This window comes from Subtercola boreus (assembly GCF_006716115.1).
In the GTDB taxonomy this organism is placed as follows: domain Bacteria; phylum Actinomycetota; class Actinomycetes; order Actinomycetales; family Microbacteriaceae; genus Subtercola; species Subtercola boreus.
Map to the genome: position 1 here is coordinate 3,590,167 of NZ_VFOO01000001.1, position 56,328 is coordinate 3,646,494.

Genomic DNA, 56,328 nt, shown 5'->3' on the forward strand with positions numbered 1-56,328 from the left:
CCTATGGCAGCATCGAGCTCACCGAGGCCGGGCGCTCCGTCGCCATCGGCATGGTGCGCCGGCACCGCCTCGTCGAGACCTTCCTGGTCGAGATGCTCGGCTACTCCTGGGACGAGGTGCACGACGAGGCGGAGGTGCTCGAGCACGCCGTCTCCGACACCCTCATCGACAGGATCGACCGTACGCTCGGCTTTCCCGACCGCGACCCGCACGGCGACCCGATCCCCACAGCGGACGGCCACCCCCGCCGTCCCGACGCGGTTCGGTTGAGCGACGCCGAGCCCGGGCATTCACTCATCGTCTCGCGCATCTCCGACGCCGACCCGGCGCTGCTCCGCTATGTCGCGGAGAAAGGCGTGCTTCTGGATGTCGCACTCACCGTCGACGAACATCGCACGTTCGCGGGTGATGTCGCGGTGCGGCTCGGCGTGGAGGGCGCCACGGTGGAACTCGGGCAGCGGGCATCCGACGCGGTCTGGGTCACGCGGGTGGGCGACTGATGCGCGCGAGTGCAGTGCCCTCGCGCGACGTTTGCAGAGCGATTTGGTCCAAGATCGCCGCTGGAAGTGGTTCACTGGAACGATGAGGGAACTCCACTACGGCTCCGGCGTCGTGACGGTGAGCTTCGATGTCTGCTCGGCGGTCTTCGACTACACGGTCGCGCTCGCGAACGCCGGCCGCACCGACCGGATCACGGTGCCGGTTCTCGCCGACGGCCAGCGGGGTTTTTCGAACCTCCTGCTCGGGCCGACGACGCAGTTGTACTGCACGGCGATCCCGGGAGTCGACGACGAAACCGTGGACGAGGTCAACATCGAGGACTTCGCGCTCGTCGAGTCGCTCAAGCAGAAGATCGCCGGGTTGCACGCCGAGCCGCCGATCCGGTCTTCGAACCGTTACCTGGAACCGCTCGAGCACGACACCGAACTCGACTGACAGGGCGCCGGACAGCGCTGACACGGCGTCAGAGCTGACCCGGCTTCAGGGTCGACCCGTCGCGGGCCGGCGCTCGGCCAGTGTCAGCGCACGGCCGCGATCTCGGGCAGCAGTTCCAGCCCGCCCGCGCTGTTCGCCCTGTTCATCAGCCGTTCGATCCACTCCCGGTTCAGGGGGATGCGCTTCGAGCCGTAATAGGTGAATTCGATGTGCATCTGGGGGTGCAACCAGAGGGTGGTGTGCCCGCTGCCGGACTCGTTCGACTTCTCCCAGCTGAACGAGAAGCTCTCACCGCGCCGGAGTTTCGCCAGGATGACGGCCTGGAGGTGCGCCAGGTCGCGGTCCTCGATGGTGATCGGCCTGGCGGCCGGCCCATAGATCAGTGTGCCCAATGCGATTCCCTAACCCGTGAAGTGTGGCGCCCACGTTTTCGGGTGTGCTCCGTGGAGTCGGGGCGAAGATACGTGACCGAGGCCCAGAATACCTCAGCCTGCGCCGGTGATGGTCAGAACGATGAGCGCAACGTTGAGTATCACGATCAGCGACGCGACGACCCAGCAGAGGATGCGGAGCGGGATCCGGTCGGCGAACGGCCCCATGAGCATCCGGTCGCCGGTGAGACGGAAGAGCGGCACCAGGGCGAACGGGATGCCGAGGCTGAGGAAGACCTGCGACAACACGAGCGCCCAGGTCGGGTTGACCCCGATGCCGAGGATGATCAGGGCCGGGATCATCGTGATGACCCGCCGCAGCAGCAGCGGGATGCGGATGTGCAGCAGGCCCGACATGATCGTCGCGCCGGCGTAGGAGCCGACCGAGGTCGAGGCGAGGCCCGAGGCGAGCAGTCCGATCGCGAAGATCACCCCGATCACGGGTCCGAGGGCTGCCGTGATGGCGGCGTGTGCGCCCTCGATGGTGTCGGTGCCCTCGACCCCGCCGAGATTGGCGGCCGCGATCAGCAGCATCGAGATGTTGACGGCTCCCGCCAGCAGGAGGGCGACGACCACGTCCCACCGGGTGGCGAGCAGCAGGCGCCGGATGCCCGCGGTGTGCCCGGGCGTCGGCACGAACTCCGTGCGGAGGAGCCCGTCGCGGCCGAGGCGCCCCGAGGCCGCGCGGGGCGCGCCACGGACAGGCTCGACGATCGCCGGCCGTGCCGTGTCGTGCGCGGCGAGCGACGCCCCGTGCCGGTCGCGCGCGAGGGAGGAGTGCAGGTAGATCGCGTGCGGCATGACCGTGGCTCCGAGCATCCCGGCCGCCAGCAGCACGGTCTCTCCTCCGTCGAACTGCGGCACGAGACCGCCCGCAAGGCCGCCGAGCGAGACGGGGCTCACGACGAGACCGGCGAGGAAACCGACCGCGATGACGGCGAGCAGCGTCACGATGACCGTCTCGAACGACCTTTGGCCGCGCCGGGACTGCACGCTCAGGATGATCATGGAGATCACTCCCACGATCACTCCGCCGAGCAGCAGGGGCAGGCCGAAGAGCAGGTGCAGGGCGATCGCCCCGCCGATCACCTCGGCCAGGTCGGTCGCGGCCGCGACGAGCTCCGCCTGCACCCAGAAGGCGCGCCGGCTGCGGGTGCGCATCCGTTCGCCGAGCAGTTCGGGCAGGCTCCGGCCGGTGACGATGCCGAGCTTCGCGGACTGGTACTGGATGAGCATGGCCATGCCGTTCGCCACGACGAGCACCCACACCAGCAGGTAGCCGTAGCGCGCGCCGGCCGTGAGGTTGGCGGCGACGTTGCCGGGGTCGACGTAGGCGATCGCTGCGACGAACGCCGGGCCGAGCAGGAACACGAGCCGGGGCGCTCGGCTTCGGGAGGCGGATGCCGGGGCGGACAGACCGCTGCGCGCCTTCGTCGAAGTCATTCCGCCATGTTAGCGCAGTTCTTCCTAATTGTTAGGTGCGTCTAACATTTCTTCCGTGCAGCGGCGCGGTAGCGTTGTCGGGTGTCAGACGCAGCCAGCAACCCCTCGGTCGAACTCACGACGAACGGTGTGGGTCCGTGGCGGGGCGAATGGCCCACCGAGAGCCACTACGACCCCGAGCTGCTCGAACGCGGAGACTCCCGCAACGTGATCGATCGCTACCGCTACTGGTCGATGGCCGCAATCGTCGTCGATCTCGACGAGCACCGGCACCCCTTCCACGTCGCCATCGAGAACTGGCAGCACGACATGAACATCGGCTCGATCGTGCGGAGCGCCAACGCCTTCGGGGCCGACACGGTGCATGTGATCGGCCGCAAGCGCTGGAATCGGCGCGGTGCAATGGTCACCGACCGCTACCAGCACATCCTGCACCACGAGACGGTGGCCGACTTCACCGCGTGGGCGGCGACGGATGCCCTGCCGATCGTCGCGATCGACAATGTTCCCGGCAGCGTCATCATCGAGACGTTCGCCTTCCCCGAGCGCTGTGTGCTGCTCTTCGGGCAGGAGGGGCCGGGGCTCTCCGCCGAGGCCGTCGCATCCGCGGCATCCATCGTCGAGATCAGCCAGTTCGGCTCGACCCGCTCGATGAACGCCTCGGCGGCGGCCGCCGTCGCCATGCACGCGTGGGTTCTGCAGCACGTCAGCTTCGGTTGAGCATCCACGCCGTTCCGCAGGCGTAGCCGCTGTCGCCGGCGTCGCTCAGGGATTCGCGCCGGTACGCGCGCTGATGTCATCGAGGAAGGCCCTCAGGTAGGGCAGCAGCTCGACCGCACCCTGCTCCGTTCCCCGCGCACCGACGGTGATGATCGCAGAGTCGGTGATGAGGGTCAGTGTCGCCGTCACCGGATCGCGTCCGAGCTTCTCGTCGAAGAGCGTGCCGTTGCCGAGCGGAATCTCCGCGGTGCCCAGCAGTCTCTCCTGCTCCTCTGCTCGTGCACGGCCGCCGGGTGCCGAGTCGACGGTTCCGACGATGATCGTCAGGAGACGGCCGGTGTCGTTCGAACCGTAGCTGCAGCGCACGCCGTGTTCGTCGGTGCCGGGCACGGAGTATCCGGCGTCTGAATCAGGCCCGCCGCCGCCGAGGAGGGTGGCGTCGCCGAAGCGGGGTGACCACTCCGGCAGGATGTTCGAGCCGACCGTCTCGGCGCAGGTGCGGGGCAGCGTGAACTCCGCCGGGCCGGTCGTCGCCGGAGGACTGCTTGCCGCAGAGGCAGAGGCAGAGGCAGAGGTCAGGGAGGGTGTCGGGTTCGGGCTGCCGTCTGCAGGAACCTCCAACCGAGCCGTGAGGCGGGGCAGCCAGTCGGTCAGAAGTGGTACGAGTCCGGGCCCGTCGGAGGCCGAGACGCCGCCGACGAAGAGGGAGATGTCGGCGTCGTCGCTCAGGAGATGCACCCGCGCAGCCGCACCACTGGCGTCGGCTGTGTCGCTCGTGTAGAGGACGGTTCCGTCTGGTCGGTCCGAGGCCACCAGTCCCTGGCCCCGGAGATCCGCCTCCCGGGCGGAGCGCAGGTTGTCGGGGGTGAACACGTCGACGGCGATCGTGAGCGACGGGAACCCCGTGTCGGTCGAACCGTAGGAGCAGGAGCGGCCGGGCGGCCGTGTCGGGCTGTCGAGCGGAGCGCCCATCTCTCCGATGAGGGGAGCATCGCCGTACCGTGCGGACCACTCGGCGATGATGCTCGGGTCGACCAGTGACGCGCAGGAATCGGGCAGGGTGAAGACGAGCGGTGGGGACGCGGTCGCGGTGGGGGAGGAGGCGATGCTGTCCCGGTTCCAGGTGCCGATGCCGAGCGCGTCGGTGAGCAGGAGTGTCACCACGACGGCCGCAGCCGCGATCCCGCCGAGCGCGACGAATGCGCGGCGCGGGGTGGTCTGACGACGGGAGCGACGGAGACGGCTTCGGCGCTGGGGTGCACGGTGCTGAGGGGCGGAGGCAGTGTCGAAGTCGGTGGCGGAGGCGGCGCCCGGGGTGGCGCCCAGGGCTTCGTCATCCGCCCCGGTGCGCGGGCCTCCGGTGAGCCGGCTGCCTGCCACCTCGCGGGCGGCGTCGGTGCGGGCATCCGGAACCGCGTCGGCGATGTGTGCCGCGAGCAGCGCCCGGCCGCGGGCGAGGGCGGCATCGGTCGGCTCCGGCACGGCCCGGCCGAGGGCACGGAGGGCGGTCAGCTGGTCCATGAGGTCGATCCTGTTCGCGGGGTGGGGCGGGGGTGTTCGAGGGTGGCCGCGTTCTGCAGCTGGCGACGCGCACGGTTCAGTCGGGAGCGCACGGTGCCGACGGGGATTCCGAGGGCGACGGCGATGCCTGCGTAGTCGAGATCGGCCCAGGCGTGCAGCAGCAGGGTGTCCCGATCGTCGTCGCTCAGCTTCGCGAGGGCGGGGGCGAGGGAGCGCACGGCGAGCTGGGCATCCATCAGGCTGTTCGAACGGTCGGCCGGATGCTCGGCAGAGCTTTCGGCCGCCACCTCGCTCATTCCGGCGGAGAGGAGCGCCTGCCACGAGCGGGCCTCGACGCGGCGATGGGCTTTGAGGAGGTTCGTGGCTATTCCGAACAGCCACGGCAGGGCATCCGGCCAGGCGGGATCGAAGCGTTCGCGCCGGTTGAAGGCCACCAGGAAGGTCTCGGACATGATGTCGTCGGCCACCTGCGCGCCCGCGCGCCGGGCCGCATACCGGTGGATGGCGCGGGCGTGCCGCTCGTAGAGCTGGCCGAAGAGCGCCGGGCTCGCCCGGGAGGCCAGGATGATGTCGCTGTCGGTGCTCACAACAGGTCTTGCACGGTGGAGGCCGTGCGGTTCACGATCGGTCTGCGGTGGGCCCGGCCGGCGGTGTGGCGTGCGCACCCCGGCCGGGGTCGGCGCTGCGTAGGCCGGGGTCGGCGCTGCGTAGGCCGGGGTCGGCGCCGCGCAGGCCGGGGTCGGCGCCGCGCAGGCCGGCGGCGGCGAGTGCGGCGGCGACGAGCGCGAGCACCCCGATCAGGCTCGCCGTCGCCGACCAGCCGGCCGCATCGAAGAACAGGCCGCCCAGCCAGCCGAAGAGGCTGGAGCCGGCGTAGTAGAAGAGGTTGTAGAGCGACGAGGCCTGGGCCCGGCCGACCGTGGCCTCGGCGGCGGTCCAGCCCGAGGCGGTGGAGTGCGCCCCGAAGAAGCCGGCGGTCGCCACCACGAGCCCGGTGAGCACCAGCACGAGCAGCGACGACAGGGTGAGGGCCACGCCCGCGATCATGAGAGCGATGGAGCAGAGGAGCACCGGGCGGCGCCCGATCCTGCTCGCGAGAGCACCGGCCTGGGCCGACGACCAGGTTCCCGCGAGGTAGGCGATGAAGACCAGGCTGACGAGCGCGGGCGGGAGCCAGAACGGCGAGGCCGCGAGCCGGAATCCGAGGTAGTTGTAGAGGGCCACGAAGCCGCCCATCAGCAGGAACGCCTGGGCGTACAGCACGAGCTGGCGCGGCGAACGGAGGTTCACCGCCAGTCGCTTTGCGAGCGGGAGGTCGGTGCCGGGCATCCGGTCGCGCCGCGGCACGAACCCCTGGGGCTGGGGTGCCAGCCGGATGAAGACCACCGCGGCGACGGTGCAGAGCACGGCGACGGTGAACACGCCGATGCGCCAGGTCGTCAGTTCGGCGACGGGGCCGGCCACGAGCCGGCCGAGGAGCCCGCCGATCGTCGTGCCGGCGACGTAGGTCCCGGCGGCCCTCGCGGCGTGGCCCGCGATCACCTCCTCGCTGAGGTAGGCGATCGCGATCGACGGCACGCCGCCGACCATCACCCCCTCCAGGAACCGGCCGGCCAGCAGCACCTCGAAGGTCGGCGCGAAGGGAACGAGCAACCCGAGGGCGGAGGCCGCGATCACGGCGATCGACATCGAACGGAGGCGCCCGATCCGGTCGGCCACCACCGACCACGGGATCACCCCGACCGCGAGCCCGATCGTCGACGCCGACACCACGAGGGCGGCAGAGGCGGCTCCCACGCGCAGGTCGGTGGCGATCTCGGGCAGGGCGGCCTGCGGGGAGTAGAGCTGGGCGAAGGTGGCGATGCCGGCGAAGAACAGGGCGACCAGCAGGCGGCGGTAGGCGGGGCTGCCCTTCTCGTGGCCACGCCAGGCGGGGGTGGGGCGCGGGTGCGCGGCCCTCCCGTTCGCTGCCCGCTCGTCACTCACCACCCCTTCAGCCTAGGCTGGCGCGTGTGGGGTACCTCTTTCTCGCGTTGGCCATCGCCAGCGAAGTCGTCGCGACGACCTTCCTGAAGTTCACGTCGGGCGAAGGCGTCACGTTCGCGAACCGCTGGTGGGCGTATCTGGTCGTGGTGGTCGGCTACATCCTGTCGTTCGTGATGCTCAGCTTCACTCTGACGCGCGGTGTGCCGCTCGGCATCGCCTACGCGGTCTGGGGCGGTGTCGGCATCGTGGTCGTGACCGTGATCAGTTGGGTGGTCTTCAAGGAGTTCCTGACCCTCGTGCAGCTCATCGGTATCGTGCTCGTGATCGGCGGGGTGCTGCTGCTCGAACTCGGCGGGCGTCGCTGACGCCGGACCCGCAGCTGCCGCGGTAATCGCGTCGTAACACGGGGGATCTAGAGTCAGCGGATGATCGAAGCCGCCAGCGCCGCCGCGCCCGACCCCGCTGCGTCCGAGCCCGCCGCGCCCGACCCGGCTGCGTCCGACCCCGCTGCGTCCTACCCCGCCGCGGCCGACCCGTCGGCCGCCCTGCTCGCGGCGCTCGCGCGCCATCTCGGCACCCCGCTCGAGCCGCGGCTCGTCACCCTGCCCGACGGGGTCAGAGTCGAGATCGACGGCATCGATTCATCCGGTCGCCTGCTCGTGCAGTGCATCTCGGCGGGCGGGGCGGTGAAGTCCGGGCAGCGCAACAAGGCGATGTCGGATGCCCTGAAACTCGTCTGGCTGCGATCGACCCTGTTCGTGGGTGCCCGCATCGCGCTCTGCGTGAGTGAACCGGTGAGTCGCTTCTTCGCCGACCCCGCGTGGCTGGCCCAGGCGGTGGCGGATCTCCGTGTCGAGGTCTATGTCGTCACAATCGACGGCGGCGCAATACGCCTGAAATAAAGGGGCGTGATAATAAGGATGCAACGTAAGCCGTTGCGGGCCCACCGGGCCACAAGATCTCGGTGGTGTGTGAGACACGTCGGTGTGCATGCGCTTGGCTCGCGGTTGAATCCACGGCTGTCGCGACATCCTGACCGTCTCGAATCCTGTCAGCACCAGACAAGTGAGAGATCATGACGCTCAGAGTTTCCATCGTCGTCGGCAATCCCAAGCCGAAGTCGCGCACCCTGAAGGTCGCAGAGACCCTCGTCGAGAAACTGTTCGACGAAGGCTCCTACGACGTCGAGGTGATCGACCTGGCGGACCACGCGCAGGAGATCTTCGCGTGGCCGAGTGAGAAGATGGCTGCCCTGAACGCGAGTGTCGCCGCCAGCGACGTCGTGGTGTTCGCTTCGCCGACGTACAAGGCGACGTACACCGGACTTCTCAAGGCGTTCCTCGACCGCTACCCGGCGAACGGACTCGCGGGGGTGACAGCGATCCCGGTTCTGACCGGGGCCGACCTGTCGCACTCGATGGGCCCGACCGTGAACCTCGCACCGCTGCTCGTCGAGCTCGGTGCAAGCGTTCCGGGCCGGGGGTTCTACTTCGTGGCCGGCCAGATGGACCATCTCGACGAGATCGTCAGCGCGGCCGCCGCGGAGTACGCAGCCAACCTGCGTCGCCTCTCGAACGTCGCCGCGCACCTCGGCACCGGCATCCCCACACTCGTCTGAGCTGTTGACTCACACCCCACCTAAGGAGACAAGACCATGGAATCAGCACTCAACACCACGCCCGCCGCACTGGCCTCCGTTTCAGGGGATGCGGTCGACGCGATCGATCCGCGCGCCTTCCGGAACACGCTCGGCCACTACGCCTCGGGTATCACGATCATCGGCGGCCTCGAAGGCGACGAGCCCGTCGGGTTCACCTGCCAGTCGTTCTACTCGGTGTCGACCGAACCGCCGCTGGTGTCGTTCAGCGTGATGGTGAACTCGACCACCTATCCGCGCATCCGGGAGACCGGGAAGTTCAGCGTCAACGTGCTCTCGCACGAGCAGCACGAGATCTCGAACCAGTTCGCCCGGAAGGGCACCGACAAGTGGGCCGGCATCGACTGGGCCGCGACCGCGAACCGCAACCCGGTCATCGCGGACACCCTGATGTGGCTCGACTGCGACATCTGGGCCGAGTATGAGGCCGGCGACCACTACATCGTGATCGGTCGCGTGAACGAGATGAGCTCCGCGGACTGGCACACCCGCCAGCCGCTGCTCTACTTCAAGGGCCAGTACCGTCACCTGCGCGACGTCGAGGCCGCCGCGTCCTGACCTGGCGGGCGTCACGCCGCAGGGGCGCCCTGCGGTCGTGACGCCGCGTGCAGCGGGGCGAGCGCGCTGTCGAGCGCAGCCTCGAGCGGCCAGGCGGCCCGTTCGGGCTGGCTGAGCACGAGACCGCCCTGGATGGCGGCGAGGATGACCGTGGCCACCGTCACCGGATCCGCCGAATCATCCACGAGCCCAGCGGTGCGCATCCGGCGCACACCCTCGGCGAGGAGTTCGCGCCACGCGCGCATGCTGTCGGCGATGACCCGTTCGAGGTCAGGGTCTGTCATCGCCGCCTGGGTCGCGAGCGAGCCGATCGGGCAGGCCCAGCGACCCCGGCTGATGTAGTAGTGCACGAGCCCGGAGCGCCACTGCTCCCACGACTCCCACGATCCGAGGTCGTGGATGAAGGGCTCCTGCGCCTCGAAGAGCTGCTTGCCCTCCCATCCGGCCACCTCCCGCACGAGTTCGGCCTTGCCTCCCGGGAAGTAGTGGAACAGCTGGCTCTTGCTCGTCAGGGTCGCAGCCCGCACGTCGTCGAGCGTCGTGCCGCCGATGCCGGACGCGAGGATCTGCTCGCCGGTCGCCTCGATGATCCGCTGGCGGGTGCGCCGACCCCGCTCGGTGATCTTCGACTCGTCCATGGGATCGATTCTAGCCCGCTGGACTGAATGGTCCAGTTAATGTTACAACTGGACCATGAAGTCCAATGAAGAAGTCCTCCAGTCCCTCGTCCCCGACTCCCGTCTCGCCGGGCGCACCGCTCTCGTCACCGGCTCCACCAGCGGCATCGGTGAAGCAATCGCCCGGGTGCTCGCGTCCTCCGGTGCCACCGTGGTCGTGAGCGGCCGCACCCTCCCACGCGCCCAGGCCGTGGTCGACGTGATCACTGCGGCTGGCGGAACGGCGTTCGCGGTGCCTGCCGACCTGTCCGGTGACACCGACGAGATCCGCGAGTTCGCCCGCGTTGCGACGAGAGCGCTCGGCGGTTCCCTCGACATTCTGGTCAACAATGCCGGCATCTACCCCGTGGGCCCAACGGCCGCACTCGCCGACGCCGACCTCGACGCTGTGCTCGCGACGAACATCCGGGCCCCGCATGTGCTCGTCGCCGAACTGGCACCGGCCATGGCCGAACGCGGGTCGGGCGCGATCGTGAACATCGGGTCGTGGATGTCGCGGGTCGGCATTCCCTTCGGTGCGGCCTACACGGCATCCAAGGCGGCCATCGAGCAGATGACGCGCACGTGGGCCGCTGAGTTCGGGCCGAGCGGGGTGAACGTCAACACTGTCGCCCCGGGCGCGACCGCGACACCGGGGAACGCGGCCGATGCGGAACAGGTGGAGGCGATGACCGCTGCGACGGTCGCCGGCGTTCCGGTGCGGCCCGTCGACATCGCGTTCGCGGTGCGATTCCTGGTGTCGGACGAGGCGCGTTTCGCACACGGGACCGTACTGGATGTCGACGGCGGCATCGCCAATACGCGGCTCGGCTGAGGGTGCTCGGCGGGGGGTGCTCGGCTGGGGGCGGCCCGGCGGGGGGTGCTCTGCTGGGGTCCGCCCGGCTGGGATCGGCCCGGCTGGGATCGGCCCGGCTGGGGTCGGCCCGGCGGGGTCGGCCCGGCGACTGTTTCGTCTTCTCCTCCACAGGTGGGCCGAATCGCGAGTATTCAACAGATTGAGCGAATCGGCCCCAGAGCGCCTCACCGCCTGCTTGACTTGAGGCATGAATCGAGAAGTTCTCAGTAACGCTGAAAGCCAGCTGCGGCAGCCGCTCAGGGAACGGCTGCGGGCCGACTTCGCCGCAGCTGCCCATGCCGTTGTGGCGGCGGAGCGCGAAGCCGCGCGCGCCGCGGCGGCCCAACTCGTCCTGGTTGAACGGCTCCGTGTCGCGGGGCTCGCGCTCCACTTCACCGACCAGTCCTCGGGTGGCCCGAGGTGGTCGGAGCAGATGGTCGTGCAGCGCACGGTGGTCACCGAGTTGGCCGTGGGCGCGCATCTCAGCGAAATGGATGCGCGTCGGCGGGTCGACACGGCTGAGGGCCTGGCCGGGGCGTACTCCGCGACGCGCGACGCTCTCCAGCGTGGCTCCATCTCGTACCGTCACGCGGAGAAGATCGTGCAGCACGGAGCCCTCGTTCCGACTGAAGCTGTTCCGGACTATGAGGCCCGCATCCTGCCGATCGCCGAGCGGGTGAGCGTCCAGCGGCTCGAACGCGACGCGCGAGCCGTTGCCGAAGACACACGGTCGAGCACGTCCGTCGAGCGTCACGCGCAGGCCGCGGAAGGGCGTCGCGTCGTTCTTGATGCCGCAGACAACGGGATGGCCTGGCTGAGTCTCCTCCTACCGGCCGTCGAGGCCGTCGCCATCCACAACCGGGTGACAGGTCTCGGTCGCGCGCTGAAGGCGGTCGGCGATCCGCGAACCCTTGCCCAGCTGCGGGTAGACACTCTCGCCGACCTCGTGTTGAACGGTGAGCCGTCGATACCGGGGGCTCCGCGGGGGCTCCGTGCCCACGTGCGCGTCACCGTTCCAGCGCTGACTCTCCTCGGTCATGACGACGCAGGTTCTGCCGATCTCGAAGGCTACGGACCGATCGACAGGCTCACCGCTCTCGAACTCACCCGAAGCGCGCCGGCGTTCCAGCGGGTACTGACAGATCCCGCGACGGGTGTCGCGCTCAGCTGCGGCCGCGACAGCTACCGGGTGCCGGCTGCGCTCGACGAACTCATCCGAACCGTGCACTCGGAATGCACCTTCCCCCTGAGCTGCACCTCGTCGGCCACGGCAGACCTCGACCACACGATCGCCTTCGCGGAGGGTGGCGAGACGAGCTTCGGTAACCTCAGCCCCCTGTGTGCCAGCCACCACAAGGTCAAACACCACACCGAGTGGAAGGTCGAGCAGCATCCCGGTTCCGGGGGATCGGCGGGGCCCATCGTCTGGACCTCACCGGCCGGATTCGCCTACACCGTCGACCCGACCCCGATCGCGCGCCCCGTCGATCCCGCGCGGCTGATACCCCGGTTCGTCGGTGCTGCACCGTTCTGAGCCCGGAGTCGTCTCTCGGCCCGGAGTCGTCGGCCGCGTCTGCCCGTTGTCATCAGGGGGCGGTGGGTTCGGCTTCAGTAGCGGTAGCGGTAGCGGTAGCGGTAGCGGTAGCGGTAGCGGCAGGGGCGGCGGCGGTTGCGGTGTGTGCCGGGGTTCCGGCCGGCGCTGCGGCTGTCGCGGCCGTTGCGGCGGCGCGGGTCGCGAGCAGGGCGAATGCGGCAGTGAGTTCGGGTGGGCCGACGACGTCGATGTCCGTGTCGAAACGGGTGAAGGAGGCGGCGAGGGCGATCCACGACCAGGAGCCGGACTCCAGGCTGCAGCGGTCGGGGCCGAGGTCTTCGACGGCGCCGTCCCCCGCGTAGGGCAGCATCGCCCACGCGGGTGCGCTGAGGATGACCTTTCCGGTGCAGGGCCAGACATTGGCGTTCCCGGCGCCCTTGAAACGGGCCGCGACGAACTCGGCGACGTCGCCGCCGGGAATCGCCCGGGGCGCGAATCGGGGGCCGTTCGGGGCACGGAGCCTGATGCGGTCAGCGCGGAAGAGGCGCCAGTCGCCCTGTTCGAGGTCCCAGGCGACGAGATACCACCGGCCGTGAGAGGTGACGAGGTGATGCGGCTCGACCCGCCGTGGTGGTCTCGGGACTTCGAGAGAATCGGTCTGGGGGCGGACGCTCGCGTAGTCGAAGCGCAGCACTTCCCGGGCATGCGTCGCCATCGACAGTGCGACGAGCGCGTCGCTGTGGCAAGAAGTGCTGTCGGAAAATGTGCTCTGGACAGAAGCGCTGTCGGAAGAAGTGCTCTGGGCAGAAGTGCTGCCCGGCGTCGCGCCGGCGGTGCGGGGTGGGATCGCCGTGAACCGGATCGCATCCAGGCGGTGCTGCAGGCGCGAGGGCATGACCTGCCGCACGGTCGTGAGGGCGCGCACGGCTGCCTCCTCGATTCCCGCGCCGGTGACGGTCGCCGCCTGCAGGGCGATGGCGAGGGCGATCACTTGGTCGTCGTCGAAGAGCAGCGGGGGCAGCTCACTGCCTGCGTGGAGGCGATAGCCGCCATCCGGACCCATAGTGGCCCGGATGCTGTAGCCCATCTCCCGGAGTCGGTCTACGTCGCGGCGCACGGTGCGGTGGCTGATCTGCAACCGCTCGGCCAGCAGGGCACCCGGCCAGTCGCGCCTCGCCTGGAGCAGGGAGAGCAGGTTCAGCAGCCTCGCGGTGGTCGTTGCCATGTCTTCAGATTAGAACGAATGGAGGACCGAATCTGTCCTAGACGGCTGGGAGAGTCGAGGTTGTCGGGGAGACACTCCGCACACTTCGAACAAGGAGAAACCATGAGCATCCAGACGACCTCTCACCTCAACTTCCACGGCGAGGCACGGGCCGCACTCGAGTTCTACCAGTCCGTCTTCGGCGGCCAGCTCGTCATCGCCACGTACGGGGACTTCGGGATGCCCGCGGATGCCCCGGGCGCCACGAACGTCGTCTTCGGGCAGGTCGAGAGCGACGGCGGCTTCCGGGTGATGGCGTACGACATTCCCGGCCAGCCCGACATCCCCGGTGGGCCCGACCGATCCGAGGGCGCGGACACGGCCGGCTCGACGCGCCGGGAGAACGGCGTGACCCTCACCGACCAGTCCTTCTTTCTGTCGGTGCGCGGTGAGACCCTGAAAGAAGTCATGGGCTACTGGGCGACCCTCTCGGTTGGCGGTGCGATCGTCGAACCGCTGGCGGCGTCGGCGTGGAGCCCCGGTTTCGGGATGCTCACCGACCGTTTCGGTGTGACCTGGATTCTCGACGTGGCGGCTCCGCGCACGGCCTGACCTGGTTCAGCCGACGAGCAGGGCCGTCTTCGACAGCACATGGTCGTATGCGTCGATGGCCAGCGCTTTGGTGTCGCAGGCGATGTTGATCGAGACACCCTGTTCGAGGGCTGCGAAGGCGCGCGCGACGGCCACGTGGGGGCGCCCGCCGCTGTCGTTCCCGGCGAGGCGGCGGGTCTCCACGATGGCGTTGTCCTCGGGCTGGTCGAGGGTGATGTAGTCGTCATCGGCGAAGTCCGCGACATCCGAAGCCGAACTCGACGTGAGCGCAGCGAGGTAGCTGTCGGTCGTGGCGAGGTCGTCGCCTTTTGTGACGTCAAGTCCCGCGTCGAGGGCGCCCTCATGGAAGGTCGTCGTGCAGCGCCCGTCCGTGGAGGTGTAGACCCAGGTGCCGTCAGCCTTCGGCGTGGTGAGCTTCCACAGGCTGTCGCCGAGCAGGCCGTCGCTGATGTGCGGCACGGTTCCGGAGCTGAGCGACGTTCCGGCATCGAAGGTGATGTCCGATGGTGCTGCCGGCGCGTACGGGTCCGCGCTCGGCGACGGCACCTCCGTGCTGCCCGGGCCACGGGCATCCGGAACCGGGCCGACGATCACGTTGCGGTGCCAGAAGCCTCCGGATGCCGCGGCGATCACGATCGCCAGGATCACCACCAGGGTCGTGAGCAGGCCGGCTGCCAGGCCGATGTACCCGATGACGATTCCCGCCACGGCGAACTCCCGGCCGCGCTCGCCGGTGCGCCGGATCTGCGAGAGCGCGATATGGCCGGTGATGACGGCCATGAGCGAGAGGAAGAAGGCGCTCACGAGCGAGAGGATCGCGAGCGCGTTCAGGCGGGGAGGCTGCTGCAGGGTGCTCATGGCCAAAAGATACACGCCTGAAACACGGCGGGTGGCCTCCGCGAAACACGATCCGCCTAGTCTTCTGAATGTCAACGATCCCGCGGGCCGTCGACCAGCGCTTCCGCCCGCTCTCCCGTCGTCTCGAGTCCGTACTGAGCCTCTTCTCCACAGGAGGGCCGGTTGCGGAGTTATCCACGAGAAAACCTCCGGAGGGCCAGATGGGCCGAATACACGTTTTAATGGACTCAAGGCAGATCTACGATGCCGGAGGCCCCGTATGAGTACGACGCGAGTGAGCTCTTCACCCGACCAGATCGTCGTCAGCGACGCGCTCAAAATCTACGGCGGATCCGGCGGCTCGGCCGAGGTCACGGCTCTGTCGCATGTCGACCTCACGGTGGACCGCGGGCAGTTCGTGAGCATCATCGGCCCGTCGGGCTGCGGCAAGTCGACGCTGCTGCGCCTCATCGCGGGGCTCGAGAGAGCTGATTCGGGCGACGTCTCGGTGTTCGGCGCCGACCCCGACCAGGCCTGCGCGGCCAAGATGATCGGTTTCGTGCCGCAGGTCCCAGCCCTGCTGCCGTGGCTCTCGGTCGTCGGCAATGTCACGCTGCCGTCGAAGGTCAACAGGCGGGCGGATGCCCTGCGGCGCACTCTCCCGGGACACGTGCACCGTGAACCTGCCGACCCCCGCAGCCTGCTCGCGAAGATCGGGCTCGGCGACTCGCTCGACCGCCTGCCCCACCAGCTCTCGGGCGGGATGCAGCAGCGCGTGGCGATCGCCCGGGCGTTCGCGATCCAGGCCGATGTGCTGCTGATGGACGAACCGTTCTCTGCCCTCGACGAGTTCACGCGGGAGGCGATCCAGGTGCAGCTCCTCGAACTCTGGGAGCAGATGCGCACCACCGTCGTCTTCGTGACGCACTCCGTCTCCGAGGCGGTCGTGCTGAGCGACAAGGTCGTGGTGATGTCGGCGCGTCCCGGCCGGATCGAGGCCGTGGTCGACATCGACCTGCCGCGTCCGAGGCGCCAGGGCCTGCTCGAGTCGTCGGCCATGCACGAATACGAGGACCTCATCCGCGGCAAGCTCCAGACCGCCTGGGCCGCAGGACCGGTGACGCGATGACGAGCCACGCTGTCAGGAACGACGCAGCGAAGAGCGATGCCGCGAAGAACGCTGCCCTGCCGCTCGACACCACCGACACCGCACTCGCCACCGCATCGATCGCGGCCGGAACGGTGGTCGCGACATCCGCTCGGCGCCGCACTCCCAGCCGGTCGGTGCTCCGCCCGACGATCTGGCTGCCCGTGGTCGTTGCGCTGCTCGTGGCCGGCGTGCTGTGGGAACTCATCGCGATCAACAACACGTACCTGCTGCCGCGGCTCGGGATGATCGGCCAGGCCATCGTCACCCAGCCCGCGTTCTACCTCGAGAACGCCTGGGTCACGTTGTCGGAGGCCCTGATCGGGCTGGTGATCGGCTTCGTCGCCGCGTTCGTCGTGGCGGTGATCGTGACGGAGTCGGGCATCCTCCGCCGGGCGATCATGCCGCTCGCCGTCGTGCTGAACGTGACGCCGGTCGTCGCGATCGCGCCCGCGCTGGTCGTCGCGTTCGGCTTCGGGCCGGCGCCGAAACTGATCGTGACCGCCCTCATCACGTTCTTCCCGATCCTGATGAATGTGATCACCGGGTTGAACTCGGTGTCGCCGCCGATCCTGCAGGTGTTCGCCACCTTGAGGGCTTCACGGCTCGAAGTGCTGACGCGCCTCCGGCTGCCGTCGAGCCTGCCGTTCGTGTTCGCTGCGCTGAAGGTCGTCTTCCCGCTGTCGATCGTCGGCGCGGTGGTCGCCGAGTTCTCGGCCCCGGGCGCCGCCAAGGGGCTCGGCACCGTGATCAGCGTGGCGTCATCCAACTCCCGCCTGGCGGTGGTCTACGCGGCCATCCTGTGCCTCGCGATCATGGGCGCCGTGCTGCTGTTCCTTGTGACCCTGCTCGAGAAGCGTGTTCTGCGCTGGCACGAATCGCAGCTGCTCAAGCGCGGCTGAGCATCCGTTCTCCGTACTCCTTCGCCCCGGGCATCCGCCCGCCCCTGTCTCCACCCGCACCATCGCACGAGTTCCACAGCACCCGTTCGTCTCCCCCATCCCCGAATCAGGAGTCAGATATGCCCACCCGACGTACCTCCCGCCTCACAATTGCTGCGACACTCGTCGCTGCTGCTGCCGTAGCGCTCTCCGGATGCTCGAGCTCAGGCACCGCGACATCCACCCCGGCGGCGTCCGCGGCCAGCGCGATCTCGGCCGACCGTTGCGCCACCAACAAGGCCGCGGGCACGATCACGTACATCACGGGCTTCCAGTACCAGGCGTCGGCCTCGATCCTCGACATCCTCGCGGCGAAACAGCTCGGCTACTTCGATGCGCTCTGCCTCGACGTCGAAATCCAGCCCGGGACCGGTGACACAGCCGGAAATGCGCAGCTGGTCGCCGCGGGCACCGCGACCATCACCGACCTCGGCGGCGACGCCGACCTCCTGCTCGCCCAGTCGAACGGGGTGAACGTGACGGGGATCGCCACCTATGGGCAGGTGCCGATCACCACGCTGATGACCGGCACGAGCATCACCGACCTCAAGCAGCTCGAAGGCACGACTCTCGGCCAGAAGGGCCAGCTGCCACCCGAAATCAACGCGATGCTGGTCGCCAACGGTGTGGATGTCGCGAAGATCAACCAGGTCGTCGTGGGCTACGACCCGACCATCCTGCCGCGGGGCCAGGTGCAGTCGCTCACCGGCTACAAGTCGAACGAGCCGCTCACGCTGAAGGCCGACGGTGACGACGTGAAGCTCTGGAACCCCGAGGACTACGACATTCCGGGCACCTTCGGCACCGTCGCGGCGAACCCGGCGTTCGTCAGTGCGAACAAGACGGCCACGGAGGACTTCCTCCGCGCTGCCTTCCACGCGTACACCTACTGCGAGACCAACGCGTCGGAGTGCGTCGGCTACGCTGCGGCCCTCGCCGGTGGCGGGGCCAGTTACGACGTCGACCACAACGTCGAGGTCTGGCAGACCGAGACCGGTCTCGTGAAGAGCTCGCAGCCGGCCGGCACGCCGCTCGGCTCGCTGAACACCGACCTGATGGCCAAGGAGATCTCGTTCCTCGTCGACAGCAAGCAGCTCAGTACGGCACCCGACGTGACGGCATTCACCGATCCCTCGATCGTGTCGGCGATCTACAACGGCACCGAGCTCATCTGGCCGGCGCCGTAACCGCCGGCGCCCACCGCAGCCAGCACACGCAGCATCCAGCACACGCAGCATCCAGAACCAAGGAGCTCCACCCGTGAAAGACCGCGAATACGGCATCTTCCTGCCGATCGGCAACGGCGGGTGGGTGATGTCGACCACGGCACCCCACCCCCAGGCGACCTACGACTACAACCGCAGGGCGGCCGTGCTGGCTGAGGAGAACGACTTCGACTTCATCATGTCGATGGCGAAGTGGCGCGGCTACGGCGGTACCACCGACCACTGGGGCCAGACGCTCGAGTCGATCACGTTGATGGCCGCTCTCGCCGAGGCGACCACCCGGGTGAAGATCTGGGCGACCGTGCACACGAACCTCATCCATCCGGCCGTCGCGGCGAAGATGTTCACGACGCTCGACCAGATCAGCAACGGTCGTTCGGGCATGAACATCGTCGTCGGTGCGTACGCCAAGGAATTCGAGCAGATGGGCCAGTGGCGGAGCGACTTCGACCACGACACGCGCTACCGCTACACCGAGGAGTGGGTCGAGGTGATCGAACGGCTCTGGGCCGAGGACTCTGTGACGCACCACGGCGAGTTCTTCACGCTCGACGACTGCGAGTCGCGGCCGCACCCGGCCGTGCATCCGACGCTCATCAGCGCAGGGCGCTCTCCGCGGGGGCTCGACTTCCAGTCGAAACGGGTCGACGGGTCGTTCCTCACGGCGGCTGACATGCCCGGGCTCCTCCAGAACAGCCTCGAGGTGAAGGAACTGGCCGCTGCGCAGGGCCGCGAGATCAAGACGTATTCGATGCTCACGGTTGTGATGGACGAGACGGATGCCCGGGCCGAGGCTCGCTTCCGGGAGTACGGCCGCGGTGTCGACACGGAGGCGATCGTGAACATGAAGCTCTCCTGGGGCCTGCCGCTCGACAAGGCGATGTCGATGAGTGCCGACAAGCCGGAGTTCGAGGCGTTCCAGACCGCCGTGGTCACGGGTTCGCCCGAGACGGTGCACGAGCGTATCGACGAACTGATGGAGGCGTCGGACATCGACGGGCTGATGATCATCTTCCCCGAATACCACGACGATCTGCCGCCGTTCGGCGAGCAGGTCATGCCGAAGCTGCGCGGCGAGCGGACGGCCGGTGGCCCGTCGGCCGCTTCGACGCCTGCGGCATCCGACGCATCCGGCATATCCGACACGGCAGGCACCGCCGGCACGGCCGGTCTGCTCGCGTCGTTCGACGAACGGATGTCGCTGTGAGCGACGGTCTGCGGGAGCGGCAGTTCGCGGCCCTCGTCACGCCCGGCCGGACCGGCGCTCTGCTGGTCGTCGACGTTCAGCGGTCGTTCGCCGACCCCGACTACCTGCCCTGGGTCGAACCCGACTACCTCCCGGTGATCGCGCAGACGGTCGTCTCCGTGGCCGCGCTCGTCGACGAAGCCCGCGCGCTCGGAACGCCGGTGATCTGGATTCAGCTCGGCCAGAGTGCCGACCGCCCGTGGACCTCGTCGCTCTGGCTCCGCGACATCTCCGCCGGCGAGCCCTGGCCGACCGCCGACGAGCCCTGCGTCCTCGGCACCCCCGGGGCGGAATGGTTCGGCATGGCACCGGCAGAGGGTGAACTCGTGATCACGAAGCGCGGCTACAGCGGATTCTTCGGAACCACCCTCGAGAACGAACTGCACGAGCGGGGCATCGACTGGGTGACCGTCGTCGGGCTCACCATCGACTGCTGCGTCGACGCGACCGCCCGTGATGCATTCCAGGGCGGCTGGCCCGTCCTGGTTCCGTCGGATGCCACCGCCGCCTACGATGCCGAGCTGCAGGCGAACTCCCTGGCGAACGTTGCGCTCAACTGCGGGGTCGTCGTGACCTCGGCCGACGTCGTCGGGCTGTGGAGGCTCGCCTCGTGAGCATGCACCTGGCCTTCGACCTCTCCTTCACCCACACCGAAGGCAAGTGGGCAAGCGCCGGTTCGTGGGAGGGCCGGACATATCCCGATGTGCGCATGTTCCAGGAGCTCGCCGTTCTCGCGGAGCGCGGCGGCATCGACATGCTCTTCTTCGGCGACGGCACCAGCATTCCTGACACCTGGGAGGGTTCGATGGACGCGGCCGTGAAGTGGGGCATCCAGTGGCCTCGCCAGGACATGAGCCCGTATATCGCCGCTATGGCGCAGGTGACTTCGCACGTCGGCTTCGGGCTGACATATTCCTCGACATTCATGCATCCCTACTACGTGGCCCGGCTGCTCAACTCGCTCGACCACGTCACCGGCGGGCGCATCGCCTTCAATGTGGTCGGGTCGACGCGGGTCTCGGATGCTGCGAACTACGGTTTCGACGGACTGCCCCCGCACAGCGAGCGGTACGACCGCATGGAGGAGTTCATGGCCGTCTGCGCCGCCCTCTGGGACTCTGTGGACTCCTCGGCGATCGTCGCCGACCGCTCCACCGGGGTCTTCGGCAACCCGGCGGGCGTGCACCGCATCGACCACCGCGGCCCGCACTTCGCGGTGCAGGGACCCCTCAATTCGGTGCCGAGCCCCCAGGGGCATCCCGTCGTCGTGCAGGCCGGTTCGTCACCGCGCGGGATCGCGGCATCCGCCCAGTTCGCCGACATCATCTTCGGCATCGGCGGGCACCTCACCTCGCAGCAGCGGCACCGCTCTGCTCTGGATGCCGCACTCCTCGCTGCCGGGCGGGATCCCGAGCGCGTGGGGATCCTCTGGGCGGTCCAGGTCATCCTCGGCCGCACCGCCGACGAGGCCGCCGCCCGCAAGCAGGCCATGCTCGACGTCTGGAGCCACGACGCGGTCGGCGCCTACCTCTCGTACAACAGCGGATTCGACTTCTCGACCCTCGCGTCGTCGTTCCAGCTGACGGATGTGGCCGACCAGATCCGGCTCGCCGAAGGCACCCAGGCCGGATTCGTGCAGCTCGTGATCGATGAGGTCGGAGAAGACGCACGGATGTCGCGGGACGAGTTCTTCGAACGCGGCTGGCGCTACGCGACCGGGTACGACCAGACGTATGCGGGCACGGCCGCTTCCGTTGCGGACGAGCTGGAGGCGAACTTCGAGGCGACCGGCTCGCGCGGCGGGTTCATGATCGCGAACCCGCTCTCGACGCCGTCGTCGCTCGCCGACGTGGTGGAGTTGCTCGCACCCGAACTCCGCCGGCGCGGTGCGGTCGGGCCCGCCTACCCCGGCGGGACCCTCCGCGAGAACCTGCTCGCGTGACCGGCGCCGTCGACGGCGAGAAGGCGGTCGCGCCCGAACCGGCGAGCGTGCGGGTGCCCTGGGAGCAGATCGTGCTCGTCTGCGCACTCGTCGGAACCTCGCAGATGACGTGGGGAGCGCTCGTGCCCGCGCTGCCGCAGTACGCGCAGCAGTTCGGAGCGTCGGCGGTCATCCTCGGGCTGATCGTCTCCTCGTTCGGTCTCGGCCGGCTGCTCGTCAACGTGCCGGCCGGGCTGCTGCTGAAACGGGTTCCGGCCCGGGCGCTGCTGCTCAGTGTGACGGGCGCTCTCGCCGCGCTCACCCTGGTCACCGGACTCATCGACAACGTGGTGCTGCTCGTCGCGGCACGGTTCGTGGCGGGCATCCTGGGTGGGGCTGCCGTCACCGTCGGGCTCGCCGTGCTCACCCAGCGCACCACGCCCGCGAACCGCGGATCCATCCTGTCGACCGTGCAGGCCGTGCAATTGGCGGGGGCTGCGGTCGGCCCGGTGCTCGGCGGTGTCGTGCTGACGTTCGGCACGCTTCCGCTCGTGTTCGTGGTGGCGGCGATCCCGCTGATCGGTGTGATCGGCTGGGCGCTCGTGCGGCCGAGCCCTCCCTTCTGGTCGTCCGAGTTCGTGCGCGACACCGCCGAGGCCGTGCCCGCTGTCCCCGCTGAGGGTGTTGCCCGGCCGGACGCCGGTGCGGCATCCACACCCGTCGTGAGCACGGATGCCCGGGCCCGCCGACGCGTCCTGGTCGGTATCTGCGTGCTCGCCTTCGGCATCTTCTTCGTGCGGTTCGGCGGCGACCAGTCTCTCATTCCCCTTCTGGCATATGACCAGGGCGGACTCACGCCGCTCACCCTCGGCATCGCCTACGGACTGACGACCGTCGTCTCGCTCGCCCTGCTGCCGTGGGTCGGCCGGCGGCTGAACGCCGGGGCCCGCCTCGGGCTCCTGATCGTTCCGACACTGCTGGCGGCGGCGGCGATCTGCCTCTACCCGCTGGCGCAGTCGCCGTGGTTCTTCGGCGCGCTGATCGTCGCGACCGGCGTGCTGTCCGGCGTCGGAAGCCTCGTGCCCGGGGTGATCCTCGCCGACGTCACGCCGCGGTCACAGGTCGGCGGCGCGGTCGGCATCTTCCGCACCGTCGGTGACGCGGGGGCTGTCGTGGGGCCCCTCGCGCTCGGGTCGGTGTTCGACGCGCTCGGCGTGACGTGGGCGGTCGCCCTCCTCGCGGCGGTGAGCGTCGTCGCGCTGGCGCTGTACCTCGGCCTGGCGCGGTCGGCGCGGCCTCCCGCTCGCGGCCAATCCGCCCGGGCCGCGGTCGCGAAGAGAGCGTGACGGCAGAGTTCTCCCGTTCCGGGTTCGTCCGGCGGTCAGGTGACACCAAGCAGAGGCGGCGTAGGGTTTGAGCATGCGACGCGGAATCTGGGCGGCCCTCACCGGCATCGTCGCCGCGGCGACCGTTCTGGCCTCGGCCGAACTCGTCGCCCTCTTCGTCGGCGCCGAGTCGAGCCCCCTCTTCGCCGTCGGATCCCTCGTCATCGACCTGGCACCGCCCGGCGTGAAAGAGTTGACGATCTCGCTCTTCGGCACGGGCGACAAGGCTGCGCTGCTCACGATCCTCGGCGTCGTCGTCGCGGTCGGGGCCGCGCTGGCCGGCTGGCTGGAGTACCGTCGCCGACCGGTCGGTACGGTCATCCTCGTCGTATTCTCGGCGATCGCCGTGCTTGCCGTCACCACCCGGCAGGGTGCTTCGGGCATCTCCGCGGTGCCCACGGTGGTCGGGATGCTCGTGGGCGTCGTCATGCTGAACGCCCTCCAGACGCGCCTCCGACGCTGGGTGCAGCGCGAGGACGGGGCCCGCGCCCGCGCGGCGTCACCGGTCGCGTCCGCTCCTCTCGCGGGCTCCGGCCTCGAGTCCGACCTCGCGCCCGAGGCTGGCACACCCGCCCTCACCCCGGCGCCTCGCCCCGACGGAACCCGGGTCATCCGTACCGGCCCCGCTGCACTTGAACGCCGCCAGTTCCTCACCTGGATGATCGTCGCAGCAGCCGCCTCGGCCATCGTCGGCGCGGGCGCCCGCGTGATGAATGCCGGTGCCGCGGTCGTCACGGCCGCCCGGAACGCTCTCGTGCTGCCCGCGGCATCCACCCCGGCCGCCGCTCTGCCCGCCGGAACCGACCTCGGCATCACGAACCTCAGCCCCGTCGTCACTCCTGCCGCCGACTTCTACCGAATCGACACGGCACTGCAGGTGCCTCAGCTGAACCCCGACACGTGGAGCCTCACGATCACGGGCATGGTCGAGAACGAGATCGAGATCTCCTTCGCCGACCTGTTGGCCCTGCCTCTGGTCGAGAACTACACGACCCTCACCTGCGTCTCGAACGAGGTCGGCGGCGACCTGATCGGCAATGCGCTCTGGCTCGGCTACCCGATCCGCGACCTGCTTGCGCGTGCCAAGCCCACGGCCGGGGCCGACATGGTGCTCTCCCGCAGCTCCGACGGTTTCACCGCCGGCACGCCGCTCGAGGTGCTGCAGGATACGACGCGCGACTCGCTGCTGGCCGTCGGGATGAACGGCGAACCCCTTCCCGTCGAACACGGATTCCCCGTACGGATGGTCGTGCCCGGGCTCTACGGCTACGTCTCGGCGACGAAATGGGTCGTCGAGATGAAGGTCACCACCTTCGCCGCCGACATGGGTTACTGGACTCCGCGCGGCTGGACCGCCCTCGGCCCGATCAAGACCTCCTCCCGCATCGACACCCCGCGGCAGGGTGGCAGCCTCGCGGCCGGCACGATCCCGATCGCCGGCGTCGCGTGGGCCCAGCACACGGGCGTCCAGGGCGTCGAAGTCCAGATCGACGGCGGCGACTGGCAGCAGGCCACCCTCGCCGAGGCGATCTCGGCCGACACCTGGCGCCAGTGGGTGCTGCAGTGGGATGCGCCCTCCGGCGACCACACCATCGCCGTGCGCGCCACAGACGACGGCGGCTACACCCAGACCTCAGACCAAGCCCCGCCCGCCCCCGACGGTTCGACGGGCTGGCACACCATCAAGGTGAGCGTGAACTGACCCGCCCGCGCCCAGGCAGAGGCCGGCGGGCGAGCAATCCGGCGCCCGCGGCGTCAGCCGATCAGCGACGGCCGCAGGTCGCGGAGCGTTCGCCCCGCGGTCTTCTGACGCGCCAGGAACATCGAGAAGGCCAACGCCCCCAGCAGCCAGATGGCCAGCACGCCCACGTCGTTCAGCGCGAGTGACAGGTCACCGCCGTACATCAGCTGCCGGATGCCGTCCACCGCGTAGCTCATCGGCAGCGCGTGGTGCAGCGCCGCCAACGGCGCGGGCAGCGTCTGCCAGGGGAACGTGCCGCCCGCCGTGACCAGCTGCAGCACCATCAGCACCAGCCCGAGGAACTGTCCGACGCTCCCCAGCCAGATGTTCAGCGCCCCGATGATCGCCACGAACGTGATCGACGTGAAGACCATGAAGAGCAGCATCAGCGCGGGGTTCGCCACAGTGAACCCGAGCAGCACGGTCACCACGAAGTACACCGCCGCCATCTGCACTGCCCCGAGAAGCGCCGGCGCGAGCCAGCCCGCCGCCGTCACCCGGAGCGGCGCCCTGATGGCCGTCAGCGCGCGACGGGACAGCGGTTTGATGATGAGGAACAGGGCGTAGATCCCGATCCAGGCCGCCAGGCTGATGAAGAAGGGCGCCATTCCGGCCCCGTACGTCGTCGCTTTGGTCACCGTGTCGGTATCGACGCGGGCGGGCGTCGCAATGGTGGCAGCGGCCGTCTGTCGCTGATCGGGGCTGTAGCTGGGAATCTGGTCGGCTCCCGACACCAGTCCGTCGCGCAGCTGCGTCGCTCCCGCATTCAGCTGCCCGACACCCGTCGAAAGGGTGGTGGCGCCGTCGGCGAGTTGCTGCGTTCCGCCGGCGAGGGTGGATGCGCCGTCGGCGACCTGTTGGGTGCCCGAGGCGAGCGAGGCGGCTCCCGCAGAGACCTGCGTCGCGCCACTGGCGAGCGCGGATGCGCCGTCTGAGAGCTGGGCCGACTTCGCTGCGAGGGTGGATGCGCCGTCGGCGACCTGTTGGGTGCCCGAGGCGAGCGAAGCCGCTCCCGCAGAGACCTGCGCAGTTCCTCCCGCCAGGGTTGCCGCACCGGCCGAGGCGCTCGCTGCCCCGTCGGCGAGACCGGGTGCCGCGTCGGCGAGCTGTGCGGTTCCGGCCGCGACCTGGGCGGCGCCGTCCGACAGCTGGGAGACCTGGTCGTCGAGTTGCTGCACCTGTCCGTTGCCGTCGGTGATCGCCGTTCCCACCTTGTCGAGCTGGGCGATCACGTCGTCGATCTGCGCGTCGGTGAGCCCCGCGCTCTTCAGTTGGGCGATGATCTCGCTCCGCACGACGGGAACCTGGTCGGCGGCATCCTGAGTCGCCGCGGCCACCGTGTTCGCTGCAGCGGCGAGCTTCGCGTTGCCGTCGGCGACCTGCTGTGCGCCGGCGTTGAGGCGGGCCGTGTCGTCCGGCAGGCCGGCGACACCGTCACTCAGTGCGGCGAGCCCGGAACTGAGCTTCTGGGCGCCGTCGTTCGTTTGGGCTGCGCCCGCCGCCAACGTGGAGGCACCGCCGGCGCTGGCGGCAGCGCCATCGGAGAGGGTGGAGGCTCCGGTCGCCAGTTGCGATGCCCCGTCGGCGAGCGTGGCGGCGCCCGTCGCCGTCTGGGAGGCTCCGTCCGACAGCGTGGCGGCTCCCGTCGCGGCCGTTGCCGCGCCGGTCGCGAGGCTCGCGGCACCGGTGTTCGCCGTGGCGGCTCCGGAGGCCAGCGACGCGGCCCCGCTCTGGGCCGTAGCCGTGCCGTCGACGAGCTGGTTCGCCCCGTCGATCCCCGTCTCCAGATTGTCGTGGATGGTCGCGAACCCGTTCAGGAACTGCAGCGCCGCAGCCTCACCCACCTGCTCGCTGATGCTCAGCCGCACCTTCTCGGCCACCGTCGCGGCGATCGAGGAGGCCAGGAAGCTGTTCGTGTCGTTCGTCGTCAGCTGCACGACGGCCTGTTGGGGAGTGGATGTCCCGGCCGACGTCAGCAGGTTCGAGAAGTCGGGCCCGAGGGTCAGAACGAAGTCGTACTCGCCGTTCCTGACACCGGGTGCCGCCTCGGCGGCGGTCGCGTCGATCCATTTGACGCCGTTGTCCTTCACCAACTGATCGTGCACCTGCGTGCCGTAATTCACGGCCGTGCCGTCGAGGGTGGATCCGGTGTCCTCGACGACCAGCGCCACCGGGATGTTCTTGATGTTCCCGTAGGGGTCGCTGTTCGCCCAGAGGTAGAGGCCGGCGTAGAGCACCGGAACGAGCATCAGCGCGACGAGCGCCAGCCGTGCCAGCCCGGTCGCGGTGAGCCGCCGGAACTCGGTGGTGACAAGCGTGACGATCTTCATGCCTGGTCCTTCGTGGTCGCGGTGGGTGCCGACGGTGGCTGCGTATCAGCGCTTACCGATTCGGGGGCGGGGGTGGAGGTTGAGGCGGGGTCGGGGTCGGGGTCGGCCAGGAGGTCGGCGAGGCGGGCAGCCTCAGCGGCGCGGGCTTCAGCCGCGCGGCGCTCCCGGTCGGCGAGGCGGTCGGCCTCGAAGCGGGCGGACACTTCTGCGAGCACATCCACGGAGGCGGGGCTCGCGATCACGAGCACGGCGAAGCCGCGGAGTGCGGCGTCGGCGGCGACATCCCACCACTCGAACGGGTCGCTGCCGCGCCGGTCCGGAGCAGTGAGCACGAGCGCCTCAACCCCCGGGCGCAGTGAGGCCAGCTCGGTGAGCAGCCTCAGCCGCACCGCTGTCGGGACGTTCTGGATCTCCCAGCCCGCGAACCCGGCGACACCGAGGTCGTCGAGCGCTGCGAGCGTCGCTGACCGGTTCGAAGGCCGACCGGCGAACATCAGCTCCTCCTGCACGACCGCTTTGAGCTTCAGCTCGCCCACGGGTTCGCTCACGTCGGGGGCATCCACGATCGCGGTCGCCGCGCGAAGCCGTGCCATCCCGTGGGGCCCGCCATCCTCGTCGCGCACGTCGCCACCGGCGCCCATGTCATTCCCGTCGCGCACGTCACCCCCGGCCGCGTCGCCAGCGGCATCTTCGCCGACGCGGAACGTCACGGTTCCGGCATCGGGCGTCATGCGTCCGGTCGCGAGCAGCGCGAGCACTGTCGGTCTTTGTGCCGTCTCGACCGCGACCATCGTCACTGCCCCCGACTCGTAGCTCAGCGAGGTCTCCGGCAGGTTCTCGCCGTGATCGCCTTTCGCAACACTGTTCAGGATGATCTTCACGCTGTCTTCTCCTCCACGGGGCGATGGGCGGCATCTGTTTGCGCGGCGTCGCGGAACCGCAGTTCGGCGTGCTCACCGATGAGCTCCGTGGCTTCGCTCCAGGAGAGTCCTGCCGCGCCGAGGCCGGACAGCATCACGAGCCGGTGCCCCTCGCGATTGGACAGGTTCCCGCGGATCGCCTCGTCGAGCACCGCGAGTGCGGCCGCTTCGACGAGCCGGGCCAGTGTCGCCGGGGCGACGTCCGGACGGAGCTCCCCGGCGGCGATTCCGCGTTCCACGATCCGCACCAGCCGGCGGCGCACAGGGCCGAGTGTGCTGGCGATCAGTTCGCGGTGCGGTCCGCGAACGGCGAGCTGGGCCATCACGCGCACGTCTTCGACCTCCGACCACAGGCGCGCGCCGATGAGGGCGATCGCGACGCGCGAGTCCGGGTTGTCGACCGTCGCGAGTGCTCGCGTGACGCGTTCCCCGCCGCGGGTCTGCACCTCGGCGAGGAGTTCGTCGCGGGTCGCGAAGTGGCCGTAGATCGCGCGGCGGGACAGGCCGGCACCGGCCGCGATCGCCTCCAGTGACGCATCGGGGTCGATGTTCAGCAGCAGACGTGCCGAGTCGAGGATCGCCGCGCGGTTGGTTGCGGCATCCCGCCGCGGCGCACGTGAGCCCTGGGGCGCGTCAGCGCGGGCATCCGGATTCGAAGTCTTCACTCACCCATCCTACGAACTTGCACACCGCTGTGCAAGTTCGCGCCCCCCTCCTCACGATCCTCACGTTCCGCTACCGAATGTCGCTTCCGCGCCTGCGCGCGCACCCGCGAAAGAGACAAAGGTGCGCGGATCGCGTTGCGGGCGGGCGGCGGGTGGCGAGGCAGCGGGCCGAGGGCGGGCGGCGGGCGGGGGAGCGGCGGGCGGCGGGCGGGGGAGCGGCGGGCCGTGGGCGGCGGGGCGGGCGGCGGGCCGTGCGACACCGGCGGGGCCGCGAGCGGCTCGCGGTAGGATCGAGTGTGACCGGTGAAAATCTCTTGGGAGTGCCCCCGACCCTGCTGAACCCCGACGGAGTGGGGGAGGCGCTCGCCGCGAACCCCGAGGTCTCACCGGGGGGCGCGGAGCTCGAGTCGCTCGCGCGGCAGCACCCCACCTCGTCGCTGGTCTGGGCGCTGCTCTCCGACCGCGCGTTCGAGGCCGGCGAGATCCTGCCGTCGTACGCCTACGCCCGGGTCGGCTACCACCGCGGCCTCGACGCCCTCCGGAAGGGCGGCTGGCGCGGGCAGGGCCCCGTGCCGTGGTCGCACGAACCGAACCGCGGTGTGCTCCGCTCGCTCTACGCGCTCCGCCGCGCGGCCGAGGCGATCGGCGAGGCCGACGAGGTCGTGCGCCTCACCGAGTTCCTGAACGGTGCGGACCGCACCGCCGCAGCCGCGATCGAAGCCGCGCACACGCCCGCAACGTCCACCCCTGCAACCTCCACCCCCGCAGCATCCGAAAGGCTCTGAGTCGTGCCCGCAATCGTTCTGATCGGCGCCCAGTGGGGCGACGAAGGCAAAGGTAAGGCCACCGACCTCCTCGGCACGCGTGTCGACTACGTCGTCAAGTTCAACGGCGGCAACAACGCCGGCCACACCGTTGTCATCGGCAACCAGAAGTACGCCCTGCACCTGTTGCCGTCGGGCATCCTGACCCCGAACGTGACGCCGGTGATCACCAACGGTGTCGTCGTCGACATCGAGGTGCTCTTCCACGAGCTCGAGGCCCTGGTCTCCCGGGGAGTGGATGTCTCGCGCCTCCTGATCAGCGCGAACGCCCACGTCATCACCGCCTATCACCGCACGCTCGACAAGGTCACCGAGCGTTTCCTCGGCAAACGCCAGATCGGCACCACCGGTCGCGGCATCGGCCCGGCCTATGCCGACAAGATCAACCGCCTCGGCATCCGCATGCAGGACATCTTCGACGAGAACATCCTCCGCCAGAAGGTCGAAGGCGCGCTCGACCAGAAGAACCACCTGCTCGTGAAGGTCTACAACCGCCGCGCGATCGAGGTCGACGACATCGTCGAGAACCTCCTCTCCTACGCCGAGCGCCTCCGCCCGATGGTCGTCGACACCTCCCTCGTGCTGAACCAGGCCCTCGACGCCGGCAAGACGGTGCTCTTCGAGGGCGGCCAGGCCACGATGCTCGACGTCGACCACGGCACCTACCCGTTCGTCACGTCGTCGAATGCGACATCCGGAGGCGCGGCGACCGGATCGGGTGTCGCCCCCAACCGCATCGAACGCGTGATCGGCATCGTGAAGGCGTACACGACCCGCGTCGGCGCCGGCCCCTTCCCGACCGAGCTCTTCGACGAGTCGGGCGAGTTCCTGCGAGCGAACGGTTTCGAGTTCGGCACCACCACGGGCCGCCCGCGCCGCTGCGGCTGGTACGACGCGCCCATCGCGCGCTACTCGGCCCGCATCAACGGCGTCACCGACTTCGTGCTCACGAAACTGGATGTCCTGACCGGCCTCGAGAAGATCCCGGTCTGCGTCGCGTACGACGTCGACGGCGTTCGCGTCGACGAGGTTCCCGTCTCGCAGAGCGACTTCCACCACGCCGTCCCCATCTACGAGGAGTTCGAGGGCTGGAGCGAGGACATCACCGGTGCCCGCACCTTCGAAGACCTCCCGGATGCGGCCCAGCGCTACGTGCTCGCGATCGAAGCGATGAGCGGCTCCCGCATCTCCGCGATCGGCGTCGGCCCCGGCCGCGAGGAGATCGTCGTCCGTCACGACCTGCTCGGGCTGTAGGAACGCGCGGACCCGGGAGCGTACGACCCTCGGCGAGCCGACACAAGCCCGCGAGCATCCGGCGCCCGGGGCGTAGCGTCGAACGATGAGCGAACTGAAGAAGGGTGACGAGGTCACCTGGCAGTCCCACGGGTCGACGGCCGAAGGCAAAGTCGAGAAGAAGATCACGTCGGACACGCACGCGGCCAAGCGCACGGTGAAGGCGTCGAAGGATGACCCCCAGTACTTGGTCAAGAGCGACAAGTCGGGCGGCGAGGCCGTGCACAAGCCCGACGCGCTGAAGAAGAAGCCGACGAAATAGCGGGGCGGTTTCCCCGCCCTGCTATGTTGCCGGCGGCTCACCGCCTACCATCGGTGAAGACGGCACTCTGTATCCGGGGGAACAATGACTGCATCGTTCGACGCGCGACCACGCCATTCGCGATGGCGGTTGGCCAGCACCGCGATCTTCGTCGTCATCGCCGTGGTCGGCGGAGTATTCATGGGTGCAGCGCCCGCAGAGGCCAGCAACCTGGGTACGCTGACGGGCACGGTGCGGGACGGCAGTTCGACGGGTGCGCCCCTTGCCGGCGTGACGGTGGGTGTCGGTCGCGACAGCAGTCGCGTGGCCACGGCCACAACGGGAAGCGACGGCAGCTACCGGATCACCGGCCTGGCGGCGGATGACGACTACTATGTGGTCTTCACCGCGGCGACACCGTTCATCGGGGGCCAGATCTACCCTCCTGCCATCGTTGCCGGTGGAGTGACGGTCGCTGACTACGTCATGCTGCGTTACGCATCTCTCGTCGGCACCGTCGTCAGCGCAGGGCCCAATCCGGTGCCGATCTCGGGTGCCCATGTGATCGCGTTCGGAACCGCCAGCCCGGTCAGCGATTCCGCAGGCACCCTGCGGCTGAACAACTTCTCTCCCGGGCGACTCACTGAGTTCACGGTCTCGGCGTCCGGTTACAACCCCACCGTCGTGCGGAAGACCTTCTCGTCGGGAGAGACCTGGACGACCACGATCTCGCTGACCAGACTCTCGATCGTCACGGGAACCGTCACCGCTGAAGACACGGGTCTCCCGCTGGCCGATGTGGCCATCACCGTGCCCACCGCGTACTACCCGTATCCGGTCGCGCGTACTGATGCGGCAGGCCGATACACGCTGGCCGGTGTTCCGGCAGGCACCCAGACCGTCCAGGCGGAAGACACCACGGGGAACTACGTCACGAAGTCGAGGGCCGCGCAGTTCGTCGGTGGAGACAGCCGGGTGATGGATTTCACCCTGACAGCCGAGCCGAAGGGCCGGATAGCCGGCCTCGTCACTGAGGCGGGTGCGACGCCCGCCCCGCTCCGCAATGTCGCCGCACTGCTCTACAGGGCGGGTATCACACCCCCATCGTCGACTGTGGTCGCACAGGCCGTCTCCGACTCGACAGGGGCGTACTCGATCGGTCGGGTTCCGGCCGGCGACTACGTCGTGCACTACGTCTACTACGACGACGACTGCGACTCTGAGTCCTGCCCGGACAACCGGCATCTCGACGAGTGGTACGACAACGCGTTCATCCGAAAGGAGAGCACGATCATCCATGTGGCTGAGGGCCAGTCCGTGACAGGCATCGACGCGGCGCTCGACGCGACCCGCAGCCTGCCGACGGTCGCTGGCACGGTCGCGCTCGGCGGTTCGCCTGCGACCGCGGCGGGCACGCTCGTCGAATTCGTCACCCCCGGTGGCACGGTGACGAATTCGACCACGACGCTGTCCGACGGCACCTACTCCGCGGCCAAGGTTCGCACCGGCACCTACGCCGTGCGATTCACCAACCCCGACTACGCATCAGGATCGACGACCGTGACGGTGACGAGCTCGGTGACGGGGCTGAACGCGAGCCTGGCCCGACTGCCCACCTTCACCGAGTCGCCAACGCCGACCATCTCGGGGTCCGCCCGGGTGGGGCAGACCCTGACCGCCAAGACCGGCAGCTGGAGTCCGGTGCCCGCAGCGTTCATGTACCAGTGGATGCGCGGCGGTGTGAAAATCTCCGGGGCGACAGGCAAGACGTATGCACCGGTGGTTGCTGATGTCGGCCAGACACTCAGCGTCGCTGTCACCGCGACGAAACCCGAGCTGTCGTCGCTGACCAAGCGGTCGGCATCCACGCCGGCCGTCACCCGGGAGCTGACTGCGACACCCACGCCCACGATCACGGGGGCGGCGGTCGTCGGATCCACACTCACTGTCGCGCCGGGCTCCTGGGAGCCGGCACCTGTGACGTTCACCTACAAGTGGAAGAGCAATGGGGCCGTCGTCTACGGTGCTACGTCCTCCACGTTCACGGTGCGCCCGGCGGATGCCGGCCACACGATCACCGTGGATGTGACCGGCTCTAAGCCGGGTTTCGTCTCGGTGATGCGCGCGTCGGCGCCGACCGCGGCAGTGCTCTCCACTTTCGCGACAAGCGCGAACCCGACGATCAGCGGGACCGTAGCCGTCGATCTCGTCCTGACAGCGAAGACCGGAACCTGGTCCCCGTCGCCCACTTCGTTCAGTTTCGTCTGGTTGCGCAACGGCAGCCCGATCTCCGGGGCCACGACATCCAGCTACCGGCTCACAGCGGCAGACTCGGGTGCCCGGATCTCCGTCACGGTGAAAGCAGCCAAGCCCGGTTATCTGAGCGTCTCGCGAACGTCGGCCCCATCATCCGTTGTGCTGCTGCGGCTCACCTCGACACCGACGCCCACCGTCGTCGGCAGCGCCCGGCTCGGGTCGACGCTCTACGCAGGCACCAAGGCATGGGCGCCGGCACCCGTCGCGCTGCTGTTCCAGTGGATGCGGTCGGGAGTGGCGATCTCCGGCGCGACAGGAACGCAGTACACGCTGACGGCAGCAGATGTCGGAAAGTCCATCACCGTCTCGGTGACCGGAACCCGGGCGAGCTACCTCCAGGCGACGCGCACGTCTGCGGCGACCCCGGGGGTCACGAGCAGGCCGGCATCGGACTGACGGTTCAGGGGGGCGCGGCGCAGGGCGCCGCCATCCGGAACCCGCAGCGCGCTAATCTGACCCCATGTGCACCCGCATCTTCTGGAACGACAATCCGATCGCCAAGACGGTCGCCCGTTGCATGGACTGGGAGGTCAGCGATGAGCCCGACCTGTGGTTCGTGCCGCGCGGCCTCACCCGCGGCGGGCACGACGACGACGCCCTCAGCTGGACCTCGAAGTACTCGAGCGTGGTGCTCAGCATGTGGAGGCTCGGCACGTCGGACGGGTTGAACGAGAAGGGTCTCGCCGTGCACGGTCTCTACCTCGACCCCGTCGATGTGGGGGAGTGGCCCGTCGATGGGCGGGCATCCGTACCGAACTCGCTCTGGGTGCAGTACGTGCTCGACACCTTCGCGACCGTGGCAGAAGCGGTCGCCGCGGTCGGCGACATCCGGATCACGGCACCCGAACTCCGCGGGCAGCGGCTCGGCGTGCACCTCGCTCTCGAAGACGCGTCGGGCGACTCCGCCATCTTCGAGCCGCAGGGCGACCGCATCGTCGTGCACCACGGTCGCGAGTACACGGTGATGGCGAACTCGCCGGTGATGGATGCCCAACTCGCCAATCTCGCCCGCTACGCGCCCTTCGGCGGCACCCTCGCGCCTCCCGGGAACATCACCTCGCTCGACAGGTTCGCGAGGGCGAGCTACTTCCGCCACTACCTGCCCGAGCCCGAGAACGTGCTGCAGGCTGTCGCCGGCGTGTTCCAGCTGATCCAGAACGTTGCTGTGCCCTACGGCGCGCCGTACAACGACGGCGGCGTCTACCCGACGTGGTGGGAGGCCGGCGCCGACCTGACGAACGGCGTCTACTACTTCGTGTCCACCCGCAGCCCGAGCATGTTCTGGGTGAGCCTCGCCGATCTCGCCGACGGCACGGAGGTGTTGCGCCTCGACCCGCGCGACGAATCTCTCGTCGGCGCCTCGGAGTCGCGCTTCGAACGGGCAGAACTGCCCTACTGACAAGGCACCCCAGACGGTAGGGTGTGAGAACGCACATCTGGGGGGAAGATGCACACACAGGCGCGCATTGCAGGGTTGTCTGAGGGTCGGTCACGACGTTGGCGACGGATGATCGGGGCGGCGCTCGCGACGGTCGCCATGCTCGGCTCGCTTCTCGTCACGGCAGAGTCGGCGTCGGCTTCAGACTTCGGTACCGTCACCGGCATCGTGCATGACGGCTCGGCGTCGGGAGCGCCCGTCGCGGGTATCCGCGTGTATGCCTACAACAGCGGCGAAGAGTCCGGCGCTTCCGGCACCAGCGGGAGCGACGGTCGATTCACCATCACCGGTGTCGCAGCGGGCAGCGCATATCTCGAGGTCGAGCAGCAGCCCCCGTATCTGGCTGTGTACGGCATACCCGTCACGGTCGTCCCCGGCGCTCCGGCCACGAAAGACGTGGTGATCCAGCGCTCGGCCAGCATCTTCGGCACGGTCACAGGCGATCCGCCGGATGCAGGTCCGTTGGCCGGCGCCACCGTGAACCTCGACAATGATGTGAGCCTCAAGACTGGCAGCGACGGCACGTTCTCGATCCCGAACCGCAGTCTCGGCGACCACACCGTGGTCGTTTCGGCAACGGGATACAACTCGCGAAGGCTGACCACGACCCTGGCCGCGGGCGCCCAGTGGGATGCCAGCGTGACGCTCACGCGACTCTCCACGGTGACGGGCACAGTGACGGCCCAAGACACGGGGCAGCCCCTGGAAAACGTGGCCGTAACTTTGGGGAGTCTGCGAGCGACAACGGGCGCTGCAGGGCAGTACTCTCTGCGCAACGTGCCGGCCGGCAGCCAGACTCTGCGGGCGAGCGACCTCACCGGATCCTACGTTCTGAAGGCGGGCACGGTCACCGTGGTCGGCAGCACGCCCGCGACTCTCGACTTCACGCTCACCCCCGAGCCGACCGGGCGGGTGAGCGGGCGTGTGGTCATGGCCGGCCCCGCGGCGACGCCCGCGGTCGCCGTCGGAGTCTACTTCTACCGGGCGGGCCTGACGCCAGCGTCGACGACCTCGGTGAGCCGTGGAACGCTGGATGCCGACGGGAACTACACAGCCGTGCACCTCCCCGACGGTGACTATGTCGCCCTCTTCGCTGACGACTGCGGTGAGTGCGAGTACGAACGGATGCTGACGGAGTGGTGGGACAACTCGTTCGTGCGGAAGACGAGCACGATCATCCACATCGTCGGGGGCCAGGCGGTGACGGGCGTCGATGCTGTGCTCGACGACCCCCGTGCGTTGCAGACCGTCTCGGGTACCGTGACCCTCCCCGGTTCGACCCGATCGACGGCACGCACGCTGGTCGAGCTGCTGCTACCCGACGGGTCGGTGGCCGCGTCGGCGACGACGTCGTCGACGGGTTCGTACAGTGTGAAGTCTGTGCGCTCGGCGTCCTACCGCGTCCGGTTCAGCAATTCCGAGTATCGCGTCGCCTACTACAACTCGGCGGCCACGTTCGAGTCCGCAGCAGTCGTGCCGGTCAACGGGCCCGTGACGGGGATCGACGCCACTCTGACGCGGCTCCCTCCTTTCACGAGCACGGGAACGCCCACCATCTCGGGCCGCGCCGTGCTGCAGGCGACACTGACGGCGTCGCCCGGGAGCTGGAGCCCCACAGCGACGACATTCACGTACCAGTGGAAGAGCGACTACCAGGTGATCCCCGGAGCGACGAAGTCGACGTTCACGCCGACTTTGGCTGAACAGGGCCACAGGCTCAACGTAGCTGTGACAGCCTCGGCACCCGGCATTCTGCCGACGACGAGAACGTCCGCCCAGACCGGCCCCGTGCTTCAGGACTTCTACACGCCCCCGGTACCGACGATCTCGGGAACGGTGGTCGTCGGGTCGACCCTGACCGCGCGTCACGGACCGTGGCGGCCGGCGGCCTCGCCGACCTTCACGTACAAGTGGAAGCGAGACGGGGCCGTCATCTCTGGGGCGACCAGCACGATGTACAAGCTCGTGGTTGCCGACATGGGCAAGCGGATCACGGTCGACATCACCGGCTCCGCCCCCAATTTCGTGACCATCACCCGCTCGTCTGCAGCGACGACGAAGGTCGTCCGAAACTTCACGGCGACCGCCATCCCGACCATCGTCGGTTCACCCATCGTGGGCCGGACGCTCACGGCCAAAGCAGGCACCTGGACGCCCAGCCCGGTCTCGTTCCGGTTCACCTGGCTGAGGAACGGCGTGGCCATCCCCGGAGCCACGGCGTCGAGCTACGCCCTGACGAAAGCGGACTCCGGGGCCCGCATCTCGGTGACCGTCAAAGGAATCAAGACCGACTACGTCACGACCTCCCGCACCTCGTTGCAGACGAAGCCGGTCACCTGAGACACAGCTGCCGAGGCGGCTACGGCTTCAGCACCACTTTGATGCAGCCGTCCTCCTTCTTCTTGAAGAGTTCGTACATCTCGGGGGCCTGCTCGAGCGGAACCGCGTGCGTCGTCAGGTCTTCGGTGCCGAGCGGGTCGGACGGGTCCTCGACGAGGGGCAGCAGTTCGTCGCGCCAGTTCTGCACGTTGCACTGGCCCATGCGGAGGGTCATGCCCTTGTCGAATATGTCCTTCAGCGGCATCGGGTCGGCGACGCCCGCGTAGACGCCGCTGAGCGAGACGGTTCCGCCGCGCCGCACGGCGTCGAGTGCGAGGTGCAGGGCCGCCAGGCGGTCGATGCCCACTGTGGTCATGACCTTCTTGGCGATCGCGTCCGGGAGCAGCCCGGCGGCCTTCTGGGCGAACTCGGCGCCCGGGTTGCCGTGCGCCTCCATGCCGACCGCGTCGACGATGGAGTCGGGTCCGCGACCGTCTGTCAGGTCGCGCAGACGGTCGAGCGCATCATGCGTGAGGTCGAGGGTCTCGACGCCGTGCCGTTCGGCCATCGCACGCCGCTCGGGTACGGGGTCGATTGCGAGCACCCGGTAGCCGAAGTGCCGGCCGATGCGGCTCGCGAACTGTCCGACCGGGCCGAGGCCGAGCACTCCCAGCGTGCCGCCGTCGGGTACATTCGCGTACTTCACGCCCTGCCAGGCGGTCGGCAGGATGTCGCTGAGGAACAGGTAGCGTTCGTCGGGCAGGTCGTTGCCGACCTTGGTCGCGTTGAAGTCCGCGAGCTGCACGCGCAGGTACTCGGCCTGGCCGCCGGGCACGTCGCCGTACAGCTCGGTGTAGCCGTAGAGCGAGGCGCCGCTGCCCGACTGGCGGTTCTGGGTAGTCTCGCACTGGCTGGTCAGGCCGCGGGTGCACATGTAGCAGTGCCCGCAGGCGATCACGAACGGGATGACCACCCGGTCGCCCTCGGCGAGCTTCGTGACGGCGCTGCCGACCTCGACCACCACGCCCATCGGTTCGTGGCCGAGAACGTCGCCCTTGTTGATGAACGCGCCCATCACGTCGTAGAGGTGCAGGTCACTGCCGCAGATGGCGGTGGACGTGATCTTCACCACCACATCGGTCGGTTCTTCGATGCGGGGGTCGGGGACGGTTTCGACGCTGACGTTCTGGGTGCCTTGGAAGGTGAGTGCTCTCATACTTCCGGTCTACGCGCCGGGCGGGTATCCGCACAGGGGTTGACGGCTCCGGATGCTCGGACTCCTGTGTGCGCGCGGCCCGCCGCCGGGCATCCGGAACCTGCCCCGATCAGACGACCGTGAAGCCGTCCGGCAGCGGCTGGCGCCCGGTGAGTGCGAGCAGGATCTCCTCGCCCTGGCCCGCGCGGGCGCCGATGCGTGCGGCGAGGGAGGTGGCATCCGTGACGCACCCGATGGGCTGGCCGTGCGGCCGGCCGATGGCGCGGCCGATGTCCATCGAGTGCACGACGAGCTCGAAGCTCCGTGTTCGGAGGTACTGGGTGAGCTCGATGCCGTGTCCGCCCACCGAGACGACGCGGCCGGAGGGGGCCGCGTCGATCGCCCGGCTGGCCCGGGCCAGGGCATCCTCGATCTGCTGCACGGGATGCTCGCCCAACCAGCGCCCCGCCTCGACGCCGCGCTCCGCCACAGATTCGGGGTCGGAGAAGTCGCGATAGATCAGCGCGTAGTAGTCCTCGGCGGTCGGCAAACCGACGCGTTCGGCATCATCGTGGCCGAGATACGTCTCAACCGTGAGGATCGCGCGAGTTGTGTGCCCCACCAGCGAGCGCACCGACCAGCCGCCGAGACCGGGCAGATCCCACTGGTGCTCGTCGATCTGTCTGACCAGCGCGATGAATGCATCTGCCGCCTGGTGGAAGTTGGCTACGTTGCCCATGGCACCATGGTGGCACAAGACGAAGCGACTGCATGACCGTTTCGCGCCCCGTGTGCGGGGGCTGCCGCGCTCCCGGAAATCTGTGATGGACTGGGGTCATGGAAGCTCTCTACACAGCAATTGCCCATGCGTCCGGCGGTGGCCGCGACGGTCACGTCCGGAGCGAAGACGACAGGCTCGACCTCGACACGCGTCCGCCGAAGGAGATGGGCGGATCGGGCGAAGGCACGAACCCCGAGCAGCTCTTCGCGGCGGGCTACTCAGCCTGCTTCCTGAGCGCACTGCACGCGGTCGGCAAGAACCTCGGAGTCGATACCGCGGGCGCAGAGGTCTCGGCGAGCGTCAGTATCGGCAGCAACGGTGAGGGCGGGTTCGCGCTCGCCGTGGAGCTTGACGTCTACATTCCTGCTGCTTCGGCCGAGCAGGCGCAGCAGGCAGCGGATGCCGCACACACGGTCTGCCCGTACTCGAATGCCACGCGCGGCAACGTCGAGGTCACGATCGCCGTCGTGCGCTGACTTTTGGCACCTTCCCGCCAACAGGCGCGTCTTTCGTGCCGTTTCTCCACAGGCTCCGGATGCCCGGGGACGCCGTCGCCGGTTGGCGATAGTGTCTCCGGGTGACCGAAAAGCTCCTGCCCGCGACATCCACCGCCAGCCGTCCGCGGAACACCCGCGTGCTGCTGCAGTTCCTCGCGATGGGGCTGGTGTGGGGCGCCAGCTTCCTCTTCATGAAGGTGGCGCTGACGGGGGTGTCGTTCGGGCAGGTGGTGTGGGCGCGCCTCGTTCTGGGCGCTCTCGCGCTCGGCCTGCTCCTGCTCGTCGGGCGGTATCGCCTGCCGCGGGAGCCCATCGTCTACCTGCACTTCCTCGTCATCGGCGTGGTCGGCGGAGTGGTGCCCTACCTCTGCTTCGCCTGGGCGGAGCAGTACGTCTCGTCGAGTCTCGCGAGCATCTACAACGCGACCACCCCGATCATGACGGCGCTGATGGCGACGCTCGCCTTCCGGGTCGAGCGGCTGAACCGTGACCAGGTTCTCGGAGTGGCTCTCGGCATCGCCGGCACGGTGGTCATCATCGGGCCATGGGGGTATGCCGCGCTCACCGGCGACCTCCTCGGCCAGTTCGCCTGCCTGCTCGCCGCTCTCTGTTACGGCTTCACGCTCGGGTACACGAGGCGGTTCCTGAGCTCGCGGTCGATCCAGGGCGTTCCGTTCGCGTTCCTCCAGATCGGCATGGGTGCAGCCGTGATGCTCCTGCTGACCCCGGTCGTCGCGCTCTCGGCGGTCTCGCTGACCCTCCCGATCGTGGGGAGTCTCGTCGCGCTCGGTGTGCTCGGCACAGGGCTGGTCTACGTCTGGAACATCAACGTCCTGCGTTCGTGGGGGCCCACATCGGCCTCGACGGTCACGTACATCACGCCCGTCATCGGCGTCGTTCTCGGGGTGCTGGTGCTCGGTGAGCGGTTCGGCTGGAACGCTCCCCTCGGCGCGGTGCTCGTGCTGTTCGGCATCCTCTTGACGCAGAAGCGGGTGCGGCTCTGGGCCGCTGGCAGGCTGACCCCATAAAGTTCAAGGTATGGATGTGAACGAACCTGCTGCCGCCGCCCCGAACTCCGAAGAGACCGCCTGGGCGCTGCGGCAGCTCGAGAACATCCGGGAGAGCATCGACAATGTCGACGCCGCCCTGATCCACCTGCTCGCTGAGCGGTTCAAGTTCACCCAGCAGGTCGGTCGGCTGAAGGCCCGGCACGGGCTGCCGGCCGCTGACCTCGACCGTGAGGCGCGACAGATCAAGCGCCTGCGGGGCCTGGCCGAGGAGGCACACCTCGACCCTGAGTTCGCGGAGAAGTTCTTGGGCTTCATCGTCGCGGAGGTCATCCACCACCACGTGAAGATCGCGAACGATACGGGCGCGATCCCCACCCCCTGACCCCTGCCCTCACCCGCGCCCTCTTCATCGAGTGGGCGGTTTGGGCCCTTCCTGACGGTTTTTGGGGCCCAAACTGCCCACTCGACGGCTTCGAGGTGCGCCCGGGGAGCGCCTCGCGGTCAGGCCGTGGGGGCGCCGAAGCGCGCGGGGAGGGTGCCGCGGTGCGTGGCGCGGAGCTCCTCGAGACCGATCGCGAAGCTGCCCTGCACGTCGAGCGCCGCAGCGCCGTCCGCTCCGCTGTCGGTGACGCCGATTCGCAGCACCGGGTAGTCGCGGCCTTCGCAGAGTCCCATGAACTTCACGTCGTCCTCCCGCGGTACAGAGACGATCACGCGTCCGGTCGACTCGCTGAAGAGGGCCGTCGTGAGGTCGATGCCGTCGCGCAGCATCAGCTCGTCGAGCCACACCCGCGCGCCCACGCCGAACCGCAGCACCGCCTCGGCCAGCGCCTCAGCGAGCCCGCCATCCGACAGGTCGTGCGCCGACGCGAGGAGGCCCTGCATCGCCCCGGCGTGCAGCAGCCCGGCCAGTGCGGCTTCGCGGGCGAGGTCGACCACGGGCGGACGCCCGCCGAGGTGGTCATGGATCGTGCCGGCCCAGGCCGAGCCATCCAGCTCCTCGCGCGTCACGCCGAGCAGGTAGATGTTGTTGCCTTCGTCCTGCCAGCCGCTCGGCACCCGCCGCGCGACGTCGTCGATGACACCGAGCACCCCGACGACCGGTGTCGGATGGATCGGGGCCCCGCCCGTCTGGTTGTAGAACGACACGTTGCCGCCGGTCACCGGGATCTCCAGCTCGAGACATCCATCGGAGAGCCCGGCGACAGCCTGCGAGAACTGCCACATGACCTCGGGGTTCTCCGGTGAACCGAAGTTCAGGCAGTCGGTGACGGCGACCGGCACGGCACCGGTCACGGCGACGTTGCGGTACGCTTCGGCCAGCGCGAGCTGCGCGCCGAAGTAGGGATCGAGCTGGCAGTATCGGCCGTTCGCGTCGGTCGCGATGGCAAAGCCCAGCCCCGACTCCTCGTCGACGCGGATCATGCCGCCGTCGTCGGGGAATGACAGCGCGGTGTTGCCCATCACATAGCGGTCGTACTGGTCGGTGATCCAGCTCTTGCTGGCAAGGTTCGCGCTGCCGAGCAGAGTGAGCACCTGTGCCTTCAGATCGTCGGCTTCGGATGCCCGGGGCAGTGCAAGCGCATTGTCTTCGTGCAGCTTGTCGATCCAGGTGGGGTATTCGACGGGGCGGTCGTACACCGGGCCGTCGACCGCGACCGTGCGCGGCTCCACATTCACGATCTGCTCGCCGCGCCAGTCGATGATGAGCCGGCCGGTGTCGGTCACCTCGCCCAGAACGCTGGTCTCGACATCCCATTTCGCCACAACCGCCAGGAAGGCGTCGAGCTTCGACGGCTGCACGACAGCCATCATGCGTTCCTGGCTCTCGCTCATCAGGATCTCTTCGGCGTTCAGCGAGGGATCCCGCAGCAGCACCTTGTCGAGCTCGATGTACATACCGCCGTCGCCGTTGCTGGCGAGCTCGCTGGTCGCGCACGAGATGCCGGCGGCGCCCAGGTCCTGGATGCCCTCCACCAGCTTCTCGCGGAAGAGCTCGAGGCAGCACTCGATGAGCACCTTCTCCGCGAACGGGTCGCCCACCTGCACGGCCGGGCGTTTGGTCGGACCCTTGGCGTCGAACGTGTCACTTGCCAGAATGGATGCTCCGCCGATGCCGTCACCGCCGGTGCGGGCCCCGAACAGCACGACCTTGTTGCCTGCGCCGCTGGCGTTCGCCAAGTGGATGTCCTCGTGGCGGAGCACACCCACCGCGAGGGCGTTCACCAGCGGATTGCCCTGGTAGACGGAGTCGAAGTACGTCTCGCCGCCGATGTTCGGAAGTCCCAGGCAGTTCGCGTAGAAGCTGATGCCGCCGACGACGCCGTGCACGACGCGTGCCGTGTCGGCGTTGTCGATGTCACCGAAACGCAGCTGGTCCATGACCGCGACCGGGCGGGCACCCATCGAGATGATGTCGCGCACGATGCCGCCGACACCCGTTGCCGCGCCCTGGAAGGGCTCGATGTAGCTCGGGTGGTTGTGCGACTCGACCTTGAACGTGACGGCCCAGCCCTCACCGACATCCACCACACCGGCGTTCTCGCCGATGCCGACCATGAGGTTCTTGCGCATCTTCTCGGTCGTCTTCGAACCGAACTGCCGCAGGTAGATCTTGCTCGACTTGTACGAGCAGTGCTCGCTCCACATCACGGAGTACATGGCCAGCTCGCCGCTCGTGGGTCGCCGCCCCAGGATCTCGCGGATACGCGCGTACTCGTCGGGCTTCAGGCCGAGCGCCGCGTACGGCTGCTCCTTGTCGGGCGTGCGCATCGCGACGTCGACGCTGTCGACGGCGGGGCGGGCAGCGATTGCGGCGGCGGTCTCGCCGGTGGATGCAGCGGACGTTTCGGCGGTGTCAGACACGCGGAGGGGCTCCTTCGGGGTGCGTGGGCAGGCGGGCCAATTCTACCGGTGCGCCGTCGGCCCCGGGCGGTGGCCCCGGGCGGTGGTACTTTGGCGGCGTGAGCGACGACGAAACGGTGGAGCGCGGCGAGGCGGCCGGGTCGGCCCCGGCCCGCGCCTCGGCCCCGGCTCGCGCGCCACTGCCCTTCCAGCAGGTCGGTGTCATCGTCGTCGGCATGAGCCTCGCCGTCTGGTGGCCCGCGTTCACCCTCGGTGCGTGGGGCGAGATCTTCTTCGACACCCTGCTCTCCGTCTGGGCTGCGGCCACGGCGGGATTCGTGCTCGCGATGCTGGTGCCCGCTGCCCGCCGCCGCCTCGGCTGGACCTCGCTCACCCTTCTCCTCCCCAGCCTCTGGATCATCCTCTCGCTGGCCGTGTCTAACGATTCCGAGAACCTGTGGGTCGCGATCGTTGCGCTGGTCGGGGTGCTCGTCGTGCTGCTCGGAGTGCCGTTCATGGTGTGGGCTCTCGCCCGCCTCGCCTGGCCCGACATCGGTGAGACGCTCCCCCTCAGGGGCAAGCTGCTTGTGCTGCTGACCGTCGCCATCGTCGCCGTCGCCTCGTTCACGCTCGGCGAGAACCAGTCGCGCTTCCTCACCTGCGAGGACTTTACGATCAGCGGCAACTCCGAGCCCCCCGGCTGCGTGCACGAGTCCGGCTGACCCGCCTCCCTCCCGTCCCATCGAGTGGGCACTTTGGGCCCCAAACCGGCGTTTGAAGGGCCCAAACTGCCCACTCGATGGAGACGGCGGGGGCGGCGGGGGCGGCGGGCGACGGGCTCAGGGGCGCCAGCCGGACGCGACGAGAGCGTCACGGATCTCGGTGACTGTGCGCTGCCGCCCGGAGCGGCTGAGCCCCTCCTTCCGCACCGTGATCAGCGTGTAGCCAGCTGCGCGAAGGTCGGCAGCACGCCTCTGGTCCCGTTCGAACTGCTCGGGATCCTCCCGGTGCTGCTCGCCGTCATACTCGACCAGAACCTTCCATTCGGCATAGACGAGGTCGACGCGCGGCACGAACGGCGACCGCGTGCCGTGAATCAGCACGTTGACGGCTGGTTCCGGCATCCCGCTCCGGATGATCAGCAGCCGCAACTCGGTCTCCTTCGGAGATTCGACCCCCAGCCGCACCAACTCGAGCGCCTCGAGGAGTCTCCGTTTTCCCGGTCCCCGGAACGCCTCCACCCGGAGGCGCAACTCCTCCGGCGTCGCGTACGGCCGGGGTGCCGGCGCGTCCCGGTCGGGGAACACCGGATCCAACACGAGCGCATCACCCACCGCCACGAGCGCGTCGAGACTCAGGATGCTCGCCAGCTGCACCCACGTGCTCACTGCGTCGCTCACCCGGACCCGCCCCAGCGTCTGCACCCGATGGGTTGGGGGAGCGAGCCTGTGCGCGGTGACCCCTGCCGTGCGCACCCGGTTGACGCGATCGGGGGTCGAAACGTGGATCGGTTCGGTGGCCAAGAACTTCCGCGGTGTCGGCAGATGCCACAGGCGCGCCGCAGTGATGTGGCTGAAGAACTGGCCTTCCGAAAGGCGGGGTGCGTAAGCGGCGGCCTGATCCTCCACCGACGGGATGGCCGCAGACGTCGAGCGGACGCCCCGATAGGGCGCGCTGAGATCCGGGCTGTCGAGCCGTCGCTTTCCCACCCCGCGCACCCGGGCGAGGCGGGTGGAGAAGGGGTGACGAACGTACTCGGGTGGGAGCGGGGCATGGCGTGGCATCCGACAAGTCTGGCCACAGCGGCCCACGGTCGTCAGAAGTTATCCACAGCCCACATTTTCCCCCATCGAGTGGGCAGTTTGGGCCCCAAAATCAGGATTTTAGGGCCCAAATCGCCCACTCGATGGGAAAAGGGTGGGGGTCAGGCGGGGAGGAGGGCCGACAGGACGGAGGCGAAGAGGGGGAGGCCGTCGGTGCCGGAGCGCATCGCGTCGGCGGTGTCGGGTCCGAAGCCCGGCTCGACGGCGTGCTCGGGGTGCGGCATCAGCCCGACCACGTTTCCGCGCTCGTTCGTCACGCCCGCGATGTCGTTCATCGACCCGTTCGGGTTCACGTCGAGGTACCGGAACACCACGCGCCCCTCGCCCTCGAGTCGCGCGATGGTGTCGGCGGAGGCGATGTACCCGCCCTCACCGTTCTTCAGCGGGATGGTGATCTCGGGGGCGGCGCCCCCCGCAGCAGCGGCACCGGCAGCGAACGCCGACGTCCACGCCGTCGACGTGTTCTCGACGCGCAACCGCTGGTCGCGGCAGATGAAGTTGCCGTGGTCGTTGCGGATCAGCCCGCCCGGCAGCAGGTGCGCCTCGGCCAGCATCTGGAATCCGTTACAGATGCCGAGCACAGGCATTCCCGAGGCAGCCGCCGAGACGACCTCCGCCATGATCGGCGAGAGCGAGGCGATTGCGCCCGCCCGCAGGTAGTCGCCGTAGCTGAATCCACCGGGGAGGATGATCGCGTCGACGCCCTCGAGGTCATGTGTTCCGTGCCAGAGCGGAACGGCGGTCGCGCCGACCATCCGCACCGCGCGGGCAGCGTCACGGTCATCCAGAGACCCGGGGAAGGTGACGATACCGACGCGCACGCCGCCCGGAGCAGCGCTCATCAGGACAGTCCCTCGCGGATCTCGGCCTGCGCCTCGGGCGTCGACGCCTCGTCGAACGAGGTGTCGGTCGTGACGTTGCCCGTCGCGAAGTCGGCGGTGGCGTCGAGACCGAATCCGTCGGCACCGGCGAAGTGCACGCTGATGACATCTTCGATCACGAGGTTCGCGAGCAGCTCGTCGGCGAGGGCCGCGACCTCGGCCAGGATCTGGTCGTTCGCGGGGCCCTCGACCTCGATCTCGAAACGCTTGCCGACGCGCACGCCGGTGATCTGGGAGCGGCCCTGCCGCGCGAGGGCGCCGGCGACGGCCTTGCCCTGCGGGTCGAGCAGCTCGGCTTTGGGCATGACCTCTACGACGATTGTGGGCACCAGGGACTCCAGAGAACAAAGGCGGGGCGGATGCTCGTATTCTACCCGCCCGTCCCCGAACCGTCTCCCGGGATGACTGGCCTCCCTTTTCTCACCATGCGATAACGGCACTGAGATTCGCTCCCCGATCGATCTATAAAGGACAGGTGATCGATCCACGATCACGCGACCTCGAAGAGGAGGAACCCGTGAAGGCTGTTCGCCTGCACCAGTACGGACTGAGCCCGGTTGTCGAAGAGGTGGCCGAGCCCACCGTGACCGGCCCCTGGGACGTGATCGTCGACGTCGGCGCCGCCGGCCTCTGCCGCACGGACCTGCACATCATCGAGGGCCAGTGGGACCCGATCCAGCACCCGTCGCTGCCCTACATCCTCGGCCATGAGAATGCCGGCTGGGTGCGCGAAGTCGGCAGCGCGGTGCACAACGTAAAGCCCGGCGACACGGTCATCATGCACCCGCTCACCAGCTGCGGCCTCTGCCCCGCCTGCCGGGTCGGCCAGGACTCGCACTGTGAGAACGCGACGTTCCCGGGAATCAATGTGAACGGAGGCATGGCGGGGCAGTTGCTGACCAATGCCCGCGCTGTCGTGAAGCTCGACGCCGGGTTGCAGCCGCAGGATGTCGCGGCTCTCGCCGACGCAGGGCTGACCGCGTACCACGCTGTGCGGAAGGCCGCCGACGTGCTGTACCCGGGAACGCAGGCGGTCGTCGTGGGCGCGGGTGGGCTCGGGCACATCGGGATCCAGGCGCTCGCCGCGATCACCTCCTCGACGATCACTGTCGTCGACCGGAGCGAGAAGGCACTCGAGCTGGCCCGCGAGCTCGGGGCGCACCACACCGTGCTGGCGACGAGCGACGACGAGGTCGAGAAGGCCGTTCTCGACATCACGGGCGGGGGTGCGCACATCCTGTTCGACTTCGTCGGCGAGAAGGGCGCGGAACTGCTTGCGCCGAAGCTGCTCCGCAACCGGGGTTCGCACTATGTCATCGGCTACGGCGGCGCGGTGAACATCCCCACGATCGAGATCATCTCGCGCGAGATCAACGTGATCGGCAACCTCGTCGGCACGTACAACGACCTCGTCGAGCTGATGACGCTCACGGCCCAGGGCCGGGTGAAACTGCACACCGCGGTCTACCCGCTCGATGCCGTGAACGACGCGATCGCCGACCTCGAGGCCGGGCGGCTGATCGGCCGCGGCATCCTCGTCCCCTGAAATCCCAGCCCCACCTGTTACACCTCTTCACAGAACGATCCGTCACGCAAAGGAGCAATGATGGCCTTCCCCGCCAAATACCCGCAATTGAATGCGACAGAGCTGACCGATGAGGCGCGGAGCGTCCTCATCCGGGTGATCCGCGTCGCGTTCCCGCACGACCGTTTTCCCGACGGCCCCTACGAACGCACCGCGGACACGATCCTGAAGGAGGCCGAGAACTCGACCTGGTTCCGGGTCGCCCTCACCCAGGGGCTGCTGACCCTCAGCCATCTCGCGGGCGGGGACTTCCGCGACCTGAACGAGGAGGACGCCACGAAGGTGCTCCGGCGGATCGAGTCGACAGAGTTCTTCGGCTTCATCCGTCGCACGACCGTACTGAACCTGTACGACAACGCCGACGTCTGGGAGGCCCTCGGGTATGAGGGGCCATCATTCGACAAGGGTGGCTACATCAATCGCGGGTTCGACGACCTCGACTGGCTGCCGGAGGCCCGGATCGAGACCTACGACGGCCCGGAGAAGCTCGTCGAGATCGCCGACAATGTGCCGCTCGCCGCACATCGCACGGCCACGGGGGCGGTTCCGATCATCCGGAACCAGCCGACGGCGCCCGCCGGAAGCACGCCGCGCGACACGAGCAACCAGCCCGGACGCCGTGACGCCGAGATGGCGGAGGTGAAGAAATGACTGCCATCGACCACGATGAGAAGGCCGTCGTCATCGTCGGATCGGGCGCCGGCGGCGGCACGCTCGCCTACGAGCTCACGAAGAAGGGGATCCCGGTCGTCGTCATCGAAGCCGGCGGATACCTGAAGAACGAGGACTACGTCAACGACGAGTGGGAGGCCTTCAACCAGATGGCCTGGCTCGACCCGCGCACCACCTCCGGTTCGTGGCGCATCGCCCGGGACTTCCCGAACCTGCCCGCCTGGATCGTGAAAGCCGTCGGCGGCACGACCACGCACTGGTCGGGCGCGACCCCGCGGTTCAAGGCCCACGAGTTCGCGACCCGCAGCACCTACGGGCGCATCGAAGGCGCGAACCTGCTCGACTGGCCGATCACGCTCGCCGAGCTGGAGCCGTACTACGACAAGGCCGAGATCGCGATGGGTTCCACTCACGTGCACGGACGTAAGGCCCTGCCCGCGAACAACAACTACACGGTGTTCGCGAACGGCGCCGAACGGGTCGGCTACAAGCACTACTCGACCGGTCCCTACGCGACCAACGCCGAGGAGTACGACGGCCGGCCGGCCTCCATCCAGGACGGCTTCAACTTCCAGGGAGACAAGAACAAGTCGAAGTGGTCGACTCTCGTGCGCGAGATCCCGCGCGCCGAGGCCACCGGCCTGCTCGATCTCCGGCCCGACTCGCACGTCGTGCAGATCACCCACGACGCGTCGGGGCGAGCGGATGCCGTGCTCTACCTCGACGCGTCGGGTGGTCTCCAGCGCCAGGCCGCCGCGCTGGTCGCGGTCGCAGGCAACTCGATCGAGACGCCGCGCCTGCTGCTCCAGTCGGCCTCGCCGATGTTCCCCGACGGGCTCGCGAACTCCTCCGGACAGGTCGGGCGCAACTACATGCGCCACACCACCGGGTCGGTCTACGCGCGTTTCCCTGACCGGGTGAGCATGTACCGCGGCGAGACGATGGCCGGCGTGATCGCCGACGAGTCGAAGCACGATCCGGATCGCGGTTTCGCCGGGGGCTACTACCTCGAGACGATCTCGCTCGGGCCGGCGTTCCTCGCCTCGTTCGCCGAGCCCGGCGCGTGGGGTCGTGAGTTCACCGAGATCCTCGACGCGTACTCGCGCACGGCGGGCCTCTGGGTGATCGGTGAGGACATGCCGCAGGAGTCCAACCGCATCACGCTCAACACGGCCGTGACCGACAAGAACGGGCTGCCCGTGCCGAACGTGCACTTCGACGATCATCCGAACGACGTCGCGATGCGGAACCACGGCTACACCCAGGCCGAGCTGCTCTACGACGCGGTCGGCTCGATCGGCTCGCACCGCACGCCGCCCTACCCCTCGACCCACAACCTCGGCACCTCGCGGATGAGCGAGAAGCCGCAGGACGGCGTCGTGGACAGGTGGGGGCGCGCACACGACGTGCCCAACCTGTTCGTCAGCGACGGATCGCAGTTCACCACCGGCGCTGCGGCGAACCCGACCCTGACGATCGTGGCGCTCGCCATCCGTCAGGCCGAGTACATCGCCGACCAGCTGAAGACCGGCGGAATCTAAGCCCCACTTTTCTGTTTGTATCGATCGACACCATTGGAGACAGTCATGACCAGTTCGACCACCACCATTCCGTACGACGACATCGCCGTCGTACCCACCTTCACCGTGACGAGCACCGACGTCGCCGACGGTGAGCAGCTGCCCACCCCCCAGGTGAGCGGCATCTTCGGGGCCGGAGGCAGTGACACCAGCCCCCAGCTGAGCTGGAGCGGCTTCCCGGAGGGCACGAAGAGCTTCGCGATCACCGTCTACGACCCGCAGGCTCCCACCGGTGCCGGGTTCTGGCACTGGGCTGTCGTCGACATCCCCGCATCCACCACCTCACTGCCCACTGGGGCCGGCGACGATGAAGGATCGGGCCTGCCCTCGGGCGCGTTCCAGCTGAAGAACGACGCGAGCCTCGCCCGCTTCCTCGGCGCGGCCCCGCCCGCCGGGCACGGCAAGCACAACTACTACATCGGCGTGCATGCGCTCGACGTGGAGACCTTGGGCATCGACGCGGGTGCGACGCCGGCCTTCCTCGGGTTCAACATGTCGGGCCACACCCTGGCGCGCGCTGTGATCACGCCCTGGTGGGAGGCGTAGGGGCCTCCGGCCCGTTCTGAGCTGCGGGGCTCGTCGACTGTCATCAGTCGGCGGGTCCCGCATTTTCTTCCGTTGAGTATGTCTTATTATGAATCAGTCACAATAAGTGCTTGACTAGGTGACATGACCCGCCAGGCCGAAGACAGCATCCGCGCTTCGGGCCTGCGTGTCACCACTCAGCGGCTCGCCGTGCTCGAGGCGCTCGACCATCTTCCGCACGCCGACACCGACGCCGTGCACAGGCGGGTGCTGCAGACGCACCCGACCATCACCGTGCAGTCGGTCTACGTCGTTCTTGCCGCGCTCACGGAGGCCGGGCTCATCCGCCGCATCGAACCGGCCGGGTCACCCGCGCTGTACGAGCGACGCATCGGCGACAACCACCATCATGCGATCTGCACCCAGTGCGGCGCGGTGCAGGATGTCGACTGCGCGGTGGGGCGGACGCCGTGCCTCGAGCCCTCCGGCGCCGGCAGTTTCGCCATCGCCTCCGCCGAGGTCACCTACTGGGGCCTCTGCGCCGCGTGCCAGGCAACAGCTGCCCACTAGGCGACAGCTGCCCACCAGACCGCCCTGTCCACACGAAACTGAAGGAGCACATATGACGGACAACGTCACCACCACCAACTCCGGCGCCCCCGTTGCGAGCGACGAGCACTCCCAGAGTGTCGGCGCCGACGGCGTCATCCCCCTGCACGACCACTACCTCGTGGAGAAGCTCGCGCAGTTCAACCGCGAGAAGGTCCCGGAGCGCATCGTCCACGCCAAGGGCGGCGGCGCGTTCGGCGTGCTCGAGATCACCGACGACGTGTCGGCCTTCACCCGCGCAGCGCTGTTCCAGCCCGGGACCACCACCGAGGCGCTGGCCCGGTTCTCCACTGTCGCCGGCGAGCAGGGCAGCCCCGACACCTGGCGGGACCCCCGCGGCTTCGCGCTGAAGTTCTACACCACGGAGGGCAACTACGACCTCGTCGGCAACAACACGCCCGTGTTCTTCATCCGCGACGGCATCAAGTTCCCCGACTTCATCCACTCGCAGAAGCGCCTGCCGGGTTCGCACCTCCGCAACAACGACATGCAGTGGGACTTCTGGTCGCTGAGCCCCGAGTCGGCCCACCAGGTCACCTGGCTCATGGGCGACCGTGGGCTGCCGTCATCCTGGCGCCACATGGACGGTTTCGGTTCGCACACCTACCAGTGGATCAACGCCGCGGGTGAGCGCTTCTGGGTGAAGTACCACTTCAAGACCAACCAGGGCATCGAGATCCTGTCCCAGGAGCAGGCGAACCAGATCGCCGGAGAAGACGCGGACTTCCACATCCGCGACCTCGGCGAGGCGATCGACCGCGAAGAGTTCCCGAGCTGGACCCTCTCGGTGCAGATCATGCCCTACGACGACGCAAAGACCTACCGTTTCAACCCGTTCGACCTCACCAAGGTCTGGCCGCACTCCGACTACCCGCTGCACCGCGTCGGCACGCTGACGCTGAACCGCAACCCGTCGAACTACTTCGCCGAGATCGAGCAGGCCACCTTCGCGCCCTCGAACTTCGTTCCCGGCATCGCGGCCAGCCCCGACAAGATGCTGCTCGCGCGCATCTTCAGCTACGCGGATGCTCACCGCTACCGTGTCGGAACGAACCACGCCCAGCTGCCGGTCAACGCCCCGCACGCCACCGAGGTCAACACGTATTCGAAGGACGGCGCGGCGCGCTACTCGTTCAATGCCCCGCAGGTGCCGGTCTACGCCCCGAACTCGATGGGCGGCCCCGCCGGGTCACCGGATGTCGCGGCCGAGAGCGCCGGCTGGCAGAGCGACGGTGAGCTGCAGCGCACCGCGGCGACCCTCCACGCTGAAGACGACGACTTCGGCCAGGCCGGAACCCTCGTGCGTGAGGTGCTCGACGACGCAGCACGCGACCGCCTGGTGGGCAACATCGCCGGCCACGTCGGCCAGGTCACGATCCCCGAGATCAAGGCGCGCGCCCTGCAGTACTGGCGGAACGTCGACCAGACGCTCGGCGACCGCGTCGAGGCGGCCCTGAACGAGGTGGCGGCCACCGGCGGCATCGACCCCGACGTCGCGCCGCCGAACGCGGCCGGCATCAACCGGGAAGCCGAAGCGGATGTCGCGCTGAAGGTCTGACGCGTTCCGCATCAGCTCCCACGGTGGGACTAATGTCATAACATGAGACGACGGGGTCGAGCCTCTGAAGGTTCGGCCCTTTCGTTCTGTCCGGGGTGCTGCCGGGCATCCTGAATTTCGGAAGAGACTGACCGAATGCCCTCCATACCCGCTCACCGTCGGTGGACGATCCAGCTCGTCGTGCTGTGCGCGGTCGCCACCGTGGCCGTGAGCACGATCTACCTGCCGCAGGCGATGCTCACGAACATCGCCAGGGACCTGGGCGTCGCCCCCAGCGTGGCGAGCTTCGTCGCGACCGCGGTGCAGGTCGGTTACGCTGCCGGCATCTTCCTGCTCGTGCCTCTGAGCGACCGGATCCAGCCACGCAGGCAGATCACGGTGCAGCTGGTGCTGCTGGCTGTGGCTCTCCTCGCCACGAGCATCCTGCCCGACATCGTCGGTGTGATCATCGGCTTCCTGGTCGTCGGCATCGTGGCGAACATCGCCCAGCTGACCATCCCGGCCGCCAACAGGCTGGCTCCGGAGGGGCGATCGGGCGCGACGACGACCGCGCTCGTCGGGTCGCTCCTCATCGGCATCTTCGGCGGGCGGGTGGTGGCGAGCCTGCTGGTGGATGCCCTGGGCTGGCGCCTGGTGGTCGTGGTCTTCGCGGCGCTGGTGCTGCTCGCGATCCCGTTCCTCCGCCGCGCACTCCGCACGGATGTCGCGCTCAGCGGCCTCGGCAAGTCCTACGGTTCGCTGCTGCTGTCCACGATCAAGCTCACCACGCAGAGCGCACCCCTGCTGTACTCGGTGGGGATGAACTTCTTCGCGTTCGCGACTTTCAACTCGCTGTGGACCGTCATGGTGCTGCACTTGACCGGGCCTCAGTTCGGCTGGAGCGTCGCCCAGGCCGGGCTCTTCGGGCTTGTCGGGCTGGCCGCCGGAGCGGCCACCCCGTTCGCTGGCCGGTTCGTCGACCGCTTCGGTGCGGTGAAGGTTGCCGGGGTCTCCCTCGCGGTCATGCTCGCGGGTGTGGTCTCGGTTGCGATCGACGCGAACCAGATCATCCTGTTCGGCATCTCGATGTTCGTGCTGACGCTCGCCAACCAGACGGGCCAGTCGGCGAACCAGAACCGGGTGATGCGAGCCAACCTCCAGGCGCCCGCCCAGGCCAACACCATGTTCATGGTGGGGGTCTTCCTCGGCGGTTCGCTCGGTGCCCTGCTCGGCCCCGTCGCGTTCGGCCTCGGCGGCATGACGCTCGTGGGCGTGCAGGCGATCGTGCTGGTGGCGATCTCGCTGCTGGTGTGGGTGCTGGCCGCGCGCGCTGCTCGGCGAGCCTAGCGACCGGTAGGCCGCCCGCGCTCAGATCGAAGATCCAGCCGGGCGGCCTACGCTGGAGCGAATGACTGATTTCTTCACGAGCGTGTCCTCGATGCCCTGGCTGCAGGCCCTCATCTACGTTCTCGTCGCGGTGGTCGCGGCTGTCGTCGTGACGGCTGTCAGCGCGTTCGTCATCCGGCGCATCAGTCGCCGCAAAGAGTGGGCGGTGCGCCTCATCCGGCGCGCGCGGGTGCCGTTCCGGATCTTCCTGCTGGTTATCGCGCTCTGGATCGCGTTGCAGGCGACCAACGTCGACCCGGCGTGGCGTGACTTTCTCAGCCACACCGCCCTGATCGCCTCCATCGCCTCCGGCGCGTGGCTGTTCTGCGCGCTCGCGATCTTCCTCGAAGACCTCGGGCTCGCTCGGTACCGCACCGACGTGCCCGACAACCGGCATGCCCGCCGCCTCCGCACACAGGTGCTGATCATCCGGCGCGTGACGGTCGTGGCGGCGGTGCTCGTCGGGCTCGGGGCGATCCTGCTGACGTTCCCGGGCGTCTCGGCGGCGGGTGCCTCGCTGCTGGCGTCGGCCGGCCTCATCTCGATCGTCGCCGGTCTCGCCGCGCAGTCGACGCTCGCCAACGTGTTCGCGGGCATGCAGCTCGCCTTCAGCGACGCGATCCGGGTCGACGACGTGGTGATCGTCGAGACCGAGTGGGGGCGCATCGAGGAGATCACGCTCACCTATGTCGTCGTGCACCTCTGGGACGACCGGCGCATGGTGCTGCCGTCGACGTACTTCACGACCACGCCCTTCCAGAACTGGACGCGCAAGAACTCCGAGCTGATGGGATCCGTCGACTTCGACCTCGACTGGCGAGTCGACCCCGACGGCATGCGCGACGAACTGCACCGCGTCATCGAGCTGACCGACCTGTGGGACGGCCGCGTCGCGATCCTGCAGGTGACGGATGCCGTGGGCGGGTTCGTGCACATCCGCATCCTGGTGACGGCGGTGGATGCGCCCACCCTCTTCGACCTCCGCTGCTACGTGCGCGAACAGCTCGTGCGGTGGATCCAGCAGGTCTCGCCGCTGTCGGTGCCGCGCACCCGCGTCGAGCACTCGGAGACGCCGCTCGAGTCGGACGTGCCGCGCACCCGCGCCGTGTCGACCGACACGCAGCCCGATGCGCTGTTCAGCGGGGACGCGTCGGCGGCGCTCCGCGGTTCGCAGTTCACGGGCCCGCTCGAGGTGCCGCGCGAGGCGCGCGCCGCGGCTCGCGCTGCCCGCGAGGAAGCTGCCGCCCCGCCGCCCCCCGTCTCCCCGCCCGGCGACGCGGCGGCCCCGCCGCGCTGACCCGCGCCGCCCGTCCGTCGCAGACCGCGCCCCGCGCCCCCGCCCTCGCGCCGCGCCCCACCGCCCCCGATCGGCAGCCGCCGCGGTTTGTCGCTTCCGCGCCTGCGCGCGCAACAGCGGAAGCGACAAACGTGCGCGCTTCCCGCCCGGGACGCTGCGGATAGGCTGCGAGCGGCGAAGGGAAGCGAATGAGCGGCCAACGGATCACATACGGTGACGACCCCGACCAGTTCGGCGAGTGGTGGATGCCCGGCGGCAGTGGTGCGAGTGGCTCCGCCACCGCTTCGCGCGGAGACGCTCCGGCCGCTTCGGGTGCGCGGCCGGTCGGCACCGCCATGCTGCTGCACGGGGGGTACTACCGTTCCCGGCGCAACCTCGACCTGATGGATCCGATGGCCGCCGACCTCGCGGCTCGCGGCTGGGCGGTGTGGAACGTCGAGTACCGGCGACCGGATGCCCACGACTGGGATTCCACGGTGGCCGACGTGCGTGCTGCCCTCGCAGCTCTCGCCCGCATTCCGTCGTTCGCCCCCGACGTGCCGCTCATCGCGATCGGCCACTCGGCCGGGGGGCAGCTCGCCCTACAGCTCGCGGAGCACACAGCAGCAGACGCCGCGGCTGCCGCCGCAGCATCCACGCCCATCCCACCCATCGCGCTGGCCGTGTCGCTCGCCGGAGTCGTCGACCTGCCCGGCGCCTACGCCCGCAACTCGAGCGACGGTGCCATCGGGATGGCTCTCGGCGGTTCCCCAGCCGATCAGCCGGAGCGGTACGCCGACGCCTCGCCGAGCCTGTTCGAGCGCCGCCACACCGAATGGCTGCTCGTGCAGGGCACCGACGACGTCGACGACTTCGCCCTGCCGAACCGCGATCTCGCCGCGAATGGGCGGGTCGGGCATCCGGAGCTCCTCGAACTGCCCGGGGACCACTTCGCCGTCATCGACCCGTCCGCCCCGATCTGGCACGCAACCCTGGTCCGCATCACCGAACTGCTGCCGTAGGCCAGGCGAAACTAGGAGGCGGCCGACACCTTCACGAGGCTGCCCCAGGGGTCGTCGACCGCGAGGGAGAGCCCGTCGTTCCGGAATGGCGTGCGGTAGTGCCCGAGCCGCTCCTCGAGTGCCCCGAGGTCGTCGTGCGTCGGTACCACGATGTCGACCTGCGCCAGCCCGAGGGCCAGCCGGCGGGGTCCTGCGCCTGCG

54 protein-coding genes and 1 pseudogene (2 of these 55 cut by a window edge) are annotated in these 56,328 nt (G+C 68.8%); 37 read left to right on the forward strand and 18 right to left on the reverse strand.

What is annotated here, in order from left to right; all coding sequences use genetic code 11:
- A protein-coding gene (locus FB464_RS16785) for a metal-dependent transcriptional regulator (protein ID WP_116416010.1) crosses the window boundary here: on the forward strand, nucleotides 1–500 show its 3' portion. 181 nt of this gene lie to the left of the window's left edge; 500 of the gene's 681 nt are visible here — the last part of the coding sequence; its start codon lies beyond the left edge, outside the window; the stop codon is at nucleotides 498–500.
- Between the two features lie 82 nt (nucleotides 501–582).
- Nucleotides 583–936 (forward strand): hypothetical protein, encoded by a 354-nt coding sequence (locus FB464_RS16790; RefSeq protein ID WP_116416009.1) that lies wholly within the window; start codon nucleotides 583–585, stop codon nucleotides 934–936.
- 83 nt (nucleotides 937–1,019) lie between these two features.
- Here the strand turns inward: FB464_RS16790 and FB464_RS16795 are convergent, their stop codons facing one another.
- Both FB464_RS16795 and FB464_RS16800 read right to left on the reverse strand, forming a co-directional pair.
- Nucleotides 1,020–1,328, reverse strand: coding sequence for a DUF7882 family protein (locus FB464_RS16795; protein WP_116416008.1), 309 nt, complete (start codon nucleotides 1,326–1,328; stop codon nucleotides 1,020–1,022).
- A gap of 93 nt (nucleotides 1,329–1,421) precedes the next feature.
- Nucleotides 1,422–2,810, reverse strand: a complete 1,389-nt coding sequence (locus tag FB464_RS16800) for an Nramp family divalent metal transporter (protein WP_116416007.1) — start codon at nucleotides 2,808–2,810, stop codon at nucleotides 1,422–1,424.
- Between the two features lie 81 nt (nucleotides 2,811–2,891).
- Between FB464_RS16800 and FB464_RS16805 the strand changes: the two genes are divergently transcribed.
- Nucleotides 2,892–3,530, forward strand: a complete 639-nt coding sequence (locus FB464_RS16805; protein ID WP_116416006.1) for a TrmH family RNA methyltransferase — start codon at nucleotides 2,892–2,894, stop codon at nucleotides 3,528–3,530.
- A 45-nt stretch (nucleotides 3,531–3,575) separates the two neighbouring features.
- Here the strand turns inward: FB464_RS16805 and FB464_RS16810 are convergent, their stop codons facing one another.
- From FB464_RS16810 to FB464_RS16820, 3 genes are read right to left on the reverse strand one after another with little or no spacing between them, the layout of a single operon-like run.
- A complete protein-coding gene (locus FB464_RS16810; protein WP_116416005.1) occupies nucleotides 3,576–5,051 on the reverse strand; it encodes a hypothetical protein in 1,476 nt (491 codons plus the stop codon).
- A complete protein-coding gene (locus FB464_RS16815) occupies nucleotides 5,039–5,638 on the reverse strand; it encodes an RNA polymerase sigma factor (RefSeq protein ID WP_116416004.1) in 600 nt (199 codons plus the stop codon). The genes FB464_RS16810 and FB464_RS16815 overlap by 13 nt, the downstream gene beginning before the upstream one ends.
- Nucleotides 5,639–5,669: 31 nt before the next feature.
- Nucleotides 5,670–7,040: an MFS transporter gene (locus tag FB464_RS16820; protein ID WP_246093114.1), complete on the reverse strand. Its 1,371-nt coding sequence runs from the start codon at nucleotides 7,038–7,040 to the stop codon at nucleotides 5,670–5,672.
- A 23-nt stretch (nucleotides 7,041–7,063) separates the two neighbouring features.
- Here FB464_RS16820 and FB464_RS16825 point away from each other — a divergent pair, with 23 nt between their 5' ends.
- The 4 genes from FB464_RS16825 to FB464_RS16840 all read left to right on the forward strand — a co-directional run bounded on the left by FB464_RS16825 (nucleotide 7,064) and on the right by FB464_RS16840 (nucleotide 9,252).
- Nucleotides 7,064–7,402, forward strand: a complete 339-nt coding sequence (locus FB464_RS16825; RefSeq protein WP_116416003.1) for a DMT family transporter — start codon at nucleotides 7,064–7,066, stop codon at nucleotides 7,400–7,402.
- A gap of 60 nt (nucleotides 7,403–7,462) precedes the next feature.
- Nucleotides 7,463–7,939 (forward strand): hypothetical protein, encoded by a 477-nt coding sequence (locus FB464_RS19905; protein WP_170151994.1) that lies wholly within the window; start codon nucleotides 7,463–7,465, stop codon nucleotides 7,937–7,939.
- Nucleotides 7,940–8,112: 173 nt separating this feature from the next.
- Nucleotides 8,113–8,655: an NADPH-dependent FMN reductase gene (locus tag FB464_RS16835; RefSeq protein ID WP_116416001.1), complete on the forward strand. Its 543-nt coding sequence runs from the start codon at nucleotides 8,113–8,115 to the stop codon at nucleotides 8,653–8,655.
- 36 nt (nucleotides 8,656–8,691) lie between these two features.
- Nucleotides 8,692–9,252 (forward strand): flavin reductase family protein, encoded by a 561-nt coding sequence (locus tag FB464_RS16840; protein WP_116416000.1) that lies wholly within the window; start codon nucleotides 8,692–8,694, stop codon nucleotides 9,250–9,252.
- Between the two features lie 11 nt (nucleotides 9,253–9,263).
- Here FB464_RS16840 and FB464_RS16845 read toward each other — a convergent pair whose 3' ends face one another.
- A complete protein-coding gene (locus FB464_RS16845; RefSeq protein ID WP_116415999.1) occupies nucleotides 9,264–9,890 on the reverse strand; it encodes a TetR/AcrR family transcriptional regulator in 627 nt (208 codons plus the stop codon).
- 55 nt (nucleotides 9,891–9,945) lie between these two features.
- Between FB464_RS16845 and FB464_RS16850 the strand changes: the two genes are divergently transcribed.
- Both FB464_RS16850 and FB464_RS16860 read left to right on the forward strand, forming a co-directional pair.
- Entirely contained in the window at nucleotides 9,946–10,743 is a 798-nt protein-coding gene (locus tag FB464_RS16850; protein ID WP_116415998.1) for an SDR family NAD(P)-dependent oxidoreductase, read from the forward strand.
- A gap of 229 nt (nucleotides 10,744–10,972) precedes the next feature.
- Nucleotides 10,973–12,298, forward strand: coding sequence for an HNH endonuclease signature motif containing protein (locus tag FB464_RS16860; RefSeq protein WP_116415997.1), 1,326 nt, complete (start codon nucleotides 10,973–10,975; stop codon nucleotides 12,296–12,298).
- A 52-nt stretch (nucleotides 12,299–12,350) separates the two neighbouring features.
- Here FB464_RS16860 and FB464_RS16865 read toward each other — a convergent pair whose 3' ends face one another.
- On the reverse strand, nucleotides 12,351–13,523 hold the full coding sequence (locus tag FB464_RS16865; RefSeq protein WP_116415996.1) for a helix-turn-helix transcriptional regulator: 1,173 nt from the start codon (nucleotides 13,521–13,523) through the stop codon (nucleotides 12,351–12,353).
- 102 nt (nucleotides 13,524–13,625) lie between these two features.
- On the opposite strand from FB464_RS16865, the gene FB464_RS16870 reads away from it, so the two are divergent.
- Nucleotides 13,626–14,114 carry a VOC family protein gene (locus FB464_RS16870; protein WP_116415995.1) on the forward strand — a complete coding sequence of 163 codons (489 nt, stop codon included), beginning with the start codon at nucleotides 13,626–13,628 and terminating at the stop codon, nucleotides 14,112–14,114.
- Nucleotides 14,115–14,120: 6 nt separating this feature from the next.
- Here the strand turns inward: FB464_RS16870 and FB464_RS16875 are convergent, their stop codons facing one another.
- Nucleotides 14,121–14,972, reverse strand: a complete 852-nt coding sequence (locus FB464_RS16875; protein WP_116415994.1) for a DUF4190 domain-containing protein — start codon at nucleotides 14,970–14,972, stop codon at nucleotides 14,121–14,123.
- A 259-nt stretch (nucleotides 14,973–15,231) separates the two neighbouring features.
- Between FB464_RS16875 and FB464_RS16880 the strand changes: the two genes are divergently transcribed.
- The 8 genes from FB464_RS16880 to FB464_RS16915 all read left to right on the forward strand — a co-directional run bounded on the left by FB464_RS16880 (nucleotide 15,232) and on the right by FB464_RS16915 (nucleotide 24,519).
- On the forward strand, nucleotides 15,232–16,080 hold the full coding sequence (locus FB464_RS16880) for an ABC transporter ATP-binding protein (RefSeq protein WP_116415993.1): 849 nt from the start codon (nucleotides 15,232–15,234) through the stop codon (nucleotides 16,078–16,080).
- Nucleotides 16,077–17,000: an ABC transporter permease gene (locus FB464_RS16885; protein ID WP_116415992.1), complete on the forward strand. Its 924-nt coding sequence runs from the start codon at nucleotides 16,077–16,079 to the stop codon at nucleotides 16,998–17,000. Before FB464_RS16880 ends, FB464_RS16885 begins: the two co-directional genes overlap by 4 nt.
- A 119-nt stretch (nucleotides 17,001–17,119) precedes the next feature.
- Entirely contained in the window at nucleotides 17,120–18,226 is a 1,107-nt protein-coding gene (locus FB464_RS16890; protein WP_116415991.1) for an ABC transporter substrate-binding protein, read from the forward strand.
- A 73-nt stretch (nucleotides 18,227–18,299) separates the two neighbouring features.
- Entirely contained in the window at nucleotides 18,300–19,472 is a 1,173-nt protein-coding gene (locus FB464_RS16895; protein WP_116415990.1) for an LLM class flavin-dependent oxidoreductase, read from the forward strand.
- Nucleotides 19,469–20,125 carry a cysteine hydrolase family protein gene (locus FB464_RS16900; protein WP_116415989.1) on the forward strand — a complete coding sequence of 219 codons (657 nt, stop codon included), beginning with the start codon at nucleotides 19,469–19,471 and terminating at the stop codon, nucleotides 20,123–20,125. Before FB464_RS16895 ends, FB464_RS16900 begins: the two co-directional genes overlap by 4 nt.
- A 2-nt stretch (nucleotides 20,126–20,127) precedes the next feature.
- On the forward strand, nucleotides 20,128–21,453 hold the full coding sequence (locus FB464_RS16905) for an NtaA/DmoA family FMN-dependent monooxygenase (RefSeq protein WP_116415988.1): 1,326 nt from the start codon (nucleotides 20,128–20,130) through the stop codon (nucleotides 21,451–21,453).
- Nucleotides 21,450–22,778, forward strand: coding sequence for an MFS transporter (locus FB464_RS16910; protein ID WP_116415987.1), 1,329 nt, complete (start codon nucleotides 21,450–21,452; stop codon nucleotides 22,776–22,778). The genes FB464_RS16905 and FB464_RS16910 overlap by 4 nt, the downstream gene beginning before the upstream one ends.
- A gap of 73 nt (nucleotides 22,779–22,851) precedes the next feature.
- Entirely contained in the window at nucleotides 22,852–24,519 is a 1,668-nt protein-coding gene (locus FB464_RS16915; protein WP_116415986.1) for a molybdopterin-dependent oxidoreductase, read from the forward strand.
- A 53-nt stretch (nucleotides 24,520–24,572) separates the two neighbouring features.
- Here FB464_RS16915 and FB464_RS16920 read toward each other — a convergent pair whose 3' ends face one another.
- From FB464_RS16920 to FB464_RS16930, 3 genes are read right to left on the reverse strand one after another with little or no spacing between them, the layout of a single operon-like run.
- The gene (locus FB464_RS16920) at nucleotides 24,573–26,888 is read right to left on the reverse strand and encodes a YhgE/Pip domain-containing protein (RefSeq protein ID WP_116415985.1); all 2,316 of its coding nucleotides are present in this window, start codon (nucleotides 26,886–26,888) and stop codon (nucleotides 24,573–24,575) included.
- A complete protein-coding gene (locus FB464_RS16925; RefSeq protein ID WP_142206744.1) occupies nucleotides 26,885–27,769 on the reverse strand; it encodes a hypothetical protein in 885 nt (294 codons plus the stop codon). Before FB464_RS16925 ends, FB464_RS16920 begins: the two co-directional genes overlap by 4 nt.
- The gene (locus FB464_RS16930) at nucleotides 27,766–28,473 is read right to left on the reverse strand and encodes a TetR/AcrR family transcriptional regulator (RefSeq protein WP_116415983.1); all 708 of its coding nucleotides are present in this window, start codon (nucleotides 28,471–28,473) and stop codon (nucleotides 27,766–27,768) included. The genes FB464_RS16925 and FB464_RS16930 overlap by 4 nt, the downstream gene beginning before the upstream one ends.
- A gap of 296 nt (nucleotides 28,474–28,769) precedes the next feature.
- Between FB464_RS16930 and FB464_RS16940 the strand changes: the two genes are divergently transcribed.
- From FB464_RS16940 to FB464_RS16965, 6 genes are all read left to right on the forward strand, one after another.
- Nucleotides 28,770–29,258, forward strand: a complete 489-nt coding sequence (locus FB464_RS16940; protein WP_116415982.1) for a DUF3151 domain-containing protein — start codon at nucleotides 28,770–28,772, stop codon at nucleotides 29,256–29,258.
- 3 nt (nucleotides 29,259–29,261) lie between these two features.
- Complete coding sequence (locus tag FB464_RS16945; RefSeq protein WP_116415981.1) at nucleotides 29,262–30,551, forward strand: adenylosuccinate synthase; 1,290 nt, start codon at nucleotides 29,262–29,264, stop codon at nucleotides 30,549–30,551.
- 85 nt (nucleotides 30,552–30,636) lie between these two features.
- Nucleotides 30,637–30,852 carry a hypervirulence associated TUDOR domain-containing protein gene (locus tag FB464_RS16950; protein ID WP_116415980.1) on the forward strand — a complete coding sequence of 72 codons (216 nt, stop codon included), beginning with the start codon at nucleotides 30,637–30,639 and terminating at the stop codon, nucleotides 30,850–30,852.
- 129 nt (nucleotides 30,853–30,981) lie between these two features.
- Nucleotides 30,982–33,543 carry a carboxypeptidase regulatory-like domain-containing protein gene (locus tag FB464_RS16955; RefSeq protein WP_170151993.1) on the forward strand — a complete coding sequence of 854 codons (2,562 nt, stop codon included), beginning with the start codon at nucleotides 30,982–30,984 and terminating at the stop codon, nucleotides 33,541–33,543.
- A gap of 64 nt (nucleotides 33,544–33,607) precedes the next feature.
- Nucleotides 33,608–34,546, forward strand: a complete 939-nt coding sequence (locus tag FB464_RS16960; RefSeq protein WP_116415978.1) for a linear amide C-N hydrolase — start codon at nucleotides 33,608–33,610, stop codon at nucleotides 34,544–34,546.
- A 108-nt stretch (nucleotides 34,547–34,654) separates the two neighbouring features.
- Complete coding sequence (locus FB464_RS16965) at nucleotides 34,655–36,925, forward strand: carboxypeptidase regulatory-like domain-containing protein (protein WP_170151992.1); 2,271 nt, start codon at nucleotides 34,655–34,657, stop codon at nucleotides 36,923–36,925.
- Between the two features lie 19 nt (nucleotides 36,926–36,944).
- On the opposite strand, the gene FB464_RS16970 is transcribed toward FB464_RS16965, so the two are convergent.
- Entirely contained in the window at nucleotides 36,945–38,120 is a 1,176-nt protein-coding gene (locus tag FB464_RS16970; RefSeq protein ID WP_116415976.1) for an alcohol dehydrogenase catalytic domain-containing protein, read from the reverse strand.
- A gap of 109 nt (nucleotides 38,121–38,229) precedes the next feature.
- Complete coding sequence (locus FB464_RS16975; protein WP_116415975.1) at nucleotides 38,230–38,838, reverse strand: maleylpyruvate isomerase family mycothiol-dependent enzyme; 609 nt, start codon at nucleotides 38,836–38,838, stop codon at nucleotides 38,230–38,232.
- Between the two features lie 98 nt (nucleotides 38,839–38,936).
- Here FB464_RS16975 and FB464_RS16980 point away from each other — a divergent pair, with 98 nt between their 5' ends.
- From FB464_RS16980 to FB464_RS16990, 3 genes are all read left to right on the forward strand, one after another.
- Nucleotides 38,937–39,356, forward strand: a complete 420-nt coding sequence (locus FB464_RS16980) for an organic hydroperoxide resistance protein (protein WP_116415974.1) — start codon at nucleotides 38,937–38,939, stop codon at nucleotides 39,354–39,356.
- A gap of 101 nt (nucleotides 39,357–39,457) precedes the next feature.
- Nucleotides 39,458–40,405, forward strand: a complete 948-nt coding sequence (locus tag FB464_RS16985) for a DMT family transporter (RefSeq protein WP_342780742.1) — start codon at nucleotides 39,458–39,460, stop codon at nucleotides 40,403–40,405.
- Between the two features lie 10 nt (nucleotides 40,406–40,415).
- Entirely contained in the window at nucleotides 40,416–40,769 is a 354-nt protein-coding gene (locus FB464_RS16990; protein ID WP_116415973.1) for a chorismate mutase, read from the forward strand.
- Nucleotides 40,770–40,888: 119 nt separating this feature from the next.
- On the opposite strand, the gene purL is transcribed toward FB464_RS16990, so the two are convergent.
- Entirely contained in the window at nucleotides 40,889–43,159 is a 2,271-nt protein-coding gene (gene purL / locus FB464_RS16995) for a phosphoribosylformylglycinamidine synthase subunit PurL (protein ID WP_116416746.1), read from the reverse strand.
- Between the two features lie 191 nt (nucleotides 43,160–43,350).
- Between purL and FB464_RS17000 the strand changes: the two genes are divergently transcribed.
- Nucleotides 43,351–43,953: a hypothetical protein gene (locus FB464_RS17000; protein ID WP_246093115.1), complete on the forward strand. Its 603-nt coding sequence runs from the start codon at nucleotides 43,351–43,353 to the stop codon at nucleotides 43,951–43,953.
- Nucleotides 43,954–44,070: 117 nt separating this feature from the next.
- On the opposite strand, the gene FB464_RS17005 is transcribed toward FB464_RS17000, so the two are convergent.
- The 3 genes and pseudogenes from FB464_RS17005 to purS form a co-directional block, all read right to left on the reverse strand.
- On the reverse strand, nucleotides 44,071–45,015 hold the full coding sequence (locus FB464_RS17005) for a DUF559 domain-containing protein (protein WP_116415972.1): 945 nt from the start codon (nucleotides 45,013–45,015) through the stop codon (nucleotides 44,071–44,073).
- A gap of 140 nt (nucleotides 45,016–45,155) precedes the next feature.
- A complete protein-coding gene (gene purQ, locus FB464_RS17010) occupies nucleotides 45,156–45,875 on the reverse strand; it encodes a phosphoribosylformylglycinamidine synthase subunit PurQ (protein WP_116416744.1) in 720 nt (239 codons plus the stop codon).
- A gap of 149 nt (nucleotides 45,876–46,024) precedes the next feature.
- Nucleotides 46,025–46,264: pseudogene (gene purS, locus FB464_RS20330) on the reverse strand (phosphoribosylformylglycinamidine synthase subunit PurS); the annotation flags it as partial.
- 146 nt (nucleotides 46,265–46,410) lie between these two features.
- Here purS and FB464_RS17020 point away from each other — a divergent pair.
- The 9 genes from FB464_RS17020 to FB464_RS17060 all read left to right on the forward strand — a co-directional run bounded on the left by FB464_RS17020 (nucleotide 46,411) and on the right by FB464_RS17060 (nucleotide 56,127).
- On the forward strand, nucleotides 46,411–47,481 hold the full coding sequence (locus tag FB464_RS17020; protein WP_246093116.1) for an NAD(P)-dependent alcohol dehydrogenase: 1,071 nt from the start codon (nucleotides 46,411–46,413) through the stop codon (nucleotides 47,479–47,481).
- Between the two features lie 60 nt (nucleotides 47,482–47,541).
- Nucleotides 47,542–48,171 carry a hypothetical protein gene (locus FB464_RS17025; protein WP_116415970.1) on the forward strand — a complete coding sequence of 210 codons (630 nt, stop codon included), beginning with the start codon at nucleotides 47,542–47,544 and terminating at the stop codon, nucleotides 48,169–48,171.
- Nucleotides 48,168–49,733, forward strand: a complete 1,566-nt coding sequence (locus FB464_RS17030) for a GMC family oxidoreductase (protein WP_116415969.1) — start codon at nucleotides 48,168–48,170, stop codon at nucleotides 49,731–49,733. The genes FB464_RS17025 and FB464_RS17030 overlap by 4 nt, the downstream gene beginning before the upstream one ends.
- 45 nt (nucleotides 49,734–49,778) lie before the next feature.
- Nucleotides 49,779–50,318 carry a YbhB/YbcL family Raf kinase inhibitor-like protein gene (locus FB464_RS17035; RefSeq protein ID WP_116415968.1) on the forward strand — a complete coding sequence of 180 codons (540 nt, stop codon included), beginning with the start codon at nucleotides 49,779–49,781 and terminating at the stop codon, nucleotides 50,316–50,318.
- 123 nt (nucleotides 50,319–50,441) lie between these two features.
- Complete coding sequence (locus FB464_RS17040; protein ID WP_116415967.1) at nucleotides 50,442–50,867, forward strand: Fur family transcriptional regulator; 426 nt, start codon at nucleotides 50,442–50,444, stop codon at nucleotides 50,865–50,867.
- A gap of 52 nt (nucleotides 50,868–50,919) precedes the next feature.
- Nucleotides 50,920–52,464, forward strand: a complete 1,545-nt coding sequence (locus FB464_RS17045) for a catalase (protein WP_116415966.1) — start codon at nucleotides 50,920–50,922, stop codon at nucleotides 52,462–52,464.
- A 135-nt stretch (nucleotides 52,465–52,599) separates the two neighbouring features.
- A complete protein-coding gene (locus tag FB464_RS17050) occupies nucleotides 52,600–53,790 on the forward strand; it encodes an MFS transporter (RefSeq protein WP_116415965.1) in 1,191 nt (396 codons plus the stop codon).
- Between the two features lie 61 nt (nucleotides 53,791–53,851).
- Complete coding sequence (locus FB464_RS17055) at nucleotides 53,852–55,126, forward strand: mechanosensitive ion channel family protein (RefSeq protein ID WP_246093117.1); 1,275 nt, start codon at nucleotides 53,852–53,854, stop codon at nucleotides 55,124–55,126.
- A 188-nt stretch (nucleotides 55,127–55,314) separates the two neighbouring features.
- Nucleotides 55,315–56,127 carry an alpha/beta hydrolase family protein gene (locus FB464_RS17060; protein WP_116415964.1) on the forward strand — a complete coding sequence of 271 codons (813 nt, stop codon included), beginning with the start codon at nucleotides 55,315–55,317 and terminating at the stop codon, nucleotides 56,125–56,127.
- Nucleotides 56,128–56,138: 11 nt separating this feature from the next.
- On the opposite strand, the gene FB464_RS17065 is transcribed toward FB464_RS17060, so the two are convergent.
- On the reverse strand, nucleotides 56,139–56,328 hold the final stretch of the coding sequence (locus tag FB464_RS17065) for a VOC family protein (RefSeq protein WP_246093118.1). It continues 701 nt past the right edge of the window; 190 of the gene's 891 nt are visible here — the last part of the coding sequence; the start codon falls outside the window, past its right edge — the gene reads right to left on this strand; its stop codon occupies nucleotides 56,139–56,141.

What these genes read in the sequence shown, in the direction of transcription:
- FB464_RS16970 (WP_116415976.1), bottom strand. Translation starts at nt 38,120, where the DNA reads ATGAGAGCACTCACCTTCCAAGGCACCCAGAACGTCAGCGTCGAAACC.
- FB464_RS16960 (WP_116415978.1), top strand. Translation starts at nt 33,608, where the DNA reads ATGTGCACCCGCATCTTCTGGAACGACAATCCGATCGCCAAGACGGTC.
- FB464_RS16920 (WP_116415985.1), bottom strand. Translation starts at nt 26,888, where the DNA reads ATGAAGATCGTCACGCTTGTCACCACCGAGTTCCGGCGGCTCACCGCG.
- FB464_RS17055 (WP_246093117.1), top strand. Translation starts at nt 53,852, where the DNA reads ATGACTGATTTCTTCACGAGCGTGTCCTCGATGCCCTGGCTGCAGGCC.
- FB464_RS17035 (WP_116415968.1), top strand. Translation starts at nt 49,779, where the DNA reads ATGACCAGTTCGACCACCACCATTCCGTACGACGACATCGCCGTCGTA.
- FB464_RS16965 (WP_170151992.1), top strand. Translation starts at nt 34,655, where the DNA reads ATGATCGGGGCGGCGCTCGCGACGGTCGCCATGCTCGGCTCGCTTCTC.
- FB464_RS16835 (WP_116416001.1), top strand. Translation starts at nt 8,113, where the DNA reads ATGACGCTCAGAGTTTCCATCGTCGTCGGCAATCCCAAGCCGAAGTCG.
- FB464_RS16990 (WP_116415973.1), top strand. Translation starts at nt 40,416, where the DNA reads ATGGATGTGAACGAACCTGCTGCCGCCGCCCCGAACTCCGAAGAGACC.
- FB464_RS16915 (WP_116415986.1), top strand. Translation starts at nt 22,852, where the DNA reads ATGCGACGCGGAATCTGGGCGGCCCTCACCGGCATCGTCGCCGCGGCG.
- FB464_RS16885 (WP_116415992.1), top strand. Translation starts at nt 16,077, where the DNA reads ATGACGAGCCACGCTGTCAGGAACGACGCAGCGAAGAGCGATGCCGCG.
- FB464_RS17030 (WP_116415969.1), top strand. Translation starts at nt 48,168, where the DNA reads ATGACTGCCATCGACCACGATGAGAAGGCCGTCGTCATCGTCGGATCG.
- FB464_RS16875 (WP_116415994.1), bottom strand. Translation starts at nt 14,972, where the DNA reads ATGAGCACCCTGCAGCAGCCTCCCCGCCTGAACGCGCTCGCGATCCTC.
- FB464_RS17025 (WP_116415970.1), top strand. Translation starts at nt 47,542, where the DNA reads ATGGCCTTCCCCGCCAAATACCCGCAATTGAATGCGACAGAGCTGACC.
- FB464_RS17050 (WP_116415965.1), top strand. Translation starts at nt 52,600, where the DNA reads ATGCCCTCCATACCCGCTCACCGTCGGTGGACGATCCAGCTCGTCGTG.
- FB464_RS16845 (WP_116415999.1), bottom strand. Translation starts at nt 9,890, where the DNA reads ATGGACGAGTCGAAGATCACCGAGCGGGGTCGGCGCACCCGCCAGCGG.
- FB464_RS16880 (WP_116415993.1), top strand. Translation starts at nt 15,232, where the DNA reads ATGAGTACGACGCGAGTGAGCTCTTCACCCGACCAGATCGTCGTCAGC.
- FB464_RS16840 (WP_116416000.1), top strand. Translation starts at nt 8,692, where the DNA reads ATGGAATCAGCACTCAACACCACGCCCGCCGCACTGGCCTCCGTTTCA.
- FB464_RS16870 (WP_116415995.1), top strand. Translation starts at nt 13,626, where the DNA reads ATGAGCATCCAGACGACCTCTCACCTCAACTTCCACGGCGAGGCACGG.
- FB464_RS16800 (WP_116416007.1), bottom strand. Translation starts at nt 2,810, where the DNA reads ATGACTTCGACGAAGGCGCGCAGCGGTCTGTCCGCCCCGGCATCCGCC.
- FB464_RS19905 (WP_170151994.1), top strand. Translation starts at nt 7,463, where the DNA reads ATGATCGAAGCCGCCAGCGCCGCCGCGCCCGACCCCGCTGCGTCCGAG.
- FB464_RS16790 (WP_116416009.1), top strand. Translation starts at nt 583, where the DNA reads ATGAGGGAACTCCACTACGGCTCCGGCGTCGTGACGGTGAGCTTCGAT.
- purL (WP_116416746.1), bottom strand. Translation starts at nt 43,159, where the DNA reads ATGCGCACGCCCGACAAGGAGCAGCCGTACGCGGCGCTCGGCCTGAAG.
- FB464_RS16975 (WP_116415975.1), bottom strand. Translation starts at nt 38,838, where the DNA reads ATGGGCAACGTAGCCAACTTCCACCAGGCGGCAGATGCATTCATCGCG.
- FB464_RS16950 (WP_116415980.1), top strand. Translation starts at nt 30,637, where the DNA reads ATGAGCGAACTGAAGAAGGGTGACGAGGTCACCTGGCAGTCCCACGGG.
- FB464_RS16980 (WP_116415974.1), top strand. Translation starts at nt 38,937, where the DNA reads ATGGAAGCTCTCTACACAGCAATTGCCCATGCGTCCGGCGGTGGCCGC.
- FB464_RS16850 (WP_116415998.1), top strand. Translation starts at nt 9,946, where the DNA reads ATGAAGTCCAATGAAGAAGTCCTCCAGTCCCTCGTCCCCGACTCCCGT.
- FB464_RS16860 (WP_116415997.1), top strand. Translation starts at nt 10,973, where the DNA reads ATGAATCGAGAAGTTCTCAGTAACGCTGAAAGCCAGCTGCGGCAGCCG.
- FB464_RS16865 (WP_116415996.1), bottom strand. Translation starts at nt 13,523, where the DNA reads ATGGCAACGACCACCGCGAGGCTGCTGAACCTGCTCTCCCTGCTCCAG.
- FB464_RS17060 (WP_116415964.1), top strand. Translation starts at nt 55,315, where the DNA reads ATGAGCGGCCAACGGATCACATACGGTGACGACCCCGACCAGTTCGGC.
- FB464_RS17040 (WP_116415967.1), top strand. Translation starts at nt 50,442, where the DNA reads ATGACCCGCCAGGCCGAAGACAGCATCCGCGCTTCGGGCCTGCGTGTC.
- FB464_RS17045 (WP_116415966.1), top strand. Translation starts at nt 50,920, where the DNA reads ATGACGGACAACGTCACCACCACCAACTCCGGCGCCCCCGTTGCGAGC.
- FB464_RS16905 (WP_116415988.1), top strand. Translation starts at nt 20,128, where the DNA reads ATGCACCTGGCCTTCGACCTCTCCTTCACCCACACCGAAGGCAAGTGG.
- FB464_RS16890 (WP_116415991.1), top strand. Translation starts at nt 17,120, where the DNA reads ATGCCCACCCGACGTACCTCCCGCCTCACAATTGCTGCGACACTCGTC.
- FB464_RS16810 (WP_116416005.1), bottom strand. Translation starts at nt 5,051, where the DNA reads ATGGACCAGCTGACCGCCCTCCGTGCCCTCGGCCGGGCCGTGCCGGAG.
- FB464_RS17005 (WP_116415972.1), bottom strand. Translation starts at nt 45,015, where the DNA reads ATGCCACGCCATGCCCCGCTCCCACCCGAGTACGTTCGTCACCCCTTC.